The organism is Nocardia sp. CA-136227, from assembly GCF_050955695.1.
GTDB lineage: Bacteria > Actinomycetota > Actinomycetes > Mycobacteriales > Mycobacteriaceae > Nocardia.
In genome coordinates, this window is record NZ_CP192081.1 from 6,322,333 (window position 1) to 6,380,003 (window position 57,671).

45 protein-coding genes (2 of these 45 only partly in view) are annotated in these 57,671 nt (G+C 70.0%); 25 read left to right on the top strand and 20 right to left on the bottom strand.

Annotated elements, in window-relative coordinates:
• The 7 genes from ACQP06_RS29335 to chrA all read left to right on the top strand — a co-directional run.
• On the top strand, positions 1 to 93 hold the final stretch of the coding sequence (locus ACQP06_RS29335) for a DUF5691 domain-containing protein (RefSeq protein ID WP_433667899.1). 2,829 nt of this gene lie to the left of the window's left edge; 93 of the gene's 2,922 nt are visible here — the last part of the coding sequence; its start codon lies off the left edge, out of view; it ends in the stop codon at positions 91 to 93.
• Between the two features lie 2 nt (positions 94 to 95).
• Positions 96 to 1,208 carry an ATP-binding protein gene (locus tag ACQP06_RS29340; RefSeq protein ID WP_433673463.1) on the top strand — a complete coding sequence of 371 codons (1,113 nt, stop codon included), beginning with the start codon at positions 96 to 98 and terminating at the stop codon, positions 1,206 to 1,208.
• Positions 1,205 to 3,562, top strand: coding sequence for a DUF5682 family protein (locus ACQP06_RS29345; protein ID WP_433667901.1), 2,358 nt, complete (start codon positions 1,205 to 1,207; stop codon positions 3,560 to 3,562). The genes ACQP06_RS29340 and ACQP06_RS29345 overlap by 4 nt, the downstream gene beginning before the upstream one ends.
• A 139-nt stretch (positions 3,563 to 3,701) precedes the next feature.
• Positions 3,702 to 4,862 carry a VWA domain-containing protein gene (locus tag ACQP06_RS29350; RefSeq protein ID WP_433667902.1) on the top strand — a complete coding sequence of 387 codons (1,161 nt, stop codon included), beginning with the start codon at positions 3,702 to 3,704 and terminating at the stop codon, positions 4,860 to 4,862.
• 98 nt (positions 4,863 to 4,960) lie between these two features.
• Positions 4,961 to 6,385, top strand: a complete 1,425-nt coding sequence (locus tag ACQP06_RS29355) for a protein kinase domain-containing protein (protein ID WP_433667904.1) — start codon at positions 4,961 to 4,963, stop codon at positions 6,383 to 6,385.
• 79 nt (positions 6,386 to 6,464) lie between these two features.
• Positions 6,465 to 7,610, top strand: a complete 1,146-nt coding sequence (locus ACQP06_RS29360) for a serine hydrolase domain-containing protein (protein ID WP_433667906.1) — start codon at positions 6,465 to 6,467, stop codon at positions 7,608 to 7,610.
• 72 nt (positions 7,611 to 7,682) lie between these two features.
• The gene (gene chrA / locus ACQP06_RS29365; RefSeq protein ID WP_433667907.1) at positions 7,683 to 8,864 is read left to right on the top strand and encodes a chromate efflux transporter; all 1,182 of its coding nucleotides are present in this window, start codon (positions 7,683 to 7,685) and stop codon (positions 8,862 to 8,864) included.
• A 156-nt stretch (positions 8,865 to 9,020) separates the two neighbouring features.
• On the opposite strand, the gene ACQP06_RS29370 is transcribed toward chrA, so the two are convergent.
• The 4 genes from ACQP06_RS29370 to ACQP06_RS29385 all read right to left on the bottom strand — a co-directional run bounded on the left by ACQP06_RS29370 (position 9,021) and on the right by ACQP06_RS29385 (position 16,190).
• Positions 9,021 to 11,552, bottom strand: coding sequence for an ABC transporter permease (locus ACQP06_RS29370; RefSeq protein WP_433667908.1), 2,532 nt, complete (start codon positions 11,550 to 11,552; stop codon positions 9,021 to 9,023).
• Positions 11,552 to 12,343 carry an ABC transporter ATP-binding protein gene (locus tag ACQP06_RS29375; protein ID WP_433667909.1) on the bottom strand — a complete coding sequence of 264 codons (792 nt, stop codon included), beginning with the start codon at positions 12,341 to 12,343 and terminating at the stop codon, positions 11,552 to 11,554. Before ACQP06_RS29375 ends, ACQP06_RS29370 begins: the two co-directional genes overlap by 1 nt.
• 97 nt (positions 12,344 to 12,440) lie before the next feature.
• A complete protein-coding gene (locus ACQP06_RS29380) occupies positions 12,441 to 14,189 on the bottom strand; it encodes a serine/threonine-protein kinase (RefSeq protein ID WP_433667911.1) in 1,749 nt (582 codons plus the stop codon).
• Positions 14,190 to 14,288: 99 nt separating this feature from the next.
• The gene (locus tag ACQP06_RS29385; protein ID WP_433667912.1) at positions 14,289 to 16,190 is read right to left on the bottom strand and encodes a serine/threonine protein kinase; all 1,902 of its coding nucleotides are present in this window, start codon (positions 16,188 to 16,190) and stop codon (positions 14,289 to 14,291) included.
• A gap of 320 nt (positions 16,191 to 16,510) precedes the next feature.
• Between ACQP06_RS29385 and ACQP06_RS29390 the strand changes: the two genes are divergently transcribed.
• From ACQP06_RS29390 to ACQP06_RS29405, 4 genes are all read left to right on the top strand, one after another.
• Positions 16,511 to 17,281 (top strand): deoxyribonuclease IV, encoded by a 771-nt coding sequence (locus tag ACQP06_RS29390; RefSeq protein ID WP_433667913.1) that lies wholly within the window; start codon positions 16,511 to 16,513, stop codon positions 17,279 to 17,281.
• Positions 17,282 to 17,407: 126 nt separating this feature from the next.
• The gene (locus ACQP06_RS29395; RefSeq protein WP_433667914.1) at positions 17,408 to 18,358 is read left to right on the top strand and encodes a TauD/TfdA dioxygenase family protein; all 951 of its coding nucleotides are present in this window, start codon (positions 17,408 to 17,410) and stop codon (positions 18,356 to 18,358) included.
• A gap of 263 nt (positions 18,359 to 18,621) precedes the next feature.
• Positions 18,622 to 19,833, top strand: coding sequence for a CaiB/BaiF CoA transferase family protein (locus tag ACQP06_RS29400; protein WP_433667915.1), 1,212 nt, complete (start codon positions 18,622 to 18,624; stop codon positions 19,831 to 19,833).
• Entirely contained in the window at positions 19,830 to 20,756 is a 927-nt protein-coding gene (locus ACQP06_RS29405; protein WP_433667916.1) for a hydroxymethylglutaryl-CoA lyase, read from the top strand. Before ACQP06_RS29400 ends, ACQP06_RS29405 begins: the two co-directional genes overlap by 4 nt.
• An 11-nt stretch (positions 20,757 to 20,767) precedes the next feature.
• Here the strand turns inward: ACQP06_RS29405 and ACQP06_RS29410 are convergent, their stop codons facing one another.
• Positions 20,768 to 21,016, bottom strand: a complete 249-nt coding sequence (locus ACQP06_RS29410; RefSeq protein WP_379279343.1) for a hypothetical protein — start codon at positions 21,014 to 21,016, stop codon at positions 20,768 to 20,770.
• A gap of 303 nt (positions 21,017 to 21,319) precedes the next feature.
• Here ACQP06_RS29410 and ACQP06_RS29415 point away from each other — a divergent pair, with 303 nt between their 5' ends.
• On the top strand, positions 21,320 to 21,847 hold the full coding sequence (locus ACQP06_RS29415; RefSeq protein ID WP_433667917.1) for a hypothetical protein: 528 nt from the start codon (positions 21,320 to 21,322) through the stop codon (positions 21,845 to 21,847).
• 59 nt (positions 21,848 to 21,906) lie between these two features.
• Here ACQP06_RS29415 and ACQP06_RS29420 read toward each other — a convergent pair whose 3' ends face one another.
• The 3 genes from ACQP06_RS29420 to ACQP06_RS29430 all read right to left on the bottom strand — a co-directional run bounded on the left by ACQP06_RS29420 (position 21,907) and on the right by ACQP06_RS29430 (position 25,408).
• A complete protein-coding gene (locus tag ACQP06_RS29420) occupies positions 21,907 to 22,980 on the bottom strand; it encodes a hypothetical protein (protein ID WP_433667918.1) in 1,074 nt (357 codons plus the stop codon).
• Between the two features lie 121 nt (positions 22,981 to 23,101).
• Complete coding sequence (locus ACQP06_RS29425) at positions 23,102 to 24,229, bottom strand: acyl-CoA dehydrogenase family protein (RefSeq protein ID WP_433667919.1); 1,128 nt, start codon at positions 24,227 to 24,229, stop codon at positions 23,102 to 23,104.
• Positions 24,230 to 24,238: 9 nt separating this feature from the next.
• Complete coding sequence (locus ACQP06_RS29430) at positions 24,239 to 25,408, bottom strand: acyl-CoA dehydrogenase family protein (RefSeq protein WP_357087196.1); 1,170 nt, start codon at positions 25,406 to 25,408, stop codon at positions 24,239 to 24,241.
• 164 nt (positions 25,409 to 25,572) lie between these two features.
• Here ACQP06_RS29430 and ACQP06_RS29435 point away from each other — a divergent pair, with 164 nt between their 5' ends.
• Positions 25,573 to 26,331, top strand: coding sequence for a hypothetical protein (locus ACQP06_RS29435; protein WP_433667920.1), 759 nt, complete (start codon positions 25,573 to 25,575; stop codon positions 26,329 to 26,331).
• A gap of 75 nt (positions 26,332 to 26,406) precedes the next feature.
• Here ACQP06_RS29435 and ACQP06_RS29440 read toward each other — a convergent pair whose 3' ends face one another.
• Positions 26,407 to 28,206 carry a DEAD/DEAH box helicase gene (locus ACQP06_RS29440; protein WP_433667921.1) on the bottom strand — a complete coding sequence of 600 codons (1,800 nt, stop codon included), beginning with the start codon at positions 28,204 to 28,206 and terminating at the stop codon, positions 26,407 to 26,409.
• Between the two features lie 272 nt (positions 28,207 to 28,478).
• Here ACQP06_RS29440 and ACQP06_RS29445 point away from each other — a divergent pair, with 272 nt between their 5' ends.
• Positions 28,479 to 29,282 carry a carbon-nitrogen hydrolase family protein gene (locus ACQP06_RS29445; protein ID WP_433673464.1) on the top strand — a complete coding sequence of 268 codons (804 nt, stop codon included), beginning with the start codon at positions 28,479 to 28,481 and terminating at the stop codon, positions 29,280 to 29,282.
• A 41-nt stretch (positions 29,283 to 29,323) separates the two neighbouring features.
• The gene (locus tag ACQP06_RS29450) at positions 29,324 to 29,971 is read left to right on the top strand and encodes a phosphoribosyltransferase (protein ID WP_433667923.1); all 648 of its coding nucleotides are present in this window, start codon (positions 29,324 to 29,326) and stop codon (positions 29,969 to 29,971) included.
• 6 nt (positions 29,972 to 29,977) lie between these two features.
• Here ACQP06_RS29450 and ACQP06_RS29455 read toward each other — a convergent pair whose 3' ends face one another.
• On the bottom strand, positions 29,978 to 30,721 hold the full coding sequence (locus ACQP06_RS29455) for an alpha/beta hydrolase (RefSeq protein ID WP_433667924.1): 744 nt from the start codon (positions 30,719 to 30,721) through the stop codon (positions 29,978 to 29,980).
• A 422-nt stretch (positions 30,722 to 31,143) separates the two neighbouring features.
• On the opposite strand from ACQP06_RS29455, the gene ACQP06_RS29460 reads away from it, so the two are divergent.
• Positions 31,144 to 34,887, top strand: a complete 3,744-nt coding sequence (locus ACQP06_RS29460) for an AAA domain-containing protein (RefSeq protein ID WP_433667926.1) — start codon at positions 31,144 to 31,146, stop codon at positions 34,885 to 34,887.
• A 53-nt stretch (positions 34,888 to 34,940) separates the two neighbouring features.
• Here the strand turns inward: ACQP06_RS29460 and ACQP06_RS29465 are convergent, their stop codons facing one another.
• Together ACQP06_RS29465 and ACQP06_RS29470 are read right to left on the bottom strand one after the other, a co-directional pair.
• Complete coding sequence (locus ACQP06_RS29465; protein ID WP_433667928.1) at positions 34,941 to 36,116, bottom strand: amino acid deaminase/aldolase; 1,176 nt, start codon at positions 36,114 to 36,116, stop codon at positions 34,941 to 34,943.
• A 70-nt stretch (positions 36,117 to 36,186) separates the two neighbouring features.
• Positions 36,187 to 36,666 carry a TetR family transcriptional regulator gene (locus tag ACQP06_RS29470; RefSeq protein ID WP_357283428.1) on the bottom strand — a complete coding sequence of 160 codons (480 nt, stop codon included), beginning with the start codon at positions 36,664 to 36,666 and terminating at the stop codon, positions 36,187 to 36,189.
• A 419-nt stretch (positions 36,667 to 37,085) separates the two neighbouring features.
• Here ACQP06_RS29470 and ACQP06_RS29475 point away from each other — a divergent pair, with 419 nt between their 5' ends.
• The gene (locus ACQP06_RS29475; protein WP_433667929.1) at positions 37,086 to 37,820 is read left to right on the top strand and encodes a tyrosine-protein phosphatase; all 735 of its coding nucleotides are present in this window, start codon (positions 37,086 to 37,088) and stop codon (positions 37,818 to 37,820) included.
• 79 nt (positions 37,821 to 37,899) lie between these two features.
• On the opposite strand, the gene ACQP06_RS29480 is transcribed toward ACQP06_RS29475, so the two are convergent.
• Together ACQP06_RS29480 and ACQP06_RS29485 are read right to left on the bottom strand one after the other, a co-directional pair.
• A complete protein-coding gene (locus ACQP06_RS29480; RefSeq protein WP_433667931.1) occupies positions 37,900 to 39,150 on the bottom strand; it encodes a class I adenylate-forming enzyme family protein in 1,251 nt (416 codons plus the stop codon).
• A 319-nt stretch (positions 39,151 to 39,469) separates the two neighbouring features.
• On the bottom strand, positions 39,470 to 40,264 hold the full coding sequence (locus ACQP06_RS29485; protein WP_433667932.1) for an enoyl-CoA hydratase/isomerase family protein: 795 nt from the start codon (positions 40,262 to 40,264) through the stop codon (positions 39,470 to 39,472).
• A gap of 200 nt (positions 40,265 to 40,464) precedes the next feature.
• On the opposite strand from ACQP06_RS29485, the gene ACQP06_RS29490 reads away from it, so the two are divergent.
• Positions 40,465 to 41,499 carry a glutathione S-transferase family protein gene (locus ACQP06_RS29490; protein WP_433667934.1) on the top strand — a complete coding sequence of 345 codons (1,035 nt, stop codon included), beginning with the start codon at positions 40,465 to 40,467 and terminating at the stop codon, positions 41,497 to 41,499.
• A gap of 4 nt (positions 41,500 to 41,503) precedes the next feature.
• Here the strand turns inward: ACQP06_RS29490 and ACQP06_RS29495 are convergent, their stop codons facing one another.
• Positions 41,504 to 41,923: a VOC family protein gene (locus tag ACQP06_RS29495; protein ID WP_433667935.1), complete on the bottom strand. Its 420-nt coding sequence runs from the start codon at positions 41,921 to 41,923 to the stop codon at positions 41,504 to 41,506.
• Positions 41,924 to 41,927: 4 nt separating this feature from the next.
• Complete coding sequence (locus ACQP06_RS29500) at positions 41,928 to 42,767, bottom strand: helix-turn-helix domain-containing protein (RefSeq protein WP_433667937.1); 840 nt, start codon at positions 42,765 to 42,767, stop codon at positions 41,928 to 41,930.
• A gap of 130 nt (positions 42,768 to 42,897) precedes the next feature.
• Between ACQP06_RS29500 and ACQP06_RS29505 the strand changes: the two genes are divergently transcribed.
• From ACQP06_RS29505 to ACQP06_RS29515, 3 genes are read left to right on the top strand one after another with little or no spacing between them, the layout of a single operon-like run.
• Complete coding sequence (locus tag ACQP06_RS29505) at positions 42,898 to 43,614, top strand: hypothetical protein (protein WP_357087233.1); 717 nt, start codon at positions 42,898 to 42,900, stop codon at positions 43,612 to 43,614.
• Complete coding sequence (locus tag ACQP06_RS29510) at positions 43,611 to 44,558, top strand: ABC transporter ATP-binding protein (protein WP_433667939.1); 948 nt, start codon at positions 43,611 to 43,613, stop codon at positions 44,556 to 44,558. The genes ACQP06_RS29505 and ACQP06_RS29510 overlap by 4 nt, the downstream gene beginning before the upstream one ends.
• A gap of 49 nt (positions 44,559 to 44,607) precedes the next feature.
• Entirely contained in the window at positions 44,608 to 45,396 is a 789-nt protein-coding gene (locus ACQP06_RS29515; RefSeq protein ID WP_433667940.1) for a hypothetical protein, read from the top strand.
• Between the two features lie 3 nt (positions 45,397 to 45,399).
• Here the strand turns inward: ACQP06_RS29515 and ACQP06_RS29520 are convergent, their stop codons facing one another.
• Positions 45,400 to 45,933 carry a VOC family protein gene (locus ACQP06_RS29520; RefSeq protein WP_433667942.1) on the bottom strand — a complete coding sequence of 178 codons (534 nt, stop codon included), beginning with the start codon at positions 45,931 to 45,933 and terminating at the stop codon, positions 45,400 to 45,402.
• A 146-nt stretch (positions 45,934 to 46,079) separates the two neighbouring features.
• Here ACQP06_RS29520 and ACQP06_RS29525 point away from each other — a divergent pair, with 146 nt between their 5' ends.
• Positions 46,080 to 49,829, top strand: a complete 3,750-nt coding sequence (locus tag ACQP06_RS29525; RefSeq protein WP_433667944.1) for an ABC transporter ATP-binding protein — start codon at positions 46,080 to 46,082, stop codon at positions 49,827 to 49,829.
• Between the two features lie 112 nt (positions 49,830 to 49,941).
• A complete protein-coding gene (locus tag ACQP06_RS29530; RefSeq protein ID WP_433667946.1) occupies positions 49,942 to 53,691 on the top strand; it encodes a multifunctional oxoglutarate decarboxylase/oxoglutarate dehydrogenase thiamine pyrophosphate-binding subunit/dihydrolipoyllysine-residue succinyltransferase subunit in 3,750 nt (1,249 codons plus the stop codon).
• A gap of 218 nt (positions 53,692 to 53,909) precedes the next feature.
• Here ACQP06_RS29530 and ACQP06_RS29535 read toward each other — a convergent pair whose 3' ends face one another.
• Together ACQP06_RS29535 and ACQP06_RS29540 are read right to left on the bottom strand one after the other, a co-directional pair.
• Positions 53,910 to 54,758 (bottom strand): GNAT family N-acetyltransferase, encoded by an 849-nt coding sequence (locus ACQP06_RS29535; protein ID WP_433667948.1) that lies wholly within the window; start codon positions 54,756 to 54,758, stop codon positions 53,910 to 53,912.
• Positions 54,759 to 54,847: 89 nt separating this feature from the next.
• Positions 54,848 to 54,976: a hypothetical protein gene (locus ACQP06_RS29540; protein WP_433667950.1), complete on the bottom strand. Its 129-nt coding sequence runs from the start codon at positions 54,974 to 54,976 to the stop codon at positions 54,848 to 54,850.
• A gap of 222 nt (positions 54,977 to 55,198) precedes the next feature.
• Between ACQP06_RS29540 and ACQP06_RS29545 the strand changes: the two genes are divergently transcribed.
• A complete protein-coding gene (locus tag ACQP06_RS29545; RefSeq protein ID WP_433667952.1) occupies positions 55,199 to 55,855 on the top strand; it encodes a PadR family transcriptional regulator in 657 nt (218 codons plus the stop codon).
• A gap of 12 nt (positions 55,856 to 55,867) precedes the next feature.
• Entirely contained in the window at positions 55,868 to 57,364 is a 1,497-nt protein-coding gene (locus ACQP06_RS29550; protein ID WP_433667954.1) for a DHA2 family efflux MFS transporter permease subunit, read from the top strand.
• Positions 57,365 to 57,437: 73 nt separating this feature from the next.
• Here the strand turns inward: ACQP06_RS29550 and ACQP06_RS29555 are convergent, their stop codons facing one another.
• A protein-coding gene (locus ACQP06_RS29555; RefSeq protein WP_433667956.1) for a Uma2 family endonuclease crosses the window boundary here: on the bottom strand, positions 57,438 to 57,671 show its 3' end. 387 nt of this gene lie beyond the right edge of the window; the window shows 234 of its 621 coding nt (coding positions 388-621); its start codon lies beyond the right edge, outside the window; the stop codon is at positions 57,438 to 57,440.

The following is a 57,671-nucleotide window of genomic DNA, read 5'->3' on the forward strand; positions in this document are numbered from 1 at the left end:
CGCCGCTGCGCGGATCCCTACTGGGAGCAGGCCTTCGACCAGCTCGCCCATGACCTCATTGAACGCAAGACGATGCTCGAGGAGTTGCAGTGACCATTACTCAGGAAGTCACCATCGCTCAGGAACCGGACGCCCTGCTGCGCCCGCACGCCGAACAGGCCTTCGCCGACGAGCTGAAGGCGCTCGCCGCGACCGATGACCGCCCGCGTCCGCCCTCCTGGAACCTGTCGCCGTGGGCCGTGGTCACCTACCTGCTGGGCGGCACGCTGTCCGACGGCACCGTGATCACGCCCAAGTACGTGGGCCCGCGCCGGATCATGGAGGTCGCGGTCTCCACCCTGGCCACCGACCGCGCGCTACTGCTGATCGGTGTCCCCGGTACCGCGAAAACCTGGGTGTCGGAACACCTCTCGGCCGCCATCGCCGGACATTCGACGCTGCTGGTGCAGGGCACCTCCGGGACCGCGGAGGAGGCCATCCGCTACGGCTGGAACTACGCCCGGCTGCTGGCCGAGGGTCCGAGCGAGGCCGCGCTGGTGCCCTCGCCGATCATGACCGCCATGCGCGCCGGCTCCATCGCCCGGCTCGAGGAGCTCACCCGCATCCCGTCGGACGTGCAGGACGCGCTGATCACGGTGCTGTCGGAGAAGACGCTGCCGGTGCCGGAACTGGGCACGGAGGTACAGGCGGCCAAGGGCTTCAACGTGATCGCCACCGCCAACGACCGCGACCGCGGCGTCAACGAGCTGTCCTCCGCGCTGCGCCGCCGGTTCAACACCGTGGTGCTGCCGCTGCCGGCCGGGGAGGACGAGGAGGTCTCCATCGTCACCCGCCGCGTCGAACAGCTCGGCGTCGCATTGGAACTGCCCGCCGTGCCCGCGGCCGTCGAGGAGATCCGCCGCGTGGTGCGGGTGTTCCGCGAACTGCGCTCGGGCATGACCGAGGACGGCCGCACCAAGCTCAAGTCGCCGACCGGCACGCTGTCCACGGCCGAGGCGATCTCGGTGATCACCAATGGCATCGCGCTGGCGGCGCACTTCGGCGACGGCGTGCTGCGGCCCGCCGACATCGCGGGCGCGGTGCTGGGCGCGGTCATCAAGGATCCGGTGGCCGACCAGGTGGTGTGGACCGAGTACCTGGAAGCCGTTGTGCGGCAGCGCCCGGACTGGGCGGACTTCTACCGCGCCTGCCGCGAGGTGCACGAATGACGGCCGCCACGATCCCGGCCGTCGCCGACGAGACCGCCCTGCCGAGCGAGACCGTGGCTTCCACCACGGCCGCCGGCCCGGCCGAGACGCGGGTGTTCGGCATCCGCCACCACGGCCCCGGATCGGCGCGATCCCTGGCGCTGGCGTTGGCGCGGTTCCGTCCCGACGCCATCCTCATCGAGGGCCCTTCGGACGCCGATCCGCTGGTCGGTTACGTCGCGGCCGAGGGCATGTCACCGCCGGTGGCCCTGCTCGCCTATCAGCCCGACAGTCCCGCCAAGGCCGCGTTCTGGCCGTTCGCGACCTTCTCCCCGGAGTGGGTGGCGCTGCGGTACGCGGCGGAACACGGTGTGTCCGTGGGCTTCTGCGATCTGCCGGCCTCGATCTGCCTGGCCGTGGAGGACGAGCCGGGCGATCGGACCGACCCGCTCGGCATCCTGGCCTCGGCCGCCGGATACGACGACGCCGAACGCTGGTGGGACGCCATCGTCGAATCCGCCTCGGACGCCGATATCTTCCCCGCGGTCAACGAGGCGATGGCCGCCCTGCGCGAACACGCGGAGGATCTTCCGGAGGTCTCGGAGGAATCCGATTCCGTCGTCCCGGCCGAGGGGTCCGGGACAGCGGAGGAGGAGCCTTTCTCGGCCGCCACGGCGCGGATCACGGTGGACGCGCACACGCTGCGGCGTGAGGCGCACATGCGGCAGATCATGCGAAAAGCCTTGAAGGACGGGGCGAAACGGCTGGCCGTGGTGTGCGGCGCGTGGCACGCGCCCGCGCTGGAGGGCAAGCTGGGCCCGGCCGCGGCCGATGCCCGCCTGCTCAAGGGCCTGCCCAAGAGCAAGGCCACGCTGACCTGGGTGCCGTGGACGCATTCACGGCTGGCGAGCTCGTCCGGCTACGGCGCGGGCATCACCTCCCCGGGCTGGTACCACCACCTGTTCACCGAGACCGACCAGCCGATCGCCCGCTGGCTCACCAAGGTCGCGGGCACCCTGCGCGCCCACGATCTGCCGGTGTCGAGCGCGCACATCATCGAATCCATCCGGCTGGCCGAGACTCTCGCGACCCTGCGGGAACGGCCGCTGGCCGGGCTGTCGGAGGTCACCGAGGCCACCCGGTCGGTGCTGTGCGACGGCGACGAGATCCTGTTGCGGCTGGTCAGCACCGAACTGGTGGTGGGCGAGGCGCTGGGGACGGTGCCCGAGGGCACGCCGACGGTGCCGCTGGAGGCGGACCTGCGGGCCCAGATCAAGACGCTGCGGCTCAAGCAGCAGGCGCTGGAACGGACCGTCGACCTGGATCTGCGCACCGACGGCGGGCTCGCGAGATCGCGTCTGCTGCACCGGCTCCGGCTGCTGGGCATCGAGTGGGGGCGGCTGACCGACAGCCAGGTCCGCAATGCGGGCACCTTCCGCGAGACCTGGACCCTGCGCTGGCGGCCGGAACTGGCGATCGCGATCGTGGAGGCGTCGCGCTGGGGCACCACCCTGCGGTCGGCCGCCGAGGCGAAGATCCTCGACGCCGCCCGGGACCCGGACGCCACGGTCGGGAAGGTGGCGTCCGCGCTGGAGGAGGCGCTGCTGGCCGATCTCGGCGGGGCCACCGACGGACTGATCGCGCGGCTGGAGACGGTCGCGGCCCTGGATCACGATGTCACCCACCTGATGTCGGCACTGCCCGGGCTGCTGCGCATCGCCCGCTACGGCGACGTGCGCGGCACCGACGGCGCGGCGCTGACCCGGGTGGCGGACAGCCTGCTGGTCCGCAGTTGCGCCGGCCTGCCGGGCGCGGTGACCGGACTCGACGCCGACGCGGCCGCCGCGCTGCGCGGCCGGATCGACGCGGTGCACCTGGCGCTGTCGAACCGCGACGACGAATGGGCCTCGGGGACTTGGCTGTCCACCCTCGAGACGCTGGCCGATCGCGACGACGTCAACGGCGGCATCGTCGGCCGCGCCGTGCGGCTGCTCTGCGACGCCGAGCGCATCGGCGGCGAGGAGTCCGGCCGCCGACTATCCGCGGCGTTATCCGTCGGCCGCACCGCGCCGGACAAGGCGGCCTGGATCGACGGCTTCCTCGGCGGCCGCGGCCTGCTGCTGGTGCACGACCGAAACCTGCTGTCGCTCATCGACGGATGGCTGTGCGGACTCGACGAGGACCAGTTCGTGGCCACCCTGCCCCTGCTGCGCCGGACCTTCGGCGCGTTCGAGGCCGGGGAGCGGCAGGCCATCGGCCAGGCCGTCCGTCACGGCGCGCCGACGGCCGCGGCCACCGGCAACGCGGAGTACGACGCGATCCGCGGCGCGCTGGCCATGCGTTCCGCCGCCGAGATACTCGGGGTGGCCCGATGAGCCGGCACGGCGGTAGCCGGAACAGGCCGCGGAGTCTTCGACCGCGGCCGCGGGGCGGGCGCGCGTGCGAGCCGGGCCGGCCACTCGACTCCCTGTGGGGCACAGGCATTTACCACTCATACACATCCTGGGGGATGGCATGAACGAGATCGACGAAGGACAGCTGCGGCGGTGGCGGCTGGTGCTCGGCAGCGGCGGGGAGGCCGGGCTCGGAGGCGGCGGCCTGCGCAGCGCCGATGATCAAGCGATGGACCGCGCGCTGGGGTCGCTCTACGACTCCGGGCAGGGCGGGGGCGGACGGCGCTCGGGCGGGCTCGGCGGGTCCGCGCCGCAGGTGTCGCGGTGGCTGGGCGATATTCGCCGCTACTTCCCCTCGACCGTGGTAGAGGTGATGCAGCGGGACGCGGTGGATCGGCTCAACCTCACCGAATTGCTGCTGGAGCCCGAGCTGCTGGAGGCGGTCGAACCGGATGTGCACCTGGTCGGCACGCTGCTGAGCCTGAACCGGGTGATGCCGGAGACCACCAAGGCCACCGCGCGCATGGTGGTGGAGAAGGTGGTCAAGGAGATCGAGCGGCGGATCGCGGCACAGACCGTGGCCGCCGTGGGCGGGGCGCTGAATCGGGCGGCGCGGGTGTCGCGCCCCAAGCTGCGGGACATCGACTGGGACCGCACGATTCGCAAGAACCTGGCGAACTATCTGCCGGATCACCGGACCGTGGTGCCCGAGCGGCTGGTCGGGTACGGCCGCAAGGCGCAGGCGGTGAAGCGGGACGTGGTGCTGGCCATCGACCAGTCCGGGTCGATGGCGTCGAGTGTGGTGTACGCGTCGGTGTTCGGCGCGGTGCTGGCGTCCATGCGGTCGCTGCGCACCTCGCTGGTGGTATTCGACACCGCCGTCGTGGATCTCACCGAGAAGCTGTCGGATCCGGTGGAGGTGCTGTTCGGCACGCAGCTGGGCGGCGGCACCGATATCAATCGGGCCATCGCGTACTCCCAGTCGCTCATCACCCGCCCGGCCGATTCCCTGTTCGTCCTGATCTCCGATCTCTACGAGGGCGGCGTCCGCGCGGAGATGCTGCGGCGCATTCGCGCCATGAAGGAATCGGGGGTGCAGGTGGTGGTGCTGCTGGCGCTGTCGGACGAGGGCGCTCCCGCCTACGACCGCGACAATGCGGCGGCGCTGACAGCCCTGGGTGTGCCCGCTTTCGCGTGCACGCCGGACAAGTTCCCGGACCTGCTCGCGGTGGCGCTGGACCGCGGTGACGTGCAAGGTTGGGCGCATCTCAACGCGGGCTGAGGGCTGGTCAGCGACAATTGAGCGGCGTCGGGCACTGATAGGCTGCCCTGCGGATTCAGGCTCGTGGCAGATTTGGTTTTGGGAAGCGGGTGCTCGGTTTGCGCTCTGGTGATGTGTTCGCCGGCTACGTCATCGAACGCGAGCTCGGCCGTGGCGGCATGGGCTCGGTGTATCTGGCCAAACACCCGCGGCTGCCCCGGATGACCGCCCTCAAGCTGCTCAACCAGGAGATGTTCTCCGACGACGAGATTCGCGCCCGCTTCATTCGCGAGGCGGATCTCGTCGCCCGGCTGGACCACCCGAATATCGTCACCGTCTACGACCGCGGCGATGAGGGCGAGCAGCTGTGGATCTCGATGCAGTTCATCGACGGCGTGAACGCCTCCTCCATCAGCCCCGGCACGCTGCCGCCGCTGCGGGCGGTCCAGATCATCACCGAGACCGCCAAGGCCCTCGACTACGCGCACGGCCTCAATGTCCTGCACCGGGACGTGAAGCCGGCCAATATCCTGCTGGCCCGCTCGTCCTCCAAGACCGGCTCCAGCGAGCGGGTCTACCTGACCGACTTCGGTATCGCCCGCCTGCGTGACGACACCGGGCATCTGACCCAGACCGGTACCGTCACAGCCACTCTCGCCTACGCCTCGCCCGAGCAGCTGACCGGCGCGTCCCTCGACGGCCGCTCCGACCAGTACTCGCTGGCCTGCACCCTGTTCCAGCTGCTCACCGGCGCGGTCCCGTTCGAGGGCACCAGCCCGGCCGCGGTCATCCGCGGCCACCTGCAGCAGCCGCCGCCCCAGGCGAGCCCGCTGCGTCAGGCCCTGCCCCGTGCCATCGACGCCGTCCTGACCAAGGCGCTGGCCAAGCGCCCCGCCGACCGCTACCGCTCGTGCGTCGAATTCGCCACGGCCGCCGAACGAGCCCTCTCTGCTCCAGCCGCCCCGCCGCGTCCCCCGACGCCCGCGCACCCGCAGCCGATCGTGGCCCCGCGTCCGCCGACCCCGGCCCGCCCTCAGCCGGTGATCCAGCGCCCGCCGACGCCCACCCCGTCGACCCCGCGCCCGCTGGTCGGCCCCGGTCCCACCTACACCAACCAGGGGCCCGCGTACCCGTCGCCGCCGACCTCGGCTCCGTCGTATCCGAACCAGCAGGCCCCGTCGTACCCGCACCACCCGATCCACAACCAGCAGACCTCGACGCCCGCCTATCCGAACCAGCCCGCGCCGCAACACTTCACGAGCCAGCAGGGCCCGTCGTACACGCCGCCCCAGACCTACGCGCACCACACCCCGCAGCCGAATTACGCTCCACAGCAGCGGAATTCGAACAGCACGGCCTGGCTGATCGCCGCCATCGTCACGGTGCTGGTGATCGTCATCATCGTGATCGCGGTGATCATCAAGAGCAGCAAGTCCAAGGCCGACGCCCCGCTGCAGCCCGACACCATCGTGTATTCGGCCTTCGCGGACCATCGCACGCCCGAGAGCATCCTCGGCGACAAGGCCTTCCGCATCACCCTGTGAAACCTGGGGGATCTCCCCCACCCGGATTCCAGGGATCCGCCGGATTCCTCGAGGATGCAGGCGGACATAGCGTCAAGTCATGATCGAACGCTGTGCCGCCGTCCTCGGCGCTCTGCTGATCGCCGGGGCGACCGCCGGTTGCGCCGAGCCCGCGGAGTCCTCCCTCGCCCAACGGTTGCGCCAGGACACCGAGGCGATCCACGCCCTCGGCATCAGTGGTGTGCAGGCTCGCGTCATCGAGCCCGACGGCACGCAATCGGTCGCCACCAGCGGGACGGCCGACCTGGCGACCGGCGACCCGGTCCCGTCCGACGGGTACTTCCGGATGGCCAGCACCGCCAAGACATTCGTCGCCACCGTGGTCCTGCAACTGGCGGGCGAGGGCACGCTCACCCTCGACGACACCGTCGAGCGGTGGCTGCCGGATGTGGTGCGGGGCAATGGGAACGATGGCGCCCGGATCACCCTCCGTCAGCTGTTGCAGCACACCAGCGGTATTCACGACGACCTGCCCGGGTACACCACACCCGAGGAGTACACCCAGCAGCGCCACGACACCTACACCCCCGCGCAGCTGATCGCCCGCGCCATGGCCCATGCGCCCGACTTCGCGCCCGGCTCGGGCTGGCAGTACTCCAATACCGGCTACATCCTGCTCGCCGAGATCATCCAGCGCGCCACGGGCCGGGCCGCTCACACCGAGATCGAGAACCGCATCGTCAGCCCGCTCGGCCTGCGCGGTACCCGGTGGCTCGGCGACTCGCCCACGCTCCCGCAGCCGCACGCCCGCGCCTACCAGTTCTTCGGCCCCGGTTCCGAAGTCGACGTCACCGACCAGGTCGCGCTGGAACCGGAGAACCTGTCCTGGGTCACCACCACCGCGGACGAGAACACCTTCTTCCGAGCCCTGCTCGGCGGCCGCCTGCTCCCGGCCGACCGGCTGGCGGAGATGAAGCGGACCGTGCCGGTGAGCGGGGATCTCGAAACCATGTGGCCGGGTGGCCGATACGGCCTCGGCCTCGCCGAACGCCCGCTGAGCTGCGGCGGCGTCTACTGGTCCCACGAGGGCGGCGACGGCGGCTACATCACCCTCAATGGCGTCACCGGCGACGGCGCCCGCAGCGCCGTGGTCTCCATGTCCGAGGCCCTCGGCGATTCCCCGGAGCACATCCTGGCCCAGGAATCCGCGGCCGCCACCCTGATCGACCACGCCCTGTGCCCGTAACCGAACGCTGTTATCGTCTGCCTGTACTGCGGTTTCGGTGCTGGTCAGGACGATGAAGCGAGGGTTGCGGGCGTGGATGGCGGGGCCGGGCGGGGCGATCACGCGGTCGAGGTTCGCCTCAGCACGATCGCCCGCGAGTGGGGGCGGATCGGGTGCATCGGATTCGGCGGGCCGCCCACCCACATAGCGCTGCTGCGGCGGTTGTGCGTCGAGGAGCGGAAGTGGATCGCGCCCAACGAGTTCGAGGACGCGATCGCGGCGACGAATCTGCTGCCGGGCCCGGCGTCCACACAGCTGGCCATCTTCTCGGCCTGGCGGTTGCGGGGGACGGCCGGGGCGCTGGTGGGCGGGGCGTGCTTCATCGTGCCCGGTCTCGTGGTCATTCTGGCGTTGGCGGCGTTCTTCCTCGCCGGGGGCGTGCCGCGCTGGGCGCTCGGCGCGGCGGCCGGTGCGGGCGCGGCCGTGGCGGCGGTGGCCGTCCATGCCGGAGTCGGGTTGGCGCCCGCCAGCTGGCAGCGTGCCGGAACGGAGCGGGCGTCCCGACTGCGCTGGATCGCCTATCTGGTGGTGGGCGCGCTCGCCGCGGCCTTGATCGGTCCGTGGCTGGTGCTCGTCCTCGTCGCCGCGGGTCTCCTGGAAGTCGTTGTCCGCACCGGTATTCCGGGCCGATCGACCTCGTCGGCGGCACCGCTGCCGTTGGCGTTCACCCTGCCCACCCTCGGCGGTCTGGCGGCGGTGAGCTGGGTCGCCTTCAAGGTCGGAGCCCTCTCCTACGGCGGCGGTTTCGTCATCATTCCGCTCATGCAGTCCGACGCGGTCACCCACTACCACTGGATGACCGACGCCCAATTCCTCAATGCCGTTGCCCTGGGCCAGATCACGCCGGGTCCGGTCGTGCAGACGGTCGCGGTGGTCGGCTACGCCGCCGCGGGCATCCCCGGCGGCCTGCTCGCCGCCCTGGTGGCCTTCACCCCGTCGTTCCTGTTCGTCGTCTTCGGCGGCCCCCGCTTCGACCAGCTCCGCGAAAACCCCCGAGTCCTGGCCTTTCTCGCGGGCGCGGGCCCGGCCGTCATCGGCGCCATCCTGGGCTCCGCCATTCCCCTCGCCCTGGCGCTCCAGCACGCCTGGCAGTTCGCCGTCCTGGCCGCGGCCGCGGTCTTCCTGCTGGCCGCCCGCCGTGGCGTGGTCACCACCCTCCTCGCCGCCGCCGCCATCGGAATCGGCGCCGCCGCGGTGGGCCTCCCGATCAGCTGACCGCAAAGCAAAGGGCCGACGCGGATTCCGCGTCGGCCCTTTCTCCCTACCCCGGGCTCTCGTCCCCCAGGCCAGTCACGTTAGTGAAACACTGCCGTTTCCGAAGGCCCCCGCTTTCATGGGCGAAGGAACCGACGGCCTGGGGTACGGAGCAGGTCACAGGTCGGCGATGGCGGCCAGCGGGGGTGTGCGAGCGGCTCGGATGGCGGGCCACAGGGCGGCCAGCACACCGACGAAACCGGAAGCCAGGAGCATCAGGATGATCTGACCCCAGGGGACGGCGATGGTCGCGATGCCGAGATCCTTTAGGGTGCTGAGGAATCCGATGCCGAGACCGATGCCGAGGATGACGCCGACCACCGCGCCGAAGATGGCGATCAGCATGGATTCCAGGTAGATGCTGCGGCGCACCTGTGGGCGTTGCATGCCGACCGCGCGGAGCATGCCGATCTCGCGGCGGCGTTCCACGACCGACAGGGCCAGCGTGTTGACGATGCCGAGGATGGCGATCACCACCGCCAGGGCCAGCAGGCCGTAGAGGATGGCCAGCAGGGTGTCGATCTGCTTGCCCTGCGCGCCCTTGAAGTCCTCGCGGTCCTGGACCTGGACGATCACATACTGCTCGGTGGCCTTCTCCAGGTTGGCGCGCATGGCCGGCAGGTCCGCGCCCGGCTGGGCGGCGACCAGGACCAGGAAGCTGCTCTGATAGCTGACCGGCACGGTCCGGTCGTACAGGGACATGGAGGTCACCAGGTTCTGCAGCAGCTGTGTGTCCTTGTAGATGCCCGCCACGGTGACCGGGAACTTGCGGTAGTCCAGGCTGGTGATGTCGACGCTGTCGCCGAGATGCCAACCGTGGTCGGCCGCATAGGTTTCCGAGACCATGATGTCGTCCGCGCCGAGCTGGTCGGTGCCTTCGCGCATGGTGTAGTCGAGCACCTTGGTCATCTGCCCCTCGGGCGCGGTGCCCAGCACCTGCTTGCCGTCGACCTTCAACGCCACCCCGTGGAAGGCCACCACATCCTTGACCTGCGGCACCTGGGCGACGGTGGCGGTGGCGGCGAGCGGGACGCCGATCAGGCCGCCGGGCGGGCCCGCCAGCATGTAGTCGGCCTTCACGCCGTGGTCGACCAGTTCGCTGATGCTGGCCTTGGCCGAGGACCCCAGCATGCCGATGGCCGACACCAGCATCAGGCCCAGCGTCAATGCGAACGCGGTCGCCGCGGTGCGCCGCGGATTGCGAATCGCGTTGTTGCGCGCCATCCGTCCGACCGGGCCGAACGGCCGGGTCAGCACCCCGAGCGCCGACACCACCGGCCGCGACAGGGCGGGCGAGGCGAACAGCACCGCGAGAATCAGTGCGGCCGCGCCGATCCCGACCACCGAGGCGGCCGTCCCGCCGGTACCGCGCGCGCCGAGCACCACCAGCACCACACCGGCCACCGCCAGCACCGCGCCGACAATGGTCCGCAGCCGCAACGACTCTCCGGACGAATTGGACTCCGACCGCATGGCCTCCACCGGCGGCACCTTGGCCGCCCGCCGCGCCGGGGCGTACGCGCTGAGCACGGTCACGACGGTGCCGACCACGATCGCCACCACCACGGTCCGCGTCTCCAGCGACATGGTCCCGGTGGGCAGCCCCAGCTTGAACGCGTTGAGCAGTCCGGACAATCCGAACGCCAGCCCGACGCCGGCGGCCAGACCCAGTGCGCTGCCGATCAATCCGACGATCAGCGACTCCCCCACCACCGACCGCGCGATCTGCTGCCGGCTCGCGCCGACCGCCCGCAGCAGCGCCAGCTCCCGCAGTCGCTGCGCCACCAGCATGGAGAAGGTGTTGTAGATGATGAACGTGCCCACCAGCAGCGCGATGGACCCGAACGCCAGCAGGAAGTAGTTGATGAACTTCAGCGCGTTGCCCAGCTGCGCCTTGAAGTCCTCGCGCACCTCGTCGGCGTTCTGCACCTTGTACTCGGGCAGCGCCGCCTTGATCTCGTCGCGCAGATCGTCGGCCTTCACACCGGGCGCCGCCGCGACGTCCACCCACGCCACGTGCTTGCCGTCGGTGAACAACTGCCGCGCCTGGGTGTCCTCGAACAGCAGCTGCACGAAGCCACCGGTATTGGAGGAGCCGTCGATCTCATAGATGCCGGACACGGTCACATCGACATTGCCCTTGGACGGCACCAGCACCTGGGTGCGATCGCCGACCTTCAAGCCGGCCCGCTCCGCGCCGCCGTTGTTGATGGAGATCTCACCCGGCTTGGCGGGCGGAACACCGTCGACATACTTCTCCGGCTCGGCCACCGACTTCTCCGGCGGCAGATACGACTGCCCGAAAGCCGGTGCGCCACCGGTCTGTACGGCGTGCCCGTCCTTCAACAGGACCACGGGCCCGTTGACGCTCGGCGCGACGGTCCGCACCCCGTCCAGCTGGGAAATCTTGGTCACCACATCGTCCGGCACGCCCAGCGACTGCTGCCCCTTGGGCTGCACCCGAACGTCCACGCCCTTGGCCTGATTGGCGAAGATGCCGTCGAAGGTGCTCTGCAGCGTGTCGGTGAAGATGAACGACCCGGAGATGAAGGCGGTGCCGAGCACCACCGACAGCAGGGTCAGCACCAGCCGCACCTTGTGCGCGGCGAGATTGCGCAAGGCGACCTTGCGCATCGGGGAGCCGGCCATCAGAGCTCGTCCTCCCCGGCGGTCGTCTCCAGCGACTTCATCTTGTCCAGAATGGAATCCGCGGTGGGCTCGCGCAGCTCGTCCACGATCTGCCCGTCGGCGAGGAACACCACCCGGTCGGCGTGCGAGGCCGCGCGCGGATCGTGGGTCACGATGACCACGGTCTGCCCGAACTCGTCGACCGCGGCGCGCAGGATCGACAGCACCTCACTGGAGGAGTGCGAGTCCAGGTTGCCGGTCGGCTCGTCGCCGAAGATGATGTCCGGCTTCCCGGCCAGCGCGCGGGCGCAGGCCACACGCTGCTGCTGGCCGCCGGACAGTTCGGCGGGCCGGTGCGTCAGGCGGTCGTTCAGGCCGAGCCGCTTGGTCACCGTGGAGAGCCACTCCTCGTCGGGCTTGCGGCCCGCGATGTCCAGCGGCAGCGTGATGTTCTCCAGCGCGGTCAGGGTGGGGACCAGGTTGAACGCCTGGAACACGAAGCCGATCCGGTCGCGGCGCAGGTTCGTCATCTGCTTGTCCGAGAGCCGGGTCAGATCGGTGTCACCGATGTGGACCGTGCCCGCGGTGGCCGCGTCGAGCCCGGCCAAGCAGTGCATGAGCGTCGACTTTCCGGAGCCCGAAGGGCCCATGATCGCGGTGAACTCCCCCTTCGCGAACTCGGCCGTGACCCCGGCGAGCGCGCGGACCTGTGTATCGCCGGAGCCGTAGACCTTCACCAGGTCGGTCGCGCGAGCCGCGGCCGTGTCGGTGCCTGTGTCGAGAGTGACGGATTCCGAGACGTTCGAAGTCATGCTGTCCAGTGTGTCGAGCTTCGCGGGCGGATGCCATCCGGGATGTCCCTGATGGCCGTGTCCTCACGAAGTCCACACAAACGACCGGGTCGGAGCCTCAATTGATGGGGGCTGACCGCCACCAGTCCAGCAACTGGTCATCCGTGGCGAGGAAGCCGGTGCTGTACATGAGGAAGGCGTGCTTGCCGTCCTTGGCGTCCTTACCCTCCTTGCCCTCCTTGGCGTGGAACTCCGTCACCAGCCGCGGGCGCAGCAGCGCGCTGCCGCTGATCTGGTAGTTCGTGTACTTCCCGCCGCGCACCTTGACCTCGGAGCGGGTGTAGCCGGGCAGCGCTGCCAGCGCCTCTTCCAGCTCGGCGGTCGAGGAGTACATGACGAACCGGTACGCCGGATGACCGACACCGCCCGCGCAGTCCCAGGCCACCGACCAGTTGCCCAGATCCGGGTCCCCGGAACCGGAGTCCGGCGGCGGCGCGGAGTGCTGGTAGGTCGTGCAGGCCGCGCCCTGGTAGCCGATGCCGGCATTGGTCTCGGCGGACGGGTCGGCGGGCGGCAGCATCTGCGGGAAGCGCTGGCTCAGCAGCTGCGCGTCCGCGCCCGCGTGCTCGGGGACTCCGGCGGGCTCGGTCGCCTCGGTCGGCGCGGGCGCCTCGTCCGTGCTCGGCGCGGGCGCGGCGGTCGTGGTCGCGGGGGTGTTCGAGGTGGCGGCCCGGTCGAGCACGGCCAGGCAGCCCGCGATGCCCACCAGCGGCAGCACCACGATCGCGACCCCGCCGATCAGGCAGCCGCGCAGCTTGGAACGCTTCTTGCGGGGCGCGGGTGGGGGCGGCGGCAGCGGACGCGGCGGCGTGGTCACCGGAGCCATCGCGGTGTACTGCATCGTCCGGCGCGCTCCCGGAACGGAATTCGGATCGCCGCCCGCCGGGGTGTTCAGCACCGCCGTCGGAGCCGGGCCGGAAGGTCTCGGCGGCCCACCGTGCCCGAACGGCGCGGGCGCGAGGAACTGCGTCGCACCCGCCGGATTCTCCAGCGCGTCCTGCGCCGCGGCCGCGAACTCGCCGCACGAATCGAACCGTCCCTCAGGGTGTTTCGCGAGCGCCCGGGCCAGGACCGCGTCCAGGGCCGCGGGCAGGCCGGGCCGCAGCCCGCTCACCGGCGGCGGCGTCTGGTTCAGGTGACCGTGGATGATGCCGACCGGATGTTCGGCGTCGAACGGCACGTTCCCGGTCAGCAGCCGGAACAGGGTGCAGGCCAGCGAATACTGGTCCGACCGCGGATCGAGGGGCTGGCCCGAGAGCTGTTCGGGCGAGGCGTAGGTCAGTGTCGCGGTGAACGAGCCGGTCTGGGTGAGCTTGCTCGCGTCGTCGCGCAGCCGCGCGATGCCGAAGTCGGCGAGGAAGACCCGTTCCTCGCCGTCGGCCCGCTCCAGCAGAATGTTGGCGGGCTTGACATCCCGGTGCAGCACCCCGCGCTTGTGCGCGAAGTCCAGTGCCCGGGCGGTCTCGGCGATGATCCGGATCGCCTCGCGCGGCGGCAGATTCGCCGCCTCCAGCTGGGAGGCGTCCGGTCCGTCCACATACCGCATGGCGATCCACGGCTGGGCGTCGTCGATGCCCCGGTCGTAGATCGGCACGATGTTCGGGTGATCGAGCCGGGCGATCAGATCGCCCTCCCGCTCGAACCGGCCCCGGATCTCCGCATCGCCGAACAGCTCCCGGCCCAGCAGCTTGAGCGCGATCAGCCGAGGCAGGCGCGGATGCCGGGCGAGGAATACCGCCCCCATCCCGCCGCGCCCGAGCTCGCGTTCGATCTCGTACCCGGCGAACACTTCCCCGCTGCGCAGCACAAAGACCCTTCCTGTATCCAACTGCCTCCGCTTCGCTCCGGCGGGTTCGTGCGCGACACTAGCGTGCTCGGACAGGGGTTTCGAACTGCCCAGGTCAGGTCAGTTGATGGGGGCGCTCTTCCACCACTTGACGACGTCGTCGATGCTGCCGACCAGACCGTCGGTGTACATGAGGTACTGGGTGCGGCCCGGGTCGGTGAAGGCGGTCACCATGCGCGGGTGGCTGTCGTCGGTCATCTGGTAGTTGGTGTAGGTCTTGCCGCCGTTGGTGTCCTGGGTGGTGGTGTCGGCGGTCAGGCCCTTCACCACCGACTGCGCGTCGGCCGACGAGGAGTAGGCGAAGATGCGGTAGAAGGGGTCCTTGTTGTCGCTGCCGCCGTAGCAGCGCCACTGCACCTTCCAGTCGCCGAAGTCGGGGGTGCCGTCGGTGGCGTCGGAGGAGACCGGGGAGTCTGCCACCCAGCAGGTCGCGCCATTGAGGCCCTTGCCGCCGGTCTTGGTGGCGGGCAACAGCTTCGGGAACTCCTTGGCCGCGGCCGACCAGTCGATCGACTTGTCGCTCTTGGGCGCGGCGCCCGGCGACGTGGTGGCCGAGATGGTCGGCGACCCCATCTTGTCGTCACCCGTCTTGCTGCCGATCGCCGCCAGCACCACGACCAGGACGATCAGCAGCACCACGGCCGCGGACACGATGCCGATGATGAGCCCGGCATTGGACTTCTTGGGCGGCATCGGGCCGGCGAGCGGCGCGATCGGCGGCCGCTGCTGCTGGCCCGGGCCCGCGTAGCCGTAGGCCGGCGGCTGCGTGTACTGGTTGGCGCCATGGCCGGTGTAGCTGCCGGTCACCGGCTTGGGCGGGACCGGATTGACCGGATTGACCTGTGTCGGAGCCGGATACGGCACGGCCGGGGTGGGCGGCGTGGTCTGCGGGCGCGCGGTCTGCATGTGGCCGCCGGTGACCGGCATCCCCGTCTGGTGTGCGCCGCCGGTCAGCGGATTGCCGGTCTGCATGGGCCCACCGGTCGGCATCGCGCCACCGGTGTACATGGGCATCCCGGTCTGCATGCCGCCACCGGTCAGCGGCGCGACCGGAGCCGGTCCCCCGGTGTAGGGCATGACCGGCATGGGCGGCGCGGTCCGATTGACCAGCGGGATGGCGGGCGCGCTCGGATTCGCGAGCGCACTGCGCGCGGCGGCCGCGAAGTCGCTGCAACTGGCGAAGCGGTCCTCGGGCCGCTTGGCCATGGCCTTGGCGATCACCATGTCCATGCTCGGCGGCAGTCCGGCCCGCGCGCTGCTCAGCGGCGGCGGCGGATTCTGCAGGTGCCCCTGGATGACCGCGGCCGGGTTGGTGGCCGAGAACGGCCCGGACCCGGTGAACAGCCAGAACAGTGTGCACGCCAGCGAGTACTGGTCGGAGCGGCCGTCCAGCGCGGACCCGGTCAGCTGTTCGGGCGAGGCGTAGGCGAGGGTCGCGGTGAACGTCCCGGTCTGGGTGAGATGACCGCTGTCGTCGCGCAGCCGGGCGATGCCGAAGTCGGTCAGGTACACCCGCTCGCCCTTACCGCCGGTGGAGCGGGCCAGCAGGATATTGGCGGGCTTCACGTCCCGGTGCAGCACCTCGTTGCGGTGCGCGTAGTCCAGGGCGTCGGCCATCTCGGCGACGATCTGCACGGCCCGCTCGGGCGGCAGGGTCTGCGGATTCACGCTGGCGGCGTCGATGCCGTCGATGTACTGCATGGAGATCCACAGCTGGCCGTCTTCCATCCCGCGGTCATAGACGGTGACGATATTGTGGTGGTCCAGCTGGGCGACCAGATCGGCCTCGCGTTCGAAGCGGGCTCGGACCTCCTTGTCGAAGACCATCTCCCGATTCAGCAGCTTGAGCGCCGTCAGCCGGGGCAGCCGCGGGTGTTTGGCCAGGTACACCGACCCCATGCCACCCCGGCCGAGCTGCCGCTCGATGACATACTCAGCAAAAACGTCACCTTCGGACAGCATGACGATCTCCCACTTCCCACTCCACGCGCCGGGACCCACCAGCGTGCGGAGTACCACAGACGATCGGCGTGATCGTTAACGGGCCGATCCGGAAAACACCGAAACTGTAGCCGATCCGACCCGCGCCTCGCGCCGGGCCGGGCGCGCCGCGCGAACCTGCAGCGTTCGCCTGCAACGGTATTCACCTCCTCTGATCGGCCGGGCTTCGGAATTCCTACCGAACTATCTACGCACGACTCGCTAACGCAACACTCAACGTTTGCTTGTCGTCCCGGTCGGACCCGCCCTGAGCTGTCGGGGGTCGGGGATACGCTGGGCATATGCGCATTGGAGCTCACGTCCGGACGGACAGCGACCCGATCGGCTTCGGCGAGCAGCTCGGGGCCGATGTCATCCAGATGTTCGTGGTGGATCCGCAGAGCTGGGACAAACCCAAACCGCACCCGCTGACCGAGCAGATCAAGGCCAGCGACATCGACGTGGTGGTGCACTCGTCGTATCAGATCAATGTGGCCAGCCTGAACAATCGGCTGCGCATGCCCTCGCGCAACGCGGTCGCGCAGCAGGCCAAGGCCGCCGCCGACCTGGGAGCGTTCGGCCTGGTGGTGCACGGCGGGCACGTCCGCTCCGACGAGGAGATGGCGGAGGGATTCGTCAACTGGCGCAAACTGTTCGAACGCCAGGCCGACAAGGGCGGGTTCGCGGTGCCGATCCTGATCGAGAACACGGCCGGCGGGAATCACGCCATGGCACGGTATTTCGACGATATCGGGCGGCTGTGGGACGCGGTCGGCGAGTACGGGGCCGGGTTCTGCCTGGACACCTGCCACGCCTGGGCGGGCGGTGAGGAACTGGTCGGGATCGTGGAACGGATCAAGGCCATCACCGGGCGCATCGACCTGGTGCACCTGAACTCCTCGCGCGACGCCTTCGACTCGGGCGCGGACCGGCACGCCAATTTCGCCGACGGCACCATCGATCCGCAGTTGCTGGCGGAGGTGTGCCGCACCGCGGGCGCGCCGGTGATCCTGGAAACCCCCGCCGAGGGCGTGGCCGACGATCTGAAGTATCTGCGCGAACACCTGGGCTGAGCGCCCGCGGCGCCCGCCGCCGTCCTTTCGATCCCGCTGATCCTGAACCTGTTTCGGCGGCGCACCCGATGGTGTCCTGATCATGGCTCGAATCCGGGCCGGACTCCATCGGGCGAAAGGCATGGCATGTCCGTCGATTACGCAACTTCCACCCCCACGGTCGTGCAGTTGGGCAGCAGGATCGGTGCGCGCATCGACGGCGTCCGGCTCAGCGGCGACGTGGATTCGGTGACCGTGCAGGCCATCCAGGACGCGCTGCACAAGCACAAGGTGATCTTCTTCCGCGGCCAGGAGCATCTGACCGAGGACGGGCAGTACGAGTTCGCGCAGCTGCTGGGCGCGCCCACCACCCCGCACCCGACCGTCACCTCCAAGGGCGTCAAGACCCTGCCCATCGACTCCGAGTACGGCCGCGCCAACAGCTGGCACACCGATGTCACCTTCGTGGACCGGGTGCCGAAGGCGTCCATCCTGCGCGCGGTGCACCTGCCGTCCTACGGCGGCTCCACCACCTGGGCCTCCACCGTGGCCGCCTACGACTCGCTGCCAGCGCCGCTCAAGGTGTTCGTCGAGAACCTGCGGGCCCGGCACACCAACGCCTACGACTACGCCGCCGACCGGACCGAGGTGGCGCGTGGCGAGAACGCGGAGGTGACCGCCAATATCAAGGCCTACCGCGAGGAATTCGAGTCCAGCTACTACGAGACCGAGCACCCGGTGGTGCGCGTGCACCCGGTGACCGGCGAACGCGCCCTGCTGCTCGGCCACTTCGTGAAGAACTTCGTCGGTTTCTCCACCGCCGAATCCCAGGCCCTGTTCCAGCTCCTCCAGAACCGCGTCACCCGCCTGGAGAACACCACCCGCTGGAACTGGCAGCTCGGCGATGTCGCGATCTGGGACAACCGCGCCACCCAGCACTACGCCATCGACGACTACGACGGCCAGCCCCGCCGCCTCACCCGCATCACCCTGGCGGGCGACGTCCCGGTGGACGTGCACGGCGACCCCAGCACCATCATCACCGGAAACGCCGACCACTACTCGATCATCGAGGAGGTCACACCCCGCGCCGCCTGAAACCCGGCGCGAAGCACCGTGATTCGGGCCCTGCCGGGTGCTGCCACTCACCCGTGACCGCCCGATTTCGCGGACCGACACGACTCGATGCAGTGGGGCGCGTGCCACACGTACACCCCGCGCCCCACTGCCAGGCCGGTGCGACGACACCAACCTCACCAACGCCGTCGCGCCGGCCTTTGTCGTTTGCCTGCTCGCTCGTCGCTCGTCGTTCCCATCGACTTCGCCGGATTCGCTCGAACCCCATCGGGCAGACTGTGGGCATGGAGATTCGGCCGCTCGACGGCGTTCGGGTTCTGGAGTTGGGTAACTATGTGGCCGCGCCGACCGCGGGGCGGATACTCGGGGACTTCGGGGCCGAGGTGATCAAGGTCGAGCGGCCGGAAACCGGTGACGAGCTGCGGAATTGGCGGCTGTACGGCGGCGATACCTCGATGCTGTACCGGACGGTCAACCGGAACAAGAAGTCGATCACGCTGGATCTGCGCACCGAGGCCGGGCGCGGGATCGTGCTCGACCTGATCAAGCAGTGCGATGTGCTGCTGGAGAACTTCCGGCCGGGGATGCTCGAGAAGTGGGGACTCGGGCCCGAGGCGCTGAACGCGGCGAATCCGGATCTGGTCATCACGCGGATCTCCGCCTACGGGCAGACCGGGCCGCTGTCACAGCGGCCGGGCTTCGCGGCGGTGGCCGAGGCGGTCGGCGGGCTGCGCGAACTCGTGGGCGATCCGGATCGGCCGCCGGTGCGGGTCGGCGTATCGATCGGCGATTCCATCGCCGGCATCTACGCCGCCTTCGGCACCGTCATGGCCCTGTTCCAGCGGGAACGGGTGCAGCGGGTTCCGTTGGAGCAGCGCATCATCGACGTGGCGCTGAACGAGTCCATCCTCTCGGTGATGGAATCGCTGGTGCCCGACTACCTGGCCTACGGCATCAATCGCGAGCGGGTCGGCGGGCGGATGGAGGGCATCGCGCCCAGCAACGCCTATCCGACCAGCGATGGCTACAGCATCATCATCGGCGGTAACGGCGATGCCATCTTCCAGCGCTACATGCAGGTCATCGACCGCCCCGATCTGGCCGCCGACCCCGAGTTGCAGGACAACGCGGGACGCTGGCGCAACCGCGATCGGCTGGACGCCTCGATCGCCGAATGGACGCGTCTGCGCACCCGCGAGGAAGCGCTGAAGGTGCTGGAGGCGGCCGCCATCCCGTGCGGGCCCATCTACACCGCCGCCGACATCGTCACCGACGAGCAGTACAAGGCGCGCAATATGATCCAGCCCTTCCCGGTGGACGTGGGCGAGCCGGAGCCCAAGGAAGTCGGTTTCCCCGGCATCGTCCCCGTGATCGGCGGGCAATCGCTGCCCATCCGCAATGTCGGCCCGGACCTCGGCGAGCACACCCGCGAGGTGCTGTCCGAGCTGCTCGGCCTGACCGACGCCGAGATCGATGCCCTGGAGGCGAAGTCATGACCCTGCGCGATGTCACGCTGCGCGACGGCCTGCAGCTCACCGGGAAGGTGCTGCCCACCGAACGCAAGGTCCAGATCGCCCGGCAGCTGCTGGCCGCGGGCGTGCCGGAGCTGGAGATCGGTTCCATGGCGCGCCCGGATCTGGTGCCGCCCATGGCCAATACCCTCGAACTGGTCGAGCGGCTGACACCCGAGGAGCTGGAACGCTGCTGGGTGTGGGTGGCCACGCCGCGGCACGTGGCCAAGGCCGCCGAGGCCGGGGTGCGCAACTTCCAGTACTGCTTCTCGGTGTCGGACGCGCACAACAAGGCCAATATCGGCCGCACCACCGAGGACAGCCTGGCCGCCATGCCGGAGGCGGTGCGGTACGCGCACGAGGCGGGCGGGCGCATCCAGCTCTGTCTGGCAACGGCTTTCACCTGCCCGTTCGACGGGCCGGTGGATCCGGCGCGGGTGCTGGCCATCGCGGCCGATCCGCGCGCGGAGGGCGCCTCGGACATCGTGATCGCCGATACCCTCGGGCAAGCACATCCGGGTCAGGTTGGCGCACTGGTGGCTTCGGTGGCCGCGACCGGGCGCTGGGGAACTCCGGAGCACCGCATCGTCTTCCACGGGCACGACACCTGGGGCATGGGGGTGGCCAATTCGCTGGCGGCGCTGGCCGCGGGCGCGGACGTGGTGGACGGTTCGCTGGGCGGGCTGGGCGGCTGCCCATTCGCACCGGGCGCCTCCGGGAACACCTCGAGCGAGGATCTGTTGTTCGCGACCCGGCCGGAATGGTTCACGCCGTCCGTATTGTCGGACTTGGTGCATATTTCCGAGGATTTGCTGAAAGAACTCGGCGAACCGAATCGATCCCGGACCATCGAAGGCGCGAACTCGGAAGCCACGGCATTCGAGTGGACAATTACCAGCCGGAATTGATTCGCTAGAAATTAGCTATCGTGCGCGTCGGCGCGAATCTTGAGCAGAATCAGACCCGCGGTACAGGCCAGGATCAAACCCGCGACGGTGATCTCCACCCGCAGTCCGGCAATACCGAGAATCGCGCCGGTGAGACCGCCGAGAAAGAACACCCAGGCGGCGATACGGGCCAGGAGTGCCGGCACCCGCGGCGTCGGAGGGGCGGCAGGCTCTCCGGAGCGCGCCGACGCGCGCAGCGGAGATGTCGAGAATGCACCCATCATCCACTCCTCGGTGACGCCCGCCGGGTTCGCGAATCTTCGGCGCGCCCCTCGGCTAATTTCGAGCGTCTCTTGTGTAACTTTGGACACACATTACGGCCCGGCAACGGAAAGTCCATACGACACGTATGCAAAACGCGCCGAGTTTACTAATTCGATATTTGAATCACTGCTGTTTGAGATATTTTCGAGGCCCCGAAAATGCCCCGCGCGGGTCCTCGGATCGAACCGACCACCCGCCTGGCCGATGCCCATCGGCTCCGTTAGGGTGAGCCCACTCGATACGAATCAGGAGTGCCACCCATGGACGGCAGCAACGCCCGCGCGGACGACCACGCGGTCACCCCGTGGCGTCGCCTGCCCAAGCCCGTGGTGTACGCCGCGGCCGCGGTCGGCACGGTCTCGGCGGGTCTCATCCTGCTCGGCGCGTGCGGCCTCGGCCACACCGACACCTATGTCGCGCCGCCGCCGATCAACGCGGATCTGCAAGCGGCCCCGGTGACTTCGGCCAAGAGCGGCGCCTCCGCCACCCCGGCCATCGTCATCCCGCCGTCCCCGACCTGGCGGGTAGCCGCTGACCAGCCGTCGCGGCGCGCTCCCATCTCCACCGTCACCGGCACCCCGGAGGATCCGGCCGACCCGAGCAATACCCGCTCGACCCCGGCCCGCCCGACCACCACCACCCGGCCGGTGACGACCGAATCCAGTCGGCCCACAACGGAATCCCCGCGCACCACCACCGAGGCGCCGGTCACCACCCGCCCCGAGACCACGCAGCCCGCGAGCGTCTCGCCCACGGACCACGCGGCTTCGGACACCTCCGACAACTAGCGGACATCTCGGACGACCAGCGCGCCTCCGACATTCGGCACGCCCAGGACGACCGGCGTCTACCAGTCGCCGTCCTCGACGGGCTTACCCTGCTTGTCGCCCAACTGATACACCTGACCAGGAGTTGGCGGATGCCAGGGTTCGTGGTCGTCGCCCAGCCAGTCACCGACCGGGACCACATTCGCGAGCGGGTCGGCAGGCGCGAGATCGGTTGCGTCCGAATCGAAGTAGTCGAACCAGGGTAGGCCCGCGGCGGTGTACGCCGCGCGATCGACCGGTGACGGAGGCGCGGCCTCGCCGGTGATGCGCCGCCAGTCGGGCGGGGTCACCAGGTGCACGAAGACGCGGCCCGAGCGCTCGGTGGACCAATCCGCCAGGGGCCGTTCGTCTTTGTAGATCTGCTGCCGCATGGTGCCGCCGACGCCCAGTCCCATGGCGGTGGCGCGCGGCGCCCCGGCCGGATGACCACCCGGGGCCGGCGGCGCGCCGTAGGCCGGAGCCGCGGCCGGCGGCGGCAGGGCGCCGGGGGCTCCCGCCAGGAAGGCGGAACCCGACTTGCGGTAACGCCGGCGGGACGCCCGCTCGCGGCGCTCCTCCTCGGCCTTGCGCCAGCGCGCGAGCTCGAGATCGTTGAGCGCGAAGTTCTGGAGTTGAATCCCGCCCCAGGTCTCCTCCCCGGTGACCTGCCCCTCCACGGTCGCGCCCAATCCCAGTGGCACCGCGACGAATTGCCGGATGGTGCCCTTCCCGGAATTGATGCCGTCCAGCCACGGCTGCCGGGGCAGCACCACGTAGTTCTGCGGATCTCGATCGAGCCGGGCGCTCCACGGCTTCCCCGACACCGCGCACACCTTGCCCACGCCGATCTGCAGCGCCGCGGGCTCCTTCGCGGAGAACGACAGCCACATGGCCTCGCGCAGATACATGGGCAGCATGACGCCACCGCGTTCGGCCCATTCCGGCGGCACCGAGGCGGCGTAGTCCGCCACCCGCCGCACCGGGAACTCGCCGAGCCCGGGCGGCAGCGGATGCGTCCCCTGCTCGGGCAGTCTCAGCGTGCGGATGAACCGCACCCCCACCTCACCGGGCAACACCAGGGTGTTCCCGTCCAGCCGTACGGCGTCTCCTCCCATGCTCCGACCCTACGCCCGCCAATCCGATTGCCGACACCGGAATTTCAGCTTCGCACCCCGGATCGGACACGAACGCGCCCCGCTCGAGGCTCGAGCGGGGCGCGTTCAGGGGGCTTGCGGGTCAGAACTCCACGAGGCTGTACTCGCCGACCCGATCGCTGAGCACCCGCAGATGCTCCAGGTCGCCGCCCAGGGTCCGGGCGATGGCGGTGAGCCGGGCGACATAGTGGCTCACCGGGTATTCGGTGGTGATGCCGATGCCGCCGTGCATCTGGATCGACTCCTGGCCGATGTGCCGGGCCGAGCGGCCGACCTGCAACCGCGCCCGCGACGCCGCCACCCGGTCCGCGGAGCCGTCGGCCACCGCCGCGGTCGCGTACAGGCTCATGGAGCGGGCCAGTTCCAGCGAGACGTACATGTTCGCGGCCCGCTGGGTCAGCGTCTGGAACTTGGACAGCGTGACCCCGAACTGCTTGCGCGTCTTCAGGTAATCGGTGGTGAGCCGCATCGACTCCTCCATCGCGCCCAGCGATTCCGCGCACAGGCTCGCCTGCGCCGCCACCGTGACCGCGTCGATCACCGGCTGGGCGTCGCCGCCGTCGCCGAGGAGTTCGGCTGCCGCGGAGGCGAATTCGAGCTGCGCGCCCCGCCGCCCGTCGAAGGTGCGGAACGGGGTGCGGGTGACGCCCTCGGCGTCGGCGGCGAGCAGGAACAGCCCGACTCCTCCGCCGGGCAGGGCGGCGCTGACCACCAGCTGATCGGCGCAGTCACCGTGCGGCACCGGGTTCTTGACGCCGGTGATCCGGTAGACGTCCCCGTCCGGCACCGCGGTGGTGGCCGGATCGGCGGCGGGCCACCGGGAGCCGGGCTCGTCGTGGGCGAAGGCGAGCAGCGTCTCCCCGCCCGCCAGCGCGGGCAGCACCCGCTGCCGCTGGTCGGCCGTGCCCGCGCGGGCGATCAGCCCGCCGGGGACCAGCACGGCATCGAGGTAGGGTTCGGGCGCGTTGCGGCGGCCGATCTCCTCCATGACGACCATGGTCTCGACCGGGCCCGCGCCCACGCCGCCGTCCTCCTCGTCGAAAGGCAGTCCGAGGACGCCCAATTCGGCCAGCTGCCGCCACACGTCGCGGTTCCAGCCGAGTTCGGTGTCGATGACCTTCAGGCGCGTCTCCGGGTCGTAGGCGCGGCCCAGCAGGTCCCGGACCGTATCGCGCAGCATGACCTGTTCATCGGTGAGTTCGAAATCCATGGCGGCGGCTCACAATCCGAGGATGGTGGAGGCGATGATGGTGCGCTGCACCTCGCTGGAGCCTCCGTAGATGGTGGTCTTGCGGTAGTTGAGGTACCCGGGGCCGCTGCGCTGCGCCCAGCCCGGCGAGGCGATGTCGGCGGCGTTCACCGGCAGCGCGTCCGGACCGGCGATCTCCAGCAGCAGTTCGGTGGCGGCCTGCTGCAGCTCCGAACCGCGCAGCTTCAGCACCGAGGAGGCCGGATTCGGCTTGCCGTCACTGGAATTCGAGATCACCCGCATCAGGGTGAGCTCCAGCGCCAGCAGCTCGTTCTCGATCTCGGCCACCCGGGCCGCGAAGACCGGATCCTCGAGCAGCGTGCCGTTGCCCGAACGGATCTGCGCCGCATGCTCCTTCGCGACGCCCAGCTTGACCTTGGTGCGGCCCACGCCGGTGATGCCGGTGCGCTCGTTGCCGAGCAGGAACTTGGCGTAGGTCCAGCCCATGTTCTCCTCGCCGACCAGCTGGTCGGCCGGGACCCGGACGTTCTCGAAGAAGACCTCGTTGACCTCGTGGTGGCCGTCGATCAGCTTGATCGGGCGGATGGTGACGCCCGGAGTATTCACGTCGAAGAGCAGCATCGAGATGCCCGCCTGCTTCTTGGCGTTCGGGTCGGTGCGGACCAGGCAGAAGATCCAGTCGGCGTACTGGGCCAGGGTGGTCCAGATCTTCTGGCCGTTGACGATGTAGGAGTCGCCGTCGCGGACCGCCGTGGTGCGGAGCGAGGCCAGGTCCGAACCCGCGTCGGGCTCGGAAAAGCCCTGGCACCACCAGATGTCGAGGTTGGCCGTCGGCGGCAGGAAGCGCTGCTTGAGCTCCTCGGAGCCGAACTGGGCGATGACCGGGCCGATCATCTGGGCGTTGAAGGTGAGCGGCTCCGGCACCGACGCCAGCTGCATCTCGTCTTCCCAGATGTGCAGCTGCATGGGCGAGAAGTCGCGGCCACCCCACTGCACCGGCCACTTGGGCACGGCCAGGTGGTTCTCGTTGAGGATGCGGTGGGTGGTGACGATGTCATCGCGAGAGAGCTCGAGACCGTACTTGACGCGGTCACGGATCTCCGCCGGGATCTTGGTCCGGTAGAACTCGCGCAGTTCGTCCCGGAATGTCACCTCATCGGGTGAAAGGGCCAGCTTCATTGCTTCTCCCGAGCGTCGCTGTGATGTCGCCATCAAACCTACCCCCCGGTAACGATCCAATTGTCACCCGGATCACACCGACTGGACGGCTCGGCGGCACCGGGACCGACCTGAACTGGTAGGTTGCCCGAGAACCCCACACCCGCAACGCAGGAGCAGCCAGAGTGAACGGCAGCACGCTTTTCCGGCGCACCGCGGCGATCGCCGCGCTCACCACCGCCGCGGCCCTCAGCACCACCACGGCCACTGCCGATCAGCCCCGCACTCCCGCCGAGACCGGCGTCGAACAGCTCACCCACGCCGTCGGCGACGACGTGGCGGGCAGGACCGCGGTCGCCGACATTGCCAAGTCCGCCCAGCTGGTCGCCGCCGCGAAGCTGGAAAATGTTCAGTTCACACCGTTCTCGTACCTGGCCCCCACCCTGGGCTGCGGCTTCAACATGCCGTTCAGCCTCACCTCGGCCACCGCCGTCACCGGCATCGCGGGCCCGGCGGCCACGGTGTCGCTGCCCGCCGGCAATGTCAGCTTCCAGGTCATGGCCCAGCAGAACGGCTTCCCCCTGTCCTCCGGCTTGACCGTCGCCTGGCTGAACGTGAACAACGGCCGCAGCGGCATCGTCCCCCTCGACGATCACACCGAGTACAGCCTCCCGACGCTGTCCAAGACCGTCGAGACCGGCCCGGGCACCATCATCGCCTCGCTCTGGGGCACCATCGACTACCCCAACGCCCGCTGCGTCGTGCTCCCGACTGTCGGCCTCTCGACGGTCCCGGACGCCCCCGCGGTCCAGGCCACCCCGCCCGCCACCACCCCGGCGGCCCCCGACGCCTCCGGCGCGACCCCCTCGACCACCCCGGCCGCGCCGACCACTCCCGCGCAGACCCCGGCCGACAACTCCGGCTCCGGCAGCGCCCCGGCCTAGCCACTCACGACTCACCGAAAACACAACGCCCGCATCCATTCCGGATGCGGGCGTCGTCGTTTGGAATGCGCTACGTCAGAAGCGCGGCTTGCGCCGGTGCTGGTCCGGGCGCTTGCCCTCGCGGCGGGGGGCTCGGCTCATGGAGCGGGCGCCGGGGGCGCCGGCGTCCAGCTGCAGTTCGATGAGCTGACCGCTGATCCGGGTGCGGCTCAAGGCGTTCAGCGTCTCGTTGGACAGGTCCGCGGGCAGCTCCACCAGCGAGTGGTCCGGGCGGATGCTGATGTGCCCGAAGTCGCTGCGGCGCAGGCCGCCCTCGTTGGCGATGGCGCCGACGATCGCGCCCGGCGCGACCTTGTGGCGCTTGCCGACCGAGATCCGGTAGGTGACCAGTTCCGCGCCGGTCTGACGGTGCCGGGACGGACCGCTGGGCTCCCGGCGTTCGCGGGGGCCGCGATCGCGGTCGTCGAAGGTGCGGGGGGCACGCTCACGGCGCTCGCGCGGGGCGGGCTCCGGGTCGGGCTCCATGAAGAAGTTGTCACCGTCGTGGCCGCCGACCGCCAGCGCCGCCGCGATGTCCACCAGCGGGATGTTGTGCTCGCGCTCGTAGTCCTCGATGAGCTTGCGGAACAGCGGCAGGTTGTCCGAGGCCAGGTTGTCGGTGATGGCGTCGTGGAACTTGGTGACGCGCTGCGCGTTGACGTCCTCGACGCTGGGCAGCTGCATCTCGGTGACCTGCTGGCGGGTGGCGCGCTCGATGGCGTCGAGCAGCCGGCGCTCGCGCGGGGCCACGAACAGCAGGGCGGTGCCGGTGCGGCCGGCGCGACCGGTACGGCCGATGCGGTGCACGTAGGACTCGGTGTCGTGCGGGATGTCGTAGTTGACGACGTGCGAGATGCGTTCCACGTCCAGACCGCGGGCGGCGACGTCGGTGGCGACCAGGATGTCGAGCACGCCCGACTTGAGCTGGCCGATGGTCCGCTCACGCTGCGCCTGCGCGATGTCACCGTTGATGGCCGCGGCGGAATACCCACGCGCGCGCAACTTCTCGGCCAGCTCCTCGGTGGCCTGCTTGGTGCGCACGAACATGATGATGGCCTCGAAGGGCTCCACCTCGAGGATGCGGGTCAGCGCGTCCAGCTTGCGCTGATGCGACACCTGCACCCAGCGCTGGGTGATGTTGGTGTTGGTCGAGGTCTTGGTCTTGACCGTGATCTCGACCGGATCCTTCAGGTACTGCTTGGAGATCTTGCGGATCACCGTCGGCATGGTGGCCGAGAACAGCGCGACCTGCTTCTCCGCGGGCGTGTCACGCAGAATGCGCTCGACGTCCTCCTGGAAGCCCATCTTGAGCATCTCGTCGGCCTCGTCGAGCACCAGGTACTGCAGCTCCGACAGGTCGAGCGTGCCGCGCTCCAGGTGATCGATGACGCGACCCGGGGTGCCGACCACCACCTGGGCGCCGCGCCGCAGCCCCGACAGCTGCACCGCGTAGTTCTGACCACCGTAGATCGGCAGCACATGCGTTCCGGGCATATGGGTGGCGTACCGGCCGAACGCCTCCGCAACCTGGATCGCCAGCTCACGAGTCGGGGCCAGCACCAGCGCCTTCGGCGCCTTGCCCGCCCCGTGCATGCCCTGCAGCACCGGGATGGCGAACGCCGCCGTCTTACCGGTACCGGTCTGGGCGAGACCCACCACGTCATGGCCGTCCAGCAGCGGCGGAATCGTCGCCGCCTGGATGGGCGACGGCGATTCGTAGCCGACATCGGCGATGGCCCGCAGAATGCGGTCATCGAGCCCGAGATCGGCGAAGGACGGGCCGGAAACGTCCCTCTCGTCGTCAGTGGGAACGCTGTCGGCCGGTGAGGTGCTCATTGCCATGGATTTTACTGCCTGCTAGCTGCGGGCTTGACCATCGGGTGAATACCCTGGGAGTCGTGCAACCGGACAACCCGCCCGCGCCCGCCCTCCCGACGCCCTCGAGCCCGGTTTCCGGACTCGAAAATACCGAAGCCGCTCCCGTCCACAACTACGTCGCCGGGACCCTGGCCTCGCCCGATGCGGCCAGCTCGGGAGCCGTGGCGACGGCCGACCCCGAACCGGGCGCCGCGGCCCGGCAGCAGGCCGGCACCGCGCCTGCGGGGTCGGTGGACGTGGCGGTGGTGCAGTTCGATCCGCACACCGACACCGTGGCCAATCTCACCGCGCTGCGCGCCGAGGTCAAAGCGGCCAGCGAACTCGGAGCGAAGGTGGTGGTGGCCCCCGAGTACGCGATGTTCGCCACCAAGCGCCTGGACGAGCGGGTGCTGGCCGCCGCGGAGCCGCTCACCGGAGAGTTCGTCACTGGATTGCGTGGCGTGGCAGCCGAATTCGGCGTGCACGTGGTCGCCGGCGTGGTCGAGGCCGGGGGCCCGGACCAGCCCGCCGGGCACATCTACAACACCCTCGTCGCCGCCTCCCCCGACGCCGAGTTCGCCGCGGTGTACCGAAAAGTTCATCTCTACGACGCTTTCGGCTCCCGCGAATCCGACCTGCTCATCCCCGGCCCGCTCGACCAGTCCCAGACCTTCACCGTCGACGGCGTCGTGTTCGGCATGCAGACCTGCTTCGATCTGCGCTTCCCCGAGGGCATTCGCCGCCTGGCCGCCGCCGGCGCGCACACCCTGCTGCTGCCCGCGCAGTGGATTCCCGGCCCCGGCAAGGTCGATCAGTGGACAACGCTGCTGCGGGCCCGGGCCATCGAGAACACCATGTACGTGGCCGCCGCCGACCAGGCCGCGCCGCGCGGCTCCGGCGCCTCCATGATCATCGCCCCCACCGGTGCGGTGCTGGCCGAACTCGGCGACCAACCGGGCATCGCCACCGCCCGCGTCGACCTGGCGCACCTGGGCGAGGTCCGGTCCACCAACCCGAGCCTGGCGCTGCGCAGATACACCATCCGCGGCGAATGAGCCCCGGTCAGCCGAGGCTCACGCAACTAGACTGAATACCGATGATCTATCCGGATCGCGGGGCCGCCGGGCGCGCGCTGGGTGAGGTTTTGGGGCACCTGCGCGCGGCGGATCCGCTGGTGCTTGGACTGCCTCGCGGCGGGGTTCCGGTGGCGGCGGCGGTGCACGAGGCGATCGGCGGGGATCTGGATGTGCTGCTGGTCCGCAAGCTCGGGGTGCCGTGGCAGCCGGAACTGGCCATGGGGGCCATCGGCGAGGACCGGGTGCGGGTCCTCAATCACGACGTCATGCGGCACACGGGCGTGTCCCCGGAGCAGCTGATCGACATCGAGCACGTCGAACGCGCCGAGCTGGAACGGCGGCGGCGGGTGCTGCGCGAGGGGCCGCCGATCGACATGACCGATCGGACCGTGGTGATCGTCGACGACGGCATGGCCACCGGCGCGACCGTGGCCGCCGGCTGCGAGATCGCGCGCAAGCACGCGCCCCGGCGGGTGGTCGTGGCCGTGCCGGTGTCCTCGGCCGAAGCGCTGCAGCGGATCCGGGCCATCGCCGACGAGGTGGTGTGCCCGATGGTGCCGCGCAATCTCGGCGGCGTGGGCGGCGCGTATCGCGACTTCCACCAGCTCACCGACGCGGAGGTGGTACGGCTGCTGCGGCCCGCCACCGCCCGCGACCCGGAACGGTGACCGCCGTCAGACCAGCGAGCGGGCGTGCACGAAATCGACCACCTCGGCGGTGACCGCCGCGTGCGCGGGCTCGTGCAGCAGATCGTGGCCGGTGTCCGGGTAGGTGAGGAAGCGCGCCCCGACCTGCTCGGACCAGGCCCGGACCGGATCGATCGGCGCGCGCCGATCGTCCGCGCCGTGCACGATCAGCACCGGCAGACCCTCGGGCAGCCGGGGGCCCGGCCAATCCGATTCGCTGGCGGTCGCCGCCGCGGCCCGGGAGCGGGCCTCGGCCGAACTCCCGCCGGAAACGGCTTGGGCCCGGCCACGATTCGCGACCGCGCTGCCGCGGGCGGACTTCGGCGACCGGCCCTCCAGCACCGCCTGCGGCGTGCCGGACAGCACCAGACCGGAGAAGTCCCGGGGTTCGGCGTCCCGCAGCACCGCCAGCGCGGTGGCCGCGCCCAGCGAGTGCCCCATCAGGAAGGGCGTGGAGTCGGAGTGCTCGTGCACCTGATCCAGGAACATCCGCGCGTCGGCGGCCAGTTCGTGAATATTGCCGGGCCGCTCCGGGTCTCCTTCGCTGAGACCGTGGCCCGAGGTGTCCAGGGCCCAGAGTTCGATTCCGTGGGCGGCGAGCGCCCGGGCAAACCGATGGTAGTGCGCGCTGTGCTGGCCGATTCCGGGCAGCAGAGCCAGGACGGCCTGCGCACGGTCGAGCCGCCATCGTCGGTAGTGAAGGCGGCCGCGAGCGCCCGCGAGGTAAAGCATCGGCAGATTGTGACAGACCGAACGCGGCTATGGGGGAGCTCCGAACAGGCAACTGGTCAGTAATTAACGCGGGGACCGAACGGTCGGCCCGGATTCCCGGTCCCAGGCCGGTCCCGGCGGCCGGACCGGACGGGCGACCCGGTCCCGCCCGCCGGACGACACGCCGGAATGGCGGGGCGATTTCTGGCGTCCGACCGGGCGTTGAGCCGACTACGGCCACCGCACCGCGCACGAGTCGCGTTGTCTCCCAACACCGCCCGCAAACGCGCGCTGACGTGGGCGGCTCGCGACCGGGACGACCCGGCGCGCGGGCCCCACCTGGCGGCACATCACACAGCCCGCAGTCATTACGCTATGGCCGACTCGGCACGTGACGATCCCGGCCGGGCGGGCGGAGCAATGGCACAGGAGGGCCGCGGTTGATGCTGTTCGGTGATCGTGTCGTGTGCAGCACCGGAGACCTGGTGGCGGCGGCGCGTTGTGAGTTCGCGCTGCTGCGCGCGCTCGACGCCGAACTGGGACTGGTGGCCCCGGCCGAGTACCCGTCGCGCGGCACGCTCACCCCCGGCCCGGACCCGGCCGTCGAACACCGCCTCGCCGACCTCCGCGACCGCCACGGCGACGCCGTCACCCGCATCCGCCTATCGCCGGCCGCCGCGGCCACCCTCGGCGTGGCCGCCCTCACGCCCCCGGACGCCGACCCGCTCGCGGGGCTACCCGACGACCATCCCTGCGCGCTCCGCCGCGACACCGCGGCCGCACCGCCCGAGCACACGCGGGACGAGGCGCTGGCCGGGCTGCGGGTCGCGCACGAGCAGACCGCCGCGGCACTGCGCGGCGAGGCCGAGGCGGTCGCGGGGGCCGTCCTGTTCGACGGCGACTTCGCGGCGCGCTGCGAATTCCTGGTCCGCGACCACGCACCCGAGGGCCACGACTACATCGTGACCGGCGTCGCCGGACGCCGCGGCGGCGTCGCCACCCTGCTCGGCCTTGCTGCGGCGGCGGAAGCCCTGCGGCACAACGGCTTCCGGGCCGCGTCGCACGCGCTGGTGTGGGAGGACGGGGTCCCGGTCACCCATCGGCTCGCGGACATGGCGGTGGTCTACCAGGCCCGGCGCGCGCGGCTGAACCTCATCGTGGAATCCAAACTCGGCGAACTACTCCCCGTGCAGTGGGGCGATCGGCGCTTCCTGGCCTGCGGCCACTGCCCCACCTGCACCGCCGAACTCGAGGCCCGCCGGGACCTGCTGCTGGTCGCGGGCATGCGCCCGGCCACCCGCGCCCACCTGCGCGACGCCGGCATCACCACCGTGGACCGACTCGCGGTCGCCGACTCCACGGTCACCGGCATCCCCGCCGCCACGCTCACCGCGCTGCGCCGCCAGGCCGAGGTCCAGATCCTTCGCGAACGCACCGGCCGCCCCGTGCACGGCCTCGTCGAGCCGGCCGCCCTCGCCGCGCTGGCCGCCCCCGCCCCGGGCGACCTGTTCGTCAGCGTCACCGCGCCGCCGGGACCCGACGGCGTCGGCGTCCCCATGGTCAGCGCCTGCGGAACAGCCCGATCTCGGGCCGGGATATGCCGTACCGCAGGCGATTTGATCGTTCACGTGGGTTTCGCAGCGGCGATCGGCGACTCCGATCCCGCGAACGCCCGCTCCCATCGCGCCGACGGCCCCCGTGACACCCTGGCCGATGCCGCTGAACACCCGCGCGAGCCGGAGCGCGCCGCCGCCGGGCTCGGCAACGCGGAAATCCCGCCGGTGGCACTGAGTTTCGGTCCCAGAACGCCCGGCGCGACGGCCCCCGGGACCGTCTGCGATCGCGTGGCCACCGCCGAGCGCGAGCCGATGCCCGGCGTGAGCACCATCGACCTGGGCTTCGTGCCCGCGCCCGCGCTGCCGAAAACCGAGCGCACCTTCGTGATTCGAGCCGGTGAGCGCGACGGCAGGGTGTCGCTCACCCGGCGGCGGGACGACGCGGACGAGCTGCTGGAGTTCCTGATGGAGCGGCAGCGCGAATTCCCGGAGCTGCGGATCCACCATTACCGCGGCGATCTGCGCGAGGTGCTCGACACCGTCGGGGAGCGCGACTCCGAGGCCGAGGACGCCGTGGCGGAGCTGCTGCCCGCGCTGGTCGACCTGTACCCGGTGGTGCGGGCCGCGCTGGTGGTCGGCGAGCGGTCCTACGACCTGCACCAGCTGCCGCCCAATCAAGAGGAGACCGCGCACGGCGCCGAAGCGGTCCTGCGCCTGCGGGATTGGCTGCTGGAGCTGGCCGCCGAACACCGGGTGCGGCCGAGCCGCCGCTGGGCCTACGACTACACCGAGACCGGACCCGACGACGTCGAGGCCGCGCTGCGGGAATTCGCCGAGAGCTCGGGCGCGCGACGCGGCCCGGCCCAGGAGGCGGCCGGACTGACCGCCGCCGCGCTGGGCTATCACCGGCGCGAACGCCGCCCGCTGCGCTGGGCCCACGACGACCGCCTCGACCACCCCGTGGACGAATGGGCCGACACCGCGGGCGTACTCGTCGCCGACTCCGGCTCGGTCGACACCGACTGGCACGGCACCGGACAGCGACCCCTGCGCCGGTACCTGACCCTGACCGGACGCCTGGGCACCGGCAACGCGCCGCCGCCCGGCACCCCCGTGCTCACCCTCTACGACCACGCCGCGCCCGGTATGGCCGTCACCCCCGGGCTGCGCGCCACCGCGCACGCCACCGTGCTCGGCTGCTCCCTGGACGCGGGCTTCGAGGACGTGATGCGCGTCGTCGAGTTCCTGCCCGAGGGCTGCGCGCCCTACGACGAGCTGCCCACCGCCATCGCGCCCTGCCCGCCCGGCCCCGACGCGCGTCTCGCGGAAGCCTTGGAGGACACCGCACATCAGCTGCTGGTGACGCTCCCCCAGGTGCCCGAGACGGCCGTCTTCGACATCCTCGCCCGCCGCCCGCCCCGGCTGCGCACCCGCGCGACGCTGCCCGAGGTGTTCGGCGACCAGGCCGCCGCCGTCACCGCGGCCGTGCTTGACCTCGACAATTCCTATGCGGCCGTGCAGGGTCCGCCCGGCACCGGCAAGACCGTCACCACCGCGCGCGCCGTGGAACGCCTCGTCACCCGCCACAAGTGGCGGGTCGGGGTGGTGGCGCGCACGCACCGGGCGGTCGAGCATCTGCTCGACGCCGTCGTCGAGGTGGGCGTGCTCCCGGAGCTGGTGGCCAAGGCCGACAGCCGCGCGGTGGCCCCGGAATGGCTGCCCATCGAGGCGTCCCGCTATCCGCGTTTCCTCGACAATGCCGTGAACGGCTGTGTGGTGGGCGGACTCTCGGGCGACTTCACCGATCCGGAACGCATCGCGCGCGACAGCCTGGACCTGCTGGTCATCGTGGACGCCGGGAAGTTCCCGCTGGCCGAGGCGGCCGCGGTGGCGGTGTGCGCGCGCAACCTGCTGCTGATCGGCGACCCCGCGCCGCCCGCCGCGCACGGCACCCATCCCGAGCCCATCGCCGAATCCGTGCTGGGCCGGCTGCTCGGCGCGCACCGCACCCTGCCCGCCGCCTACGGCTACTTCCTGGACCGCACCTGGCGCATGCATCCGCGCATGTGCGGGCCGGTGTCGCGGCTGCGCTACGACAATCGGCTGCGCTCGAACGAAACCGTCACCCTGGCACGCGAACTCGACGGCATCCCGCCCGGCGTGCGCACGGTCGCGGTGGAGCATCACGGCAACGGCACCGAATCCGCCGAGGAGGCGCGCGAGATCGTGCGCCAGGTACGGACGCTGCTGGGTCTGCCCTGGCACACCGGAGCGGTCACCCGCCGCCTGCACCCGCACGACATCCTGGTGGTTGCCCCGTATCACGCGCAGGTGGCGCGCATCCGAACCCTGTTGTCGCGGGCCAAGATCGAGGACGTGCTGGTCGGCACGCCCGACCACTTCCAGGGTCGCGAGGCGGCGGTGGTGCTGGTCTCCATGACCACCTCCGCGCCCGAGGACGCGCCGCACGGCATCGGCGCGCTGCTGTCGCGGCACTGGCTGACCAGCGCCATCTCGCGGGCCATGTGGTCGGCGATCATCGTGCGCTCACCGCTGCTGACCGAATTCCTCCCGGCCACCACCGCCGAACTGTCCGACCTGGCCGCGGTCCTGCAACTCGACCGGGTCTGACAGCGCGGCACCGAGTTCCCCCCGACAGCCGGAACTCGGCGCCGCACGTGCCGTCAGCCGAAGTTGTGGCCTTCGCCGCGGTAGGTCGGCACCGTGGTGCGGCTGCCGTCGGCGTCGACGAGGTGGACCTCGTTGAACCGCTCGCACAGCTCGCCCGCCTTGGCGTGCCGGAACCAGACGCGATCACCGATCCGCAGCCCGTCGGCGCCTGTCAGCGGGGTCTGCACCTCGCCCGCGCCCTCGGTGCCGATCAGCTTCAAGCCCAAGGGCCACACCGGTTTCGGCACCCGCGACGCGCCCGTGGGACCGGAGGCGATGTAGCCGCCGGAGTACACGGTGGCGATCCCCGGCGCGGGACGGCGCAGCACGGGGGCCGCGAAGTACATGGACGGACGCGGAGCGAGATTGCGGTAGCCGTCGAACAGGGTCGGCAGGTACAGGCCCGAACCCGCGGTCACCTCGGTGACGCCCGGGTCGGTGATGGAGACCTCGATGGACCCAGTGCCGCCGCTGTTGACCAGTTCCAGTTCACCGGCCACCGACCGCACCGCGTCCAGCACCTGGCGGCGGCGCTTGCCGATCTCCGCGGCGGAGGCCCACTTCACCAGGCGCACAGCCGGATTGGTGTCGGGCAGGCCAGCGATCTGGGCCTCGTAGGTCATCACGCCGACGAGCCGGAAACCGCGGGAACGGGTTTCGGTCGCCAGCTTCGCGGCCTGGTCGGGGGTGCGGATCGGGGAGCGGCGCACGCCCAGGTGCAGCGGGCCGATGCGCAGGGAGGCGTCGACATCCAGACACACACGGGGAGCGGCCTTCTCGCCGACGGCGGCGCGGATGAAGTCCAGCTGGTCGGTGTCGTCGACCATGAGGGTGATGGAGTCGAGCAGCAGCGGATCGGCGGCGAGTTCGGCCAGCGCGTGCCGGTCGGCGGTGGGATAGCCGAGCAGCACATCGCGCGCGCCCTCGCGGACCAGCCAGATCGCTTCGCGCAGTGAGTAACCCATGATCCCGGCGAAGCCGCCGGACGCGGTGAGCTTGTCGCCCAGCACTTCCTCGAGCACCGCGCGGCAGCGCACGGATTTACTGGCCACCCGGATCGGCACGCCGCGGGCGCGGCGCACCAGATCGGCGGCATTGGCGCGCAGGGCGGTCAGGTCGACCGCGGCCAGCGGCGGTTCCAGGTCGGCGGTGGCCGCGTGCAGCCCGCTGATCGGCGACGAATCGGTCACCAGATCATTCGACCACGAACCTGGTCACTCGTCCAGCACAAAGTTGAGGCGAATCCACCGGAGCGAATTCTCAGAGGTCGACGGCCTTGGTGGACAGGTACGAGACCAGGTCGTCCAGCACGACCAGTGAGATCTCGTCATCGCAGTCCGCCAGCCAGCGCAACACCATGCCCTGGATGACGGCCAGCAGGTAGGCGGCGATGGCGTCGACCGGTTCCAGCCACTGGGTGCCCGACCGGCGGGCGCACAGGTCCAGGAACTCGGTCACGTCGGCGTCCAGTTCCCGGAACATGGCGGTGGCGATCGGATCCGGCACGCAGCCGGTCTGGTTCTCCCAGCGCCGCCGCAGCACCGACAGGGTCGACTCGTAGGCCCGCAGCTGGCGGTCGGGTGAGGATTTCAGGATCGGCCACAGCGTACTGACGCCCGCGTGCAACAGAACTCGAAGCGCACGATTACCGCTGAAATCGAGCGACCCGGCCGCGGCCTCGATGGCCTCGGTCATAGCCGGACGAAGTCCGACCTGGGTGATTTCTCCACTTGCGCTCAACGACGACTCCCTTTGGCGAAAAGACTCGCGCACCTCGCCTGCGCGGCTCGCTCAACGGGTTGCAGATCAGCATCGATCACCGGCCTGTACCCCGGCGTACCCGTTCAACGGGTACCGATGTTACGTCGTTTACTGTCCTTGCGACCAGCTTTGATAGTCCAATACGTACCTCAGGATTGTTTTGTTACCTGATTGAAACGGGGCTGCGATCGATTGGGAATGATCAAATTGAACGATCGCCAGGTAAAGACGTTGTTTGGACCAATCGGTATTTTATTGAGGTATGCGCGACACACATAGCGGGTGTGCGCGACCCCACACACCGGGAGCGCATTTCGGGAACCCGGATTCGCCGCGAACGAGTCCCGCTCATCGATCGATCGCCGACCACGAGTCCCACTCACCGATAGCCTGAGCTGGTGACCTCTGCGCGCTACGACCAATTCCTGATCTCCGGCACCTTCAACTTCCGCGATCTGGGTGGAGCACGGACCATCGGTGGATCCACCGTCAAGGAAGGCGTCCTGCTGCGGTCCGCCCAGCTCAGCCGGATCGACGACGCCGGTGTCGACACCCTGCGCACGCTGGGCGTCACCGATATCCACGACCTGCGCGGACACGCCGAGATCGACTACATCGGACACGACGTCATCCCGGACGGCGTGCGACTGCGGGTCACGCCCTTCGACTCCCGCATGGGCCAGACCCCGCCGCACGAGGCGCGCGACAAGGCGACCGCCCAGGCCCACATGCTCGAGGTCTACCGCCAGTTCCCGGCCCTGCCCGAGGCCCACCTCGCGATCAAGTCGCTGGCCGACTCCACGCTGGCCGGCACCGCGCTGGTGCACTGCGCCGCCGGCAAGGACCGCACCGGCTGGGCGGTGGCCACGCTGCTGCGCGCGGTCGGGGTCACCGAGGACGACGTGTTCGCCGACTACCTGCTCAGCAATGACGCGGTGCCGGTGCTGCGCTCGTTCATGACCGCGGAGTCCGACAAGGAGGTCTCCGACGACCTGCTCGGCGTCCGCACCGAATACCTGGAGTGCGCCACCACCTCGATGCACATCCTCTACGGCGGCCTCGACGGCTACCTCACCGAAATCGGCATCACCGTCGAGATCCGCGACGCCCTGCACACCCGCCTGTTGGGCTGACCCCGACACACCCGGGACCCCCGCGCGGCGCCTGAGCCGGTCCGCGCGGCGTCTCCGCGATGTGTACCGACCGCGCCGGTCAGCCGACCCGGCGGACCAGACCGTCGGCGGTAATGCTGACCTGGTTCCCGGTGTGGAACCAAGGCCCGGTGAAGCGCGATTCGGTGGTCTTCGGGTCGTTCCAGTAGCGCGGGCTCACATTCGGCCCGCGGCACAGCAATTCGCCGCACCCGGCGTCCGCGCGCGGGCCCCACAACGCCAGTTCGGTTCCCCCGAAGGCGAATCCGAGGGTGTCGCGGGCGCTGTCGTTATCGTCGAAGTCCAGGGCGGTGTCGTCGCGGGCCAGGCCGATGCCGGAGGTCTCGGTCGCGCCCCACACCGACCACTGCCGCGCGGCCGGGAAGACCTCGCGCAGGGTGTCGGCGACCGAGCCGGAGGCGGCGGAGGCCGCGGCCAGTTCGGCGCGGTGCCCGGCGCTGCACACCTGACGCACCTGCTCCACCCGCAGCCCGGCCAGGCCGGGCAGCAGCCCGGCGAAGATGCTGGGGGTCGCGGCGACCATGTCGATGCGTTCGGCCACCAGCGCCCGCGGCACCAGGGAACGGTCCGGGGTGAGCACCACCGTGCCGCCGACCGCGAATGTCGGCAGCAGTTGATCCACGCACCCGCTGGCGTGCGCGAGCGGCAGCAGCACCAGGTTGCGCAGGCCGTCGGTGGGCAGATCCAGCGCGCCCACCACGGAACGGATTGCGGAGAGCAGGTTCTCGTTGGTCAGCTCCACCCCGCGCGGGGCGGTGTCGGGGCCCGGGCTGGTGTAGGAGAGCAACGCCAGCTCGCCCAGGGACGCGCCGTCGTCGATGAAGGCTGCGCCGTCGGGCAGGGCCGCGGCGAAACCGGCCGCGGTGCCGCCGCCGTCCAGCACGAAGTCGGCGCAGGCGTCGCGAATCACGCGGTCCGCCAGCGCGTCCGGGAGGCCGTCGTGGACCAGCACCGGGACCGCGCCGGAGAGCAGCGCGCCCAGGAAGGCCTGGACCCAGCGGGCGCCGACCGGCATGCGGACCGCGACCCGGTCGCCGTAGCCGATGCCGTGCTCCTGCAGCCCGCCGGCGATGCGGGAGGCCGAGTACCAGAGCTCGCGGTAGGTGAGCCGGGGGCCGCCGATCTCGACGACGGCCTCGCGGGCGGCGAAATTGTGGACCTGGATGTCGAGTAGCTCGGTCAGTGCGGGGGTGAGGTTTCCGTAGCGCAGGATGCCGTCGGCGGCGCGCGCAAGCGGGTTGTCACACCAGCCGTTTCGCGTGTGCGGGAATTCCACGAGTAACTGCGACATCGTCCCTCCGAGTGCCTCGAAGCCCTGCCAGGCATGAGTGACTATATGATGCAGATCACAGAAGTGGGCGGATTGTCGGCAAACGGATGTCAGGCTTTGACCCCACGGAAACAGATCGGCGTCCTGCCAAACCTCGGTTCCCCCAATCGAGCCTGCGGAAACGTCGGATTTGGGCTGTCGTTCACGACCCTGCGTCCGAAATGGCCTCCGAGTGGTCTCGTGTCGCCACCAATCCGACACCATCGCAGGTAGACGGCTTGACACGCCCGGGCGTCATTGGACACGCCCGGGCGCGCACAGCCGGTCCGACCGGCCGGGCCTATTTGCCCGTGTACGTGGCCTTTCCGGGGCCGACCTCCAGGAAGCTGCGCACCGCGCCCTTCAGGTCCTCGGTGCCGAAAAGTTGCCCGGACACCTCCGGGGTCACCGAATCCGCGTGGGCGACACCGCCGGACCGCCAGGCCTCGATGATCGCCTTGGTGGCCGCGTGCGCGCGGGTCGGGCCGTCGGCGAGGCGGGCCAGCAGCGCCCGGGCGGCGGCGTCCACGTCCTCGTGCACGGCATTGACCACACCCCACTCGGCCATGGTGGCGGCGTCGTAGAGGTCACCGGTCATGACGAACTCGCGGGCCCGGCCCGAACCGGCCCGCTCGGCCAGCCGCTGCGGGCCGCCCATCGACGGGGTCAGGCCGACCACGGTCTCCACCAGGCCGAACTTGGCCTTGGGGGCGGCCAGGATGATGTCGCAGGCCAGCGACATCTCGAAGGCCGCGGTCAGGGTCAGCGAGTGGGCGGCGAAGACGACCGGGCACGGCAGCGCCTCGAGCGGGTGGATGATGCGCGCGAACAGGGTCTGCCACAGCTGCGCGCCCTCCTCCTCCGACAGCCCGTCGAAGACATGCACGTCCACGCCGCCCGACACCAGCTTCCCATCGGCGCGGATCAGCAGCGCGCGGGGCGGATTCGCCGACAACTCCTCGAGATCCGAGGCGAGGGTGTCCATCAACGCCTTGTCGAAGAGATTCAGCGGCGGATGGTCGATGGTGAGGATCGCCGCGTCCGCGCCGCCGGCGGTGACGATGCGCTCCAGGCGGGTGGGCTTCGAGTCAGTCATGCCCTGAATGTATGCGGACGCTTACCTTCGCAAAAGGGCAAGCGCAACATCGGCGGTGCCGACCGCAGAAGATCACCCCGATGGTTCGCGGCCGTCTCGATTCTGGACTGACGGAGCGGGGGAGCGAAGCGGAGGAGCGGAGGAGGGAAGAATCGAGACCTAGGGGCCGCGAACCCGCCCGGAGCGAAGCGGAGGGCAAAATGGGCACAGTGACCACCTCGAAATCCGAGCCGGGGACTTACGTCGAGCCTGGCGAATTCAAGCGGGACACGAACTACATCGAGACGCGGATCACCGCGGACGGGCGGGACGGGTATCCCGTGGAGCCCGGCCGGTACCGGCTGGTCGCGGCGCGGGCGTGTCCGTGGGCCAATCGCACGCTGATCGTGCGGCGGCTGCTGGGGCTGGAATCGGTGTTGTCCCTGGGCTTGTGCGGGCCGACCCACGACAAGCGCAGCTGGACATTCGACCTGGATCCGGGCGAGGTGGATCCGGTGCTCGGCATCCACTTCCTGCAGGACGCGTACTTCAAGCGGTTCCCCGACTACCCGCGCGGCATCACCGTGCCCGCCGTCGTGGACGAGCGCACCGGCGCGGTGGTCACCAACGACTACGCGCAGATGACCCTCGACTTCTCCACCGAGTGGGCCGAGTACCACCGGACCGGCGCGCCCGACCTGTACCCGGAAGATCTACGCGCGGAGATGGATCCGGTCATGCGCCGCATCTACACCGAGGTCAACAACGGCGTGTACCGATGCGGGTTCGCGGGCGACCAGCAGGCCTACGACGCCGCCTACGACCGGCTGTTCACCGCGCTCGACTGGCTCAGCGAACGGCTCGCGGGCCAGCGGTACCTGATGGGCGACACCATCACCGAGGCCGACGTGCGGCTGTTCACCACCCTGGCCCGGTTCGACCCGGTGTACCACGGCCACTTCAAGACCAACCGGCAGAAGCTCACCGAGATGCCGGTGCTGTGGGCGTACTCCCGCGACCTGTTCCAGACCCCCGGTTTCGGCGACACCGTCGACTTCGTGCAGATCAAGCAGCACTACTACATCGTGCACACCGACATCAATCCGACGCGGGTCGTGCCCAAGGGTCCCGAACTCGGCGACTGGCTGACCCCGCACGGCCGGGAAGCCCTGGGCGGCAAGCCGTTCGGCGACGGCACCCCGCCGCCTCCGCCGGTGGAGGCCGAGCGGGTGCCCGCCGGTCACGGCGCGGTCTGACCGCTCACTCCCCCGCCGCGCCCCGATAGGTGCCGAAGCTCCAGTAGACGCCTTCGGGGTCGCGGCAGGTGAAACCCTTTGATTCGTAATCGGTTTCGTCACGCAGTTCGCGGGTGATGGTCGCGCCCGCGGCCCGCGCCCGCTCGTACAGCGCCTCGACCTCGTCGAGGGCGATGTACACCGAGCCGACACCGGGCGGCTGGCAGTCCAGCGCCATGCCCTCGCGCACCCCGCCGAGCATGATCGCGCCACCACCCGGCCAGGCCAGCTCGGCGTGGTCGACGGTGGCGCCCGACTCGTAGCGGGCGGTGGTCTCGAAGCCGAAGGCGGCCTCCAGGAACGTGATCGCGGCCGCGGCGTCGCGGTAGACCAGGGTCGGCCAGACGACGGTGGCGGTCCGTACGGGATTGGTGGTTTCGCTCATGGCACTAGCCTCCGACCTCGGCCCCTAGTTGGTCTTGGACGAATGGGAACTCCTCGTTCTCCCGCCACACCGACGGCGGCATGCCCGCCAGCTCCCGCCACTCGCGGGCCATGTGCGCCTGGTCGTAGTACCCGGCGGTGGTCGCCACCGTGGCCAGCGGCGGCGCGACCGGCTCACGCAGCAGCCGGTGCGAACGTTCGAAACGGGCCACCCGGACCGCGTCCTTGGGGGTGATGCCGAACTCCGCGCCGAAACGGTTGCCGAGATGCCTTCGGCTCCAGCCGATCTCGTCGGCCACCTCGGCCACCCGCACCGCCGGGTCCGGCCCGGACAGCAGCGCCCAGGCGTGGGTCAGCTCGTCCTCCCAGCGCACGGGGGCGATGTGCCGCAACAGGATCTCGTCGATGACGGCGAACCGCTCCGGCCACGACACCGGCTCCGCCAGCCGTTCGCGCAGCTCCGTGGCGCGCGGCCCGAGCACGTCGGCCAGGTCCACGATCCACGAGCCGAGCGCCGCGGCGGGCATCCCCAGCACCGCCCGGCAGCCGAGCGGGGTCAGATTCAGCTGCACGCCGTGCTGGAAGCCGTTGTGCGCGATCACCGCCGGACGCACCGTGAGCCCGCTGGCCAGCATGTCCCAGTGGCCGCCCGCCTGCTCGGGATGACTGGAGACCGGGACGTGGATCGGTTCGCCGATGGTGATGATCACCGTCAGCGCCGAGCCCGGCATGCCGATATGGGTGCCCGGGGTGAAGCCGTGCAACAGGTAGCCCTCGTAGTCGAGGACGTACGCGCTCAGCCGCGGGTCGGGCACACCCGACGCGCCTTCGGACACGCCTGCCACCCGGTCCACCCTAGGCCGATCCGGCGTGGCGCGCGATGGTCCCGTCCGGAACCGGTCTATCTCGCGAATCGTTGTCGGGGTGCCATAGAGTTTCGGTCGGAGAGGACCGCACGGAAGTAAGGGGTTGCCGATGTTCAAGGGCGGATTCGAAAAGGCGGTCGTTTCGCTGCTCGACAACGGGTCCCAGGTGCAGGCCCCGGCGGTCGCGAAATACGTCGCCAAGCTGCGGGCCGATCACCCGGACGAGACACCCGGGCAGATCATCGCGCGGTTCGAGAAGTTGTATCTGAACACCGTCACCGCCTCCGGCACCGCGGTCGGCGCGACCGCGGCCGTGCCCGGCGTCGGAACCGTCGCGTCGGTGGCCGCCATGAGCGCGGAGACCGCGTTCTTCCTGGAGGCGTCCGCGGTGTTCACCCTGGCCGTGGCCGCGGTGCACGGCATCGCGCCCGAGGACAAGGAACGCCGCCGCGCCCTGGTGCTGGCGGTGGTGCTCGGGGAGAGCGGCATGGAGATCGTGCAGAAGAGCGTCGGCGTGTCGGCCAAGAACTGGGGTGGCCTGATGGCCGCCAAGATCCCCGGCCTGAGCTCCATGAACGACTCGCTGCTCAAGCGGTTCATGGTGCAGTTCATCGCCAAGCGCGGAGCGCTCATGGTCGGCAAGGTGATTCCGGCCGGAATCGGCGCGGCCATCGGCGGATTCGGCAACCGGGCGCTGGGCCGCCGCACCGTCGACAATGCCCGCAACGCCTTCGGCGCGCCGCCGCTGAGCTGGCCGCAGCCCATGATCGTCGACGCCGACCCGCTGACCGCCCTGAACGCGCCGGCCTGGAACAAGCAGCAGTGAGCGCCCGGCCCCTCGCCTTCGCCGCCGGCGGGCTGACCAAGACCTTCGAGAGCATCACCGCCGTCGACGACGTCAGCTTCGTGGTGCCCGCCGGGACGGTGGCCGCGCTGGTGGGACCGCACGGCGCCGGCAAGTCCACGGTGCTGCGCATGCTGCTCGGACTGCTCACCCCCACCTCCGGCACCGCCAGTGTGGGCGGGCCCGGTTCCGGGGCGCGGGCCGGGCGGCGGGCGGTCGGCGCGATGCTCACCCCGCGCGGGCTGGACCCCGCGCGGCGGGTGCTCGCCCAGCTGCGCGTGTACGCCGCGGCCGCGGGCGTCTCCGACGAACGGGCCGAGGAACTGCTGCGGCTGGTCCGGCTCCTCGACGCCGCCGACGAACGGATCGGCGGACTCACCGAGGGCATGCGGACCCGGCTGGCGCTGGCCGTCGCCCTGCTCGGCGATCCCCCGCTGCTGGTGCTCGACGATCCGGCCACCGGACTCGACATCGGCGAAACCGCCTGGCTCAACGACCATCTGCGCGGCCACGCCCGCCGTGGCGGCACCGTGCTGCTCACCTCGCGCACGTTGAGCACCGTGCTGCCCATCGCCGACGAGCTCATCGTCATGGACCGCGGCCGCATCGCCTACCAGGGCAGTCCCGCCCGGCTGCGCCGCAGCCACCCGGACCGGCTGCTGGTCAAGGCCTCCAGCCCGATCGCGCTGGCCACCTCGCTGGCCGCGCAGGGCTTCACCGACGCGGTCATGCGGCCCGACGGCCGTCTCGCCATCGCGGAAGCCTCACTGTCGCAACTGGAATCGGCCGCCGGCGCCGCCCGGGTCCAGCTCACCGAGGTCACGCCCGAACACATCCACCCGGATCAGGTGCTGGCCGCCCTCACCCACACCGGACCCACCAACCCCGCCTACCCCGGCCCGGCCGCCTACGGAACGCACCGGTGACGTCGTCGCGCGGCGGCTCGAGCACCGAGGTTCCACGAAAGGACGCTCGATGAAGTTCACTGTGCCGCCGGTGGTGGCCCGGGCCGCGAATTCCGAAGTGCGGAAGGTGACTTCGGTGCGGCTGAACTGGGTGATCGGCGGCGGGGTCGTCGCGGCGGGCGTGGCGGCCTTCGTGGCGCTGGGCGCCGGATTCCAGCCCGGCGGCGAGAACGCGCAGGGGTTCAGCTCCGGGTCCGGGTGGACAGCCATGCTCACCGCCTGGGTGGTGGTGCTGACCGTGGCCGCGGCCGCCGCCTTCGGGGCGGTCGGCGCGGGCTCGGAGTTCGCCACCGGGGGTGTGGCGATGAGCTCGCTGTTCACACCCGACCGGACGCTGCTGCTGAGCACGAAACTCGCGGTGGCGGGGGCGTTCTCGCTCGCCACCGTGGTCGCCATGGAGGTGCTCGGCGGGGCTGCCATGCGGCTGGCGGGCGGCTCGCGGGTGCCCATGGACGGCGGCTACTTCGGTGTGCTGATCGGGGTGGCGCTGGCGGCGGTGTGCTGGGCGGTGATCGGGACCGCGGTGGGCTTCGTGCTGCGCTCGCCCACCCAGGCGCTGATGGCGGTGCTGGGCTGGGCGGTGCTGGAGCCGCTGATCTGGATCACCGCGCGCGCCATCGGATTCGGCGGGCTGGCGGCCATTCTGCCGGTGTCCTCGACGGTCGGGGCGATCAGCGGCGGACGGTACGCCAAGAACGCGCTCATCGCGCCCACTCCGGCGGCCATGGCGATGTTGGTGTTGTGGAGCGCGGCCGCGGGCGCGGCGGGCTGGTGGTTCTACACCCGCCGCGACATCTGACGCTCAGTCGCGGTCGGCGAACACCCGCTGCCAGACCGCGTGGTCGGTGCGCGGGCCGCCCGGGGTGTCCGCGCCGTACTCGGCGATGAGCCCCGGCAGGTCCAGCGGCAGGCTCGGCGCGGTCATGCCCGCCAGTTCGGCCTCCACCGCGGAGTCGGGAACCAGCCAGCAGACCTCGAATTCGATGCCGTCGGGATCGGCGGCGTAGAGGGCCTTGGTCGAGGCGTGGTCCGACGCGCCCGTGAGCGCGCCCGCCGCGATCAGGGCGTCGCGCACCCGCTGCAACTCGCTGAGCGTGTCCACCTCCCAGGCCAGGTGGTAGAGCCCGACCCGGCCGGTGCGGTGCGGCACCGACGGGTCCGGGGATTGGAACAGGCCCAGGTCGTGGTCATTGGCCGACCCCTCGGCCTGCAGGAACGCCCCGCCCGGGAAGCCGCCGGGCAGGCGGCGGAAGCCGAGCACCTCGCTGTAGAACGCGACCGAGCGTTCCACGTCGGAGACGAACAGGACAGCGTGATTGAGGCGCTGAATCGGCATGGCGGGAACTCCGTTTCGACGGGACCGGACGCGGGGGTGCGAAGTTCAGCGGAACACGCCGGGACCAGAGACACAAGGCGGCGTCCCGGCCACACTGGTGAGGGGACGGGAACAAACAGGGGGTGGGGCGGTCGTTGTTCTCCGGGATGAGTTCGAGTGATGTGGGCGAGACGATGGCGACCGGGGCCGGTGACGGAACCGGCCGCGGATGGTTGCGGCGGCTGTGGGACCGGTGCGCGGGGCACCCGTGGATGCTGGCCGGGCTGGCGGTGGCGATCGTGGCCGGCGCGGTCGTCGAGGTGACCGGGCCGCTGCTGGCCAAACGCGCCCTCGACGGCGCGACCGCGGGCAATACCAGCATCATCGCGGGCCTGGCGATCGCGTTGGGCGCGCTGGCCCTCGGCCGCTTCCTGGCCTCCTTCGGCCGCCGCATGCTCGCCGGGCGGCTCGCCCTCGACGTCCAGCACGAACTGCGGGTGGATCTGCTGGCCGCGCTGCAACGCCTGGACGGGCCCGGGCAGGACGAGCTGCGCACCGGCCAGGTCATCTCCCGCTCGATCAGCGACCTCACCCTGGTGCAGGGGCTGCTGTCGATGGCGCCCTGGTCCTCGGTGGCGGCGCTGCAGTTCGTGCTCGCCGCGGGCGTCATGCTCTGGCTCTCGCCGCCGCTGGCGCTGGCCGCGCTGCTGGTGGTGCCGGTACTGGCCTTCGTGGTCTACCGGGTGCGGCCGCGTCTGTACGCCGCCACCTGGTCGGCGCAGCAGCGCGCCGCCGACCTGGCCCAGCACGTCGAGGAGACCGTCACCGGTGTGCGCGTGGTGAAGGGCTTCGGCCAGGAGGCCCGCATGGTCGACCTGCTGGAGGGCCACGGACGCGAGCTGTACGCCGAACGCATGCGCGCGGCCCGCATCGACGCCCGCTTCAGCCCGACACTCGGGTCGATTCCACAGGCCGGGCTGGTCGCGGTGATCGCGGTCGGCGGGCTGCTGGCCTTCCATGGCAGCATCGGGCTCGGCACCTTCCTGGCCTTCGTCGCCTACGTCGCCACCATGACCAACTCCACCCGCATCGTGTCGTACGTGGTGGTGATGGCGCAGCTGACGCGAGCCGCCGCCGAACGCGTGCACCAGGTGATCGACAGCGCGCCCGACCGCGTCGACCCCGAGCAGCCGGCGCCGGTGCCCGCCGGGCCGCTCGGCATCGACATCGAGGACCTCACGTTCGGTTTCGATCCGGACCGCCCGGTGCTGCGCGATTTCAGCCTCGACATCGCGCCCGGGGAGACGGTGGCGATCATCGGCCCGGCGGGCTCGGGCAAGTCCACGCTGAGCCTGCTGCTGCCGCGCTTCTACTCCCCCGACTCCGGCCGGATCAGCCTGTACGGCACCGACTCCCGCGCCGACGTCGCCGATCTCCGTGCGGCCGACCTGCGCGCGGCCGTGGGCGTGGTGTTCGACGAGGCGTTCCTGCTCTCCGACACCATCGCCGCCAATATCGCTCTGGGCCGCCCGGAGTCGACCGAGGCCGAGATCCACGCGGCCGCCAAACAGGCCGCGGCGGACGATTTCATCAATGCCCTCGCCGACGGCTACGACACCGTGGTCGGCGAACGCGGCCTGACCCTGTCCGGCGGTCAGCGCCAGCGCATCGCCTTGGCCCGTGCCCTGCTGGCCAACCCGCGCGTCCTGATCCTCGACGACGCCACCTCGGCGGTCGACGCGGTCACCGAGGCCGCGATCTTCGCGTCCCTGCCCACCGATTCCGGCCGGACCACGCTGATCCTGGCCCACCGCGAATCGACGCTGTCCCACGCCGACCGCGTGATCCGGCTGCCCGCACCGGAATTCGCGCCCCTCGATCCAGCGGCCGCGGACTCCGACCTCGAACTCGGGCAGACCGCGGCGGGCGCGCAACCGGACCGGGATACGCCCGAGGAAGTGCGGCGGGTGCTCGGCAAGCTGCCGCCCGCGCTGGAAGAGCCGGGGCTGGACGCGGACTCGTTGCGGGAGCCCGACCCCGGGTTCCGGCTGAGTCACGCGCTGAGACTGGTGAAATGGCTGGTCGCGGGAACCATGATCCTGCTGGCGCTCAACGCGCTTGTCGGCGTGGGCTTCCCGTCGGTGGTGCGGTACGCGGTGGACGCGGGCGTCGGACGGCACGACGGCGCGGCGCTGGTGCGGGCCACCGTCATCGGCGTCGTCCTGGTCGTGGCCGGGTGGCTGGTCGCGGCGGCCGCGCTGCTGTGGAGCAATCGGGCCGGGGAGCGGGTGCTGTTCGGCTTGCGGGTGCGCAGTTACGCGCATCTGCAGCGGCTAGGCCTGGACTTCTACGAGCGGGAACTGTCCGGCCGCATCATGACCCGGATGACCACCGACATCGACGCGCTGTCGACGTTCATGCAGACCGGTCTGCCGGACGCGCTGGTCGCGCTGCTGACCGTCGGCGGAATCGCGGTGGCGCTCACCATCATCGACCCGGGCCTGGCCCTGGTGGTGTTCGTGACGGTGCCCGCGCTGCTGGTGGCCAGCTGGAAGTTCCGCAAGGTCTCCGACGCCGCCTACAGCGCCTCCCGGGAGCATTCGGCGACCGTGAACGCCGACTTCGCCGAGAACGTCGCGGGACTACGGGTGGTGCAGGCCAACCGGCACGAGGCGATCTCCGAGCGGCGTTTCGCCGGGTACTCGGACAACTACCGGGTCAGCCGGATGCAGGCGCAGCGGGCCATCGCCACCTTCTTCGCCTTCGTCGGCATGTGGGCGGATCTGGCGCTGGCCGCGGTCGTGTTCACCGGGGCCCGGGCGGTGGCGCACGGGACCACCAGCGCGGGCACCCTGGTCGCGTTCGTGCTGTACCTGCAGCTGCTGTTCGGGCCGATCATGCAGTTGTCGCAGCTCTTCGACGGGTACCAGCAGGCGCGGGTCGGGTTGCGGCGCATCGGGGAACTGCTGCACACCCCGTCCTCCATCGCCCCCGATCCCGCGGACGCGGCCCCGATCGACGGGCGGCTGCGCGGCGAGGTGGTGTTCGACGACGTGCGCTTCCAGTACCCGGGCGCGGTGCGGCCCGCCCTGGAGGGCGTCAGCCTCAGCATCCCGGCGGGCGGCAGCCTCGCGCTGGTGGGTGAGACCGGCGCGGGCAAGTCGACCATCGTGAAGTTGCTGGCCCGGCTCTACGACATGCCGCGAGAACGTGTGTCCGGTGACGCGAATCACGAAGTTACCGACGCCGCGACGGCAATCTCCATAGCGAAAACGCATGACAAAGCCCATGATCCGGACACTCACGGTGTAATTCGGGTGGACGGCGTGGATATTCGCGACTATCGCCTCGCCGAGTTCCGTTCGCGGCTCGGCGTGGTCCCGCAGGAAGCTCACCTCTTCACCGGCGACATTGCCAGCAACATTGCATTTGGCAAACCTTTTGCGAGTCGCGTTGAAATCGAGGCGGCGGCCGCCGCGGTCGGCGCGCTGGACACGATCGCCGCACTGCCCCGGGGCATGTCGCAGCCGGTCGGGGAACGCGGGCGCGGGCTCTCGGCCGGGCAACGCCAGCTCATCGCCCTGGCCCGCGCCGAACTGGTCCGGCCCGACCTGCTCCTGCTCGACGAGGCCACCGCCGTACTGGATCCCGCCGCCGAGGCATCGGTGCTGGTCGCGAGCGAATCGGTGACGCGGGGGCGAACCTCGATCATCGTGGCGCACCGGCTCGCGACCGCCGCGCAGGCCGATCGGATCGCGGTCGTCGAGCACGGCCGGATCAGCGAAATCGGGTCACACGACGAACTCCTCGGGGCCGACGGCCCGTACTCCCGCTTGTGGGCTGCGGCGCGGGCGACGGAAGGAATATTCTCGAGCGAGGACGAGTCGTCACGAGAGAATGCGTCCGCTCGGTGGTAGCCACGACCGACGGCGAACAGGGGTGGGCATATCCTCAGTGGGGGCGCATCGGCGCGCATCCGCCGATTACCCGTGCCGGGCACGTCACAAACGTCGCAGCGCGAAGAACGAAATGAGGCGAACACCTGCTGTGAGCAGCTCAACAGACCAGTTCGGACAGAACCAGTGGCTTGTCGACGAGATGTACCAGAAGTACAAGCAAGACCCCTCGTCCGTCGATGAGAGCTGGCACGAGTTCCTGGCGGACTACACGCCGGAGAACACTGCCGAGATTGGTAACAACAGCCAGGCGCCTGCCGCCGTCGCTCCGGCCCCCGCCGCCGCCGCGCCTGCCGCCACCCCCGTCGCCGCCACCGCGGCCGCGCCCGCCCCGGCTCCGGCCCCGGCGCAGGTGCGCGCCCCGCAGACCACTCCGGCCCCGACCTCGAACGCGGCCCCGACCTCCGGCGGCCCCAAGCCGTCCGCCGAGGACGAGACCAAGGTGCTGCGCGGACCCTCCGCGGCGGTCGCGAAGAACATGTCGGCGTCGCTGGCCATCCCCACCGCCACCTCGGTGCGCGCCATCCCCGCGAAGCTGATGATCGACAACCGGCTGGTCATCAACAACCACCTGGCCCGTACCCGCGGCGGCAAGATCTCCTTCACCCACCTGCTGGGTTACGCGATCGTGCAGGGCATCAAGGCCTTCCCGAACATGAACCGGCACTTCGCCGAGATCGACGGGAAGCCGAACTCGGTCACCCCGGCGCACACCAATCTCGGTCTGGCCATCGACCTTCCGGGCAAGGACGGCAACCGGGCGCTGGCGGTCGCGGCCATCAAGAACACCGAGACCATGACCTTCACGCAGTTCCACACCGCGTACGAGGACGTGGTCCGCCGGGCGCGCGTGGGCAAGCTGACCAACGACGACTTCGCCGGTGTCACCATCTCGCTCACCAACCCGGGCACCATCGGCACCAACCACTCGGTGCCGCGCCTGATGCTGGGCCAGGGTGCGATCATCGGCGCGGGCGCCATGGAGTACCCGGCCGAGTTCCAGGGCATGAGCGATCAGCAGCTCGCGGAGATGGGCATCGGCAAGCTGATGACCCTGACCTCGACCTACGACCACCGCATCATCCAGGGCGCGGAGTCCGGCGACTTCCTGCGGACCGTGCACAACCTGCTGATCTCCGACGAGTTCTACGACGAGATCTTCCACGGCATGGGTGTCCCCTACGAGCCGGTGCGCTGGCGCAAGGACATTCAGGAACGCGGCATCGACAAGTCGACCCGCGTCCAGGAAATGATCAACGCCTACCGCAGCCGCGGCCACCTGATGGCCGACACCGACCCGCTGCGGCTGGTGAAGGACAAGTTCCGTTCGCACCCCGACCTGGATGTCACCCAGCACGGCCTGACCCTGTGGGACCTGGACCGCGAGTTCAATGTCGCGGGCTTCCACGGCCAGGAGCGCATGAAGCTGCGCGACGTGCTGTCCATCCTGCGCGACGCCTACGCCCGCCACGTGGGTGTGGAGTACACCCACATTCTGGATCCCGAGCAGCTCAAGTGGATTCAGGAGCGCGTGGAGCAGAAGCACGCGAAGCCCACCGTGGCCGAGATGAAGTACATCATGTCCAGGCTCAACGCGGCCGAGGCGTTCGAGACCTTCCTGCAGACCAAGTACGTCGGCCAGAAGCGCTTCTCGCTGGAAGGCGCCGAGTCGGTCATCCCGATGATGGACGCCGTCATCGACCAGTGCGCCGAGTATGCCCTCGACGAGGTCGTCATCGGTATGCCGCACCGTGGCCGCCTGAACGTGCTGGCCAACATCGTGGGCAAGCCCTACTCGAAGATCTTCACCGAGTTCGAGGGCAACATGAACCCGGCCGCCACCCACGGCTCCGGCGACGTGAAGTACCACCTCGGTGCGCGCGGCACCTACCTGCAGATGTTCGGCGACAACGAGATCGAGGTGTCGCTGACCGCGAACCCCTCGCACCTCGAGGCCGTCGACCCGGTGCTGGAGGGTCTGGTCCGCGCCAAGCAGGACCTGCTCACCAAGGAAGACATCGTCACCACCGGCGAGGAGAACCGCTCGTTCTCCGTCGTGCCGCTGATGCTGCACGGTGACGCGGCCTTCGCCGGCCAGGGTGTCGTGGCCGAGACCCTGAACCTGTCGGTTCTGCGCGGCTACCGCACCGGCGGCACCGTGCACATCGTGGTGAACAACCAGATCGGCTTCACCACCGCTCCCGAGTACTCGCGTTCCACCGAATACTCCACCGACATCGCGAAGTTCATCGGCGCCCCGATCTTCCACGTGAACGGCGACGACCCGGAAGCCTGTGTGTGGGTGGCCAAGCTGGCCGTCGACTACCGGCAGAAGTTCCAGCGCGACGTCGTGATCGACCTGATCTGCTACCGCCGCCGCGGCCACAACGAGGGCGACGACCCGTCGATGACCCAGCCGGGCATGTACGACGTGATCGACACCAAGCGTTCGGTCCGCAAGGCGTACACCGAGTCGCTGATCGGCCGTGGCGACATCTCCATGAAGGAAGCCGAAGACGCCCTGCGTGACTACCAGGGTCAGCTGGAGCGGATCTTCAACGAGGTGCGCGAGCTGGAGAAGTTCCCGCCGGAGGCCTCGGAGTCGGTCGAGGACGAGCAGCAGCTGCCGCCGAACCTCGTGACCTCCGTGGACAAGACGGTGCTGCAGCGCATCGGCGACGCGTTCCTGAACGTGCCCGAGGGCTTCACCGTGCACCCGCGCGTCAAGCCGGTGCTGGAGAAGCGCCGCGAGATGGCGTACGAGGGCAAGGTCGACTGGGCCATGGCCGAGCTGCTGGCCTTCGGCACGCTCATCGACGAGGGCAAGGCCGTCCGACTGACCGGTCAGGACTCGCGCCGCGGCACCTTCTCGCAGCGCCACTCGGTCATCATCGACCGCAAGAACGGCGACGAGTACACCCCGCTGCACAACATCGGCTCGGCGAACCCGGGCTGGTTCGCGGTGCACGACTCGGCGCTGTCGGAGTACGCGGCGGTCGGCTTCGAGTACGGCTACTCGCTGGGCAACCCGGACGCACTCGTGTTGTGGGAGGCGCAGTTCGGTGACTTCGTCAACGGCGCGCAGTCCATCATCGACGAGTTCATCTCCTCCGGTGAGGCCAAGTGGGGTCAGCTCTCCGAGGTCGTGCTGCTGCTGCCGCACGGTCATGAGGGCCAGGGTCCGGACCACACCTCGGGTCGTATCGAGCGCTTCCTGCAGCTGTGCGCCGAGGGTTCGATGACGGTGTCGGTCCCCTCCACCCCGTCGAACTACTTCCACCTGCTGCGCCGCCACGCCCTGGACGGCATCCGCCGCCCGCTGGTGGTCTTCACCCCGAAGTCCATGCTGCGCAACAAGGCTGTCGTCTCCGAGGTCGAGGACTTCACGGACAACAAGTTCCGCACCGTGCTCGAGGAGCCCACCTACGAGTCGGGCAACGGCGACCGCTCCAAGGTCAAGCGCGTGCTGCTCACCTCCGGCAAGATCTACTACGAGCTGGTGGCCGAGAAGAACAAGCACAACCGCGACGACGTGGCCATCGTCCGCGTCGAGCAGCTGTACCCGATTCCGAAGTTCCGCCTCAACGAGGCCCTGGAGCAGTACCCCAACGCCTCCGATCTGGCGTGGGTCCAGGAGGAACCGGCCAACCAGGGCGCCTGGCCCTTCTTCGGCCTCAACCTCCCGGAGATCCTCCCGGCCCGTTTCGGCAAGCTGCGCCGCATCTCCCGCCGCGCCATGTCGGCCCCGTCCTCGGGTTCGTCCAAGGTGCACGCCGTGGAGCAGCAGGAAATCATCGACGAGGCGTTCTCCCCGACCGCCTGATAGTCGAATCCTCGCGCGGGGCCGGAACTCTCACGAGTTCCGGCCTCGTGTCGTTTCCGGCCCTCGAACCGGGCCGGAAGCTCACACGTCACCACAGGAATCGTTGGCAAGGCTGATCCGGCCTGGGTCCGCGAGCACTGGGACGACCGCATGGCCCTGATCGGTCGCGGCCGAGACCTGGTGGCCCACGCGAGCGCATGAGGTCCGAGGCAGGGGTCTCAGCCGAGGTGGTAGATGTCGTAGTCGCCGAGGGGACGGAAGCCGAGGCGCTGGTATAGGGCTGTGCTGGTGGGGTTGGCGAGGTCGGCGAAGAGCATGATGTGGCTCGCGCCGGAGGCGAGGGCCTGGCGGCAGGCGAAGGTGGTGGCGGCTGCCGCGAAGCCTCTGGCGCGCAGGGGTTTCGGGGTGTAGACGGGGGCGATGCGGATGGTTCCGGCTACGGCCGGGCCGGTTCCGGCCATCGAGACCGGGGTGCCGTCCACTTCCCACAGGGTCAGGCCGTCGCGGGTCAGGCGGTCGTCGATCATGCGGTCCGGGTGCGCCGGGGGCGGATCGCCGATGTCCCTGGTGAATTCGAGCAGCCATTCGATTGCCAGGGCTCGGTCACGGTCGGTCGCGAGGCGTCCGCGGCCGTCGGGCGTCGGTTCCGGCGGGACCAGGTCATCCAGCCGGTAGAGGCGATCGGCGCGGCGCAGGGTGGCCGCTGTGCCGTGTGACCGCGCCCAGACTTCGGCGACGGCCCGGGCGGAGTCCGACGGGCCGGACACCGCGGGCAGCGCCGGATCGATCGCCGAGTAGTCGCGCACGAGTGGAGCGATCGCCTCGAACGGCAAGGGGGACACCACGATTCCGAAGGGCGGTGTCCGGAAGAACGCGGCCGCGACCTCGCCGCCGGGAGTGGTCCACCACCCGAAATGGGGAGCGGCGTCCCCGAAGACCGTCACCCCCTGCCGTAGCAGCCGGTCCAGCACGGTGACCAGCACGGTGTGCCGGATCGGATCCGACAGCAGGAATTCGCCGGCCGCCCGCTCGTATGCCGACACATCCTCGGTAATCGTCCACCCCATGCGTTCATCATGGCGCAGATGACCCGGAACGGAAACAGCCCGCCGAGGACGGCTCGGCGGGCTGTTCGGTGTCCGGTGCCGGGGACGGGTCACTCGCCGGTCGAATCCGCCTGCTCCGCAGTGGAATCGGCCTCACCCTTGATGTCCCAGGCGGCCATCATCGCGGCGAGGCCGTCGGCGGCGGCGGTGTCCTGGGTGGTCGATTCCTGGTCCGACATGGCGGGTACCTCTTTCTGCTACTTCCCTGACGAAAGGTTGATGGTACCGGCTGGTTTCAGTTGCCGCGCATCGAGAGATGGCTTGCGACAAGCGATTTCACAGGACAGTGACGGGGGTCATAAATGCCGGGGAGTGATCCGCTCGGGAGGGGTTGTGAGCGCGGTGTTCGGCGTCGTATATTCCACGTGGAATATTTGGTCCGGAGGATGGGGTGACGGTTGATGGCGTCACTCGAAACGGAGGTCGTGGTGATCAAGAAGCAGTCGGCTCCAGCGCTCACGCCGATGGCGCTGCTGGTTCTCGCACTGCTGGAGGAACGTCCGATGCACCCGTACGAGATGTATCAGCTGTTACTGAGCCGCCACGAGGACCAGTTCACCAAGATCAAGCCGGGGTCGCTGTATCACACGGTGGCACGCCTGACCGATCAGGAACTGATCGCGGCGGAGAGCACCGACCGGGCCGGTAACCGGCCGGAACGGACCACCTACCGCATTCGCACGGCCGGGCACGCGGCGCTGCGTGAACGAGTCCGGGACCTGCTGCGGGAACCGGTTCACGAGTACCCGGCGTTCGTGACCGGACTGGCCGAAGCGCACAATTTGCCCGTGGACGAGGTCATCGATGCCCTCCGCGAACGCGTCGCCTCGATCGAGGCGCGGGTCACCGAGCTGACCATGCTCCGCGACCTGGCCGCCGCCTCCGATGTCCCGCGCCGTTACTGGATGCGGGTCGACTACATACGCGCGCACAGCACCGCCGAAGTCACCTGGCTGCGCGGACTCATGGACGAGCTCCGCAGCGGCGACCTCGAATGGGAAACCTTCGACTCCGAGACCGGCGAGCGCGTCGACACCAGAACCCACTCCCAGGGATAGGAACCCGAATCCATGTCCACTCAACGCAACCCGTGGCTAGCGCTATACGCGCTGGTCGTCGGGTTCTTCATGATCCTGCTGGACATGACCATCGTCGCGGTGGCCAATCCGGCGATCATGAAGGACCTGAACGCCGATGTCTCCCAGGTCATCTGGGTCACCTCCGCCTACCTGCTGGCCTACGCGGTGCCGCTGCTGGTCACCGGCCGGCTCGGGGATCGCTTCGGCCCCAAGAACATCTACCTCGGCGGCCTGGTCGTGTTCACCCTCGCCTCGCTCTGGTGCGCCGAGTCGACCAGTGTCGACATGCTGATCGCGGCCCGCGCCGTGCAGGGCCTGGGCGCGGCGCTGATGACGCCGCAGACCATGGCCGTCATCACCCGCACCTTCCCGCCGGACAAGCGCGGCGCGGCCATGGGCCTGTGGGGCGGCGTGGCCGGTCTGGCCACCCTGGTCGGCCCGATCCTGGGCGGCGTGCTGGTGGACTGGCAGGGCTGGCAGTGGATCTTCTACGTGAACGTGCCGATCGGCATCATCGCCTTCGCGCTGGCGTTCTGGCTGGTCCCGTCGCTGCCCACGCACGAGCACAAGTTCGACCTGGTCGGCGTGGCGCTGTCGGGCGTCGGCATGTTCCTGCTGGTGTTCGGTATCCAGGAGGGCAATACCCACGACTGGGACGCCGAGATCTGGGCCATGATCGCGGCCGGCGCCGTGGTGCTGGCGCTGTTCGTGGTGAACCAGGCGCGCAATACCGGTGAGCCGCTGGTGCCGCTGAGCCTGTTCAAGGACCGCAACTTCGCGCTGTCCAATGTCGGTATCGCCGCCATGGGCGCGGCGGTGACCAGCGTGTTCGTGCCCGCCTACTTCTACCTGCAGCAGGTGCACGAGCTGTCGCCGACCCGCTCGGCGCTGATCTTCGCGCCGATGGCCATTCTGACCGGCGTCTTCGCGCCGATCATCGGCAAGATCTCCGACAAGGTCGCGCCGCGGGTCATCCCGACCATCGGTTTCGCGGTGTTCGCGGCCACCCTGTTCGGTTTCGCCGCGCTGATGAAGCCGGACGGCTCGCTGCCGCTGTTCATGATCGTCGGCGGCTTCGCCGGTATCGCCAACGCCTGCATCTGGGCGCCGCTGGCCTCCACCGCCACCCACAACCTGCCCGTGCAGCAGGCCGGTGCGGGCGCGGGCGTCTACAACACCACCCGCCAGGTGGGTTCGGTGCTCGGTTCGGCGGCGATCAGCGCGCTGCTGTCGGCGCGGATCTCGGCGCAGGGCCTGCAGAGCGGTCCGATCGGCGAGGGCTCGGGCGGTAAGAGCCTCAGCGATCTGCCCGCGGCGGTGCGGGATCCGATCCTGGAGAAGCTCAGCACCGCGCTGAGCCAGTCCATGTACCTACCCGCGGCGATCCTGCTGATCGGTGTGGTCGCCTCGGCGATGTTCATCGGCTTCGGCAAGCAGGGCGAAGGCCGGGCGGACGATATGGCGAAGGCCGATATCGGGGCGCACTGATCCCGACTGTTCGGAAGGCGCTGCCCGCCGGGGATTCCCGGCGGGCAGCGTCGTTTTCGGAGGACGGATCCGGTCAGAGCAGCAGCCCGATCAGCCGCGTCCAATCGATCCCGATCTCGATGGGCATGTCGATCAGCGTCTCCCCGACGTGCGCGCTGAGGCGGCGCAGCGGCCGGTAGTGCCCCAGCACCAGGACGTGGGTCTGAATCGCCTTCACCCGGTCCCGATCCATGTACACCAGCCAGTACCAAGGGATTCCGGCCAGCGCGTACTCGGCCATCTTGTCGGCGGCGTCGACCCGTTCGGT

Bases quoted from the DNA above. Each gene is read 5' to 3' on its own strand.
- ACQP06_RS29405 (WP_433667916.1), top strand. From the start codon at position 19,830: ATGACCCTGCGCGATGTCACGCTGCGCGACGGCCTGCAGCTCACCGGG.
- ACQP06_RS29480 (WP_433667931.1), bottom strand. From the start codon at position 39,150: ATGTCGCAGTTACTCGTGGAATTCCCGCACACGCGAAACGGCTGGTGT.
- ACQP06_RS29345 (WP_433667901.1), top strand. From the start codon at position 1,205: ATGACGGCCGCCACGATCCCGGCCGTCGCCGACGAGACCGCCCTGCCG.
- ACQP06_RS29550 (WP_433667954.1), top strand. From the start codon at position 55,868: ATGTCCACTCAACGCAACCCGTGGCTAGCGCTATACGCGCTGGTCGTC.
- ACQP06_RS29525 (WP_433667944.1), top strand. From the start codon at position 46,080: ATGAGTTCGAGTGATGTGGGCGAGACGATGGCGACCGGGGCCGGTGAC.
- ACQP06_RS29440 (WP_433667921.1), bottom strand. From the start codon at position 28,206: ATGAGCACCTCACCGGCCGACAGCGTTCCCACTGACGACGAGAGGGAC.
- ACQP06_RS29430 (WP_357087196.1), bottom strand. From the start codon at position 25,408: ATGAAGCTGGCCCTTTCACCCGATGAGGTGACATTCCGGGACGAACTG.
- ACQP06_RS29395 (WP_433667914.1), top strand. From the start codon at position 17,408: ATGTCCGTCGATTACGCAACTTCCACCCCCACGGTCGTGCAGTTGGGC.
- ACQP06_RS29425 (WP_433667919.1), bottom strand. From the start codon at position 24,229: ATGGATTTCGAACTCACCGATGAACAGGTCATGCTGCGCGATACGGTC.
- ACQP06_RS29350 (WP_433667902.1), top strand. From the start codon at position 3,702: ATGAACGAGATCGACGAAGGACAGCTGCGGCGGTGGCGGCTGGTGCTC.
- ACQP06_RS29505 (WP_357087233.1), top strand. From the start codon at position 42,898: ATGTTCAAGGGCGGATTCGAAAAGGCGGTCGTTTCGCTGCTCGACAAC.
- ACQP06_RS29385 (WP_433667912.1), bottom strand. From the start codon at position 16,190: ATGCTGTCCGAAGGTGACGTTTTTGCTGAGTATGTCATCGAGCGGCAG.
- ACQP06_RS29460 (WP_433667926.1), top strand. From the start codon at position 31,144: ATGCTGTTCGGTGATCGTGTCGTGTGCAGCACCGGAGACCTGGTGGCG.
- ACQP06_RS29415 (WP_433667917.1), top strand. From the start codon at position 21,320: ATGGACGGCAGCAACGCCCGCGCGGACGACCACGCGGTCACCCCGTGG.
- ACQP06_RS29545 (WP_433667952.1), top strand. From the start codon at position 55,199: ATGGCGTCACTCGAAACGGAGGTCGTGGTGATCAAGAAGCAGTCGGCT.
- ACQP06_RS29410 (WP_379279343.1), bottom strand. From the start codon at position 21,016: ATGGGTGCATTCTCGACATCTCCGCTGCGCGCGTCGGCGCGCTCCGGA.
- ACQP06_RS29390 (WP_433667913.1), top strand. From the start codon at position 16,511: ATGCGCATTGGAGCTCACGTCCGGACGGACAGCGACCCGATCGGCTTC.
- ACQP06_RS29530 (WP_433667946.1), top strand. From the start codon at position 49,942: ATGAGGCGAACACCTGCTGTGAGCAGCTCAACAGACCAGTTCGGACAG.
- ACQP06_RS29520 (WP_433667942.1), bottom strand. From the start codon at position 45,933: ATGCCGATTCAGCGCCTCAATCACGCTGTCCTGTTCGTCTCCGACGTG.
- ACQP06_RS29370 (WP_433667908.1), bottom strand. From the start codon at position 11,552: ATGGCCGGCTCCCCGATGCGCAAGGTCGCCTTGCGCAATCTCGCCGCG.
- ACQP06_RS29495 (WP_433667935.1), bottom strand. From the start codon at position 41,923: ATGAGCGAAACCACCAATCCCGTACGGACCGCCACCGTCGTCTGGCCG.
- ACQP06_RS29450 (WP_433667923.1), top strand. From the start codon at position 29,324: ATGATCTATCCGGATCGCGGGGCCGCCGGGCGCGCGCTGGGTGAGGTT.
- ACQP06_RS29455 (WP_433667924.1), bottom strand. From the start codon at position 30,721: ATGCTTTACCTCGCGGGCGCTCGCGGCCGCCTTCACTACCGACGATGG.
- ACQP06_RS29360 (WP_433667906.1), top strand. From the start codon at position 6,465: ATGATCGAACGCTGTGCCGCCGTCCTCGGCGCTCTGCTGATCGCCGGG.
- ACQP06_RS29485 (WP_433667932.1), bottom strand. From the start codon at position 40,264: ATGACTGACTCGAAGCCCACCCGCCTGGAGCGCATCGTCACCGCCGGC.
- ACQP06_RS29375 (WP_433667909.1), bottom strand. From the start codon at position 12,343: ATGACTTCGAACGTCTCGGAATCCGTCACTCTCGACACAGGCACCGAC.
- ACQP06_RS29535 (WP_433667948.1), bottom strand. From the start codon at position 54,758: ATGGGGTGGACGATTACCGAGGATGTGTCGGCATACGAGCGGGCGGCC.
- ACQP06_RS29515 (WP_433667940.1), top strand. From the start codon at position 44,608: ATGAAGTTCACTGTGCCGCCGGTGGTGGCCCGGGCCGCGAATTCCGAA.
- ACQP06_RS29490 (WP_433667934.1), top strand. From the start codon at position 40,465: ATGGGCACAGTGACCACCTCGAAATCCGAGCCGGGGACTTACGTCGAG.
- ACQP06_RS29540 (WP_433667950.1), bottom strand. From the start codon at position 54,976: ATGTCGGACCAGGAATCGACCACCCAGGACACCGCCGCCGCCGACGGC.
- ACQP06_RS29400 (WP_433667915.1), top strand. From the start codon at position 18,622: ATGGAGATTCGGCCGCTCGACGGCGTTCGGGTTCTGGAGTTGGGTAAC.
- ACQP06_RS29420 (WP_433667918.1), bottom strand. From the start codon at position 22,980: ATGGGAGGAGACGCCGTACGGCTGGACGGGAACACCCTGGTGTTGCCC.